The 57,671-nt window shown below is 47.2% G+C and carries 48 protein-coding genes and 1 other RNA gene (1 of these 49 only partly in view); 21 read left to right on the plus strand and 28 right to left on the minus strand.

What is annotated here, in order from left to right; translation table 11 throughout:
* Positions 1 to 444, plus strand: the 3' portion of a protein-coding gene (locus tag KD145_RS14550; RefSeq protein ID WP_212006570.1) for an antitoxin Xre-like helix-turn-helix domain-containing protein. The gene continues 9 nt to the left of window position 1, outside the view; only the last 444 of its 453 coding nucleotides appear in the window; the start codon falls outside the window, past its left edge; its stop codon occupies positions 442 to 444.
* A 15-nt stretch (positions 445 to 459) separates the two neighbouring features.
* Entirely contained in the window at positions 460 to 921 is a 462-nt protein-coding gene (locus KD145_RS14555) for an RES family NAD+ phosphorylase (protein WP_212006571.1), read from the plus strand.
* Positions 922 to 992: 71 nt separating this feature from the next.
* On the opposite strand, the gene KD145_RS14560 is transcribed toward KD145_RS14555, so the two are convergent.
* The 9 genes from KD145_RS14560 to trpS form a co-directional block, all read right to left on the minus strand.
* On the minus strand, positions 993 to 2,315 hold the full coding sequence (locus KD145_RS14560) for an aspartate kinase (protein WP_212006572.1): 1,323 nt from the start codon (positions 2,313 to 2,315) through the stop codon (positions 993 to 995).
* 76 nt (positions 2,316 to 2,391) lie between these two features.
* Entirely contained in the window at positions 2,392 to 3,465 is a 1,074-nt protein-coding gene (locus tag KD145_RS14565) for an Ldh family oxidoreductase (RefSeq protein ID WP_212006573.1), read from the minus strand.
* 6 nt (positions 3,466 to 3,471) lie between these two features.
* Complete coding sequence (locus KD145_RS14570) at positions 3,472 to 3,786, minus strand: DUF3467 domain-containing protein (RefSeq protein ID WP_212006574.1); 315 nt, start codon at positions 3,784 to 3,786, stop codon at positions 3,472 to 3,474.
* Positions 3,787 to 3,873: 87 nt separating this feature from the next.
* On the minus strand, positions 3,874 to 5,211 hold the full coding sequence (locus KD145_RS14575) for a SusD/RagB family nutrient-binding outer membrane lipoprotein (protein ID WP_212006575.1): 1,338 nt from the start codon (positions 5,209 to 5,211) through the stop codon (positions 3,874 to 3,876).
* A 32-nt stretch (positions 5,212 to 5,243) separates the two neighbouring features.
* The gene (locus tag KD145_RS14580) at positions 5,244 to 8,507 is read right to left on the minus strand and encodes a SusC/RagA family TonB-linked outer membrane protein (RefSeq protein ID WP_212006576.1); all 3,264 of its coding nucleotides are present in this window, start codon (positions 8,505 to 8,507) and stop codon (positions 5,244 to 5,246) included.
* Between the two features lie 453 nt (positions 8,508 to 8,960).
* Positions 8,961 to 11,024, minus strand: a complete 2,064-nt coding sequence (locus tag KD145_RS14585; RefSeq protein WP_212006577.1) for a helix-hairpin-helix domain-containing protein — start codon at positions 11,022 to 11,024, stop codon at positions 8,961 to 8,963.
* Positions 11,000 to 11,788, minus strand: a complete 789-nt coding sequence (locus tag KD145_RS14590; RefSeq protein ID WP_212006578.1) for a hypothetical protein — start codon at positions 11,786 to 11,788, stop codon at positions 11,000 to 11,002. Before KD145_RS14590 ends, KD145_RS14585 begins: the two co-directional genes overlap by 25 nt.
* A gap of 184 nt (positions 11,789 to 11,972) precedes the next feature.
* The gene (locus KD145_RS14595; RefSeq protein WP_113617201.1) at positions 11,973 to 12,608 is read right to left on the minus strand and encodes a deoxynucleoside kinase; all 636 of its coding nucleotides are present in this window, start codon (positions 12,606 to 12,608) and stop codon (positions 11,973 to 11,975) included.
* A 50-nt stretch (positions 12,609 to 12,658) separates the two neighbouring features.
* Positions 12,659 to 13,663 (minus strand): tryptophan--tRNA ligase, encoded by a 1,005-nt coding sequence (gene trpS / locus KD145_RS14600; RefSeq protein ID WP_212006579.1) that lies wholly within the window; start codon positions 13,661 to 13,663, stop codon positions 12,659 to 12,661.
* 187 nt (positions 13,664 to 13,850) lie between these two features.
* On the opposite strand from trpS, the gene gatC reads away from it, so the two are divergent.
* From gatC to KD145_RS14625, 5 genes are read left to right on the plus strand one after another with little or no spacing between them, the layout of a single operon-like run.
* Complete coding sequence (gene gatC / locus KD145_RS14605) at positions 13,851 to 14,141, plus strand: Asp-tRNA(Asn)/Glu-tRNA(Gln) amidotransferase subunit GatC (protein WP_212006580.1); 291 nt, start codon at positions 13,851 to 13,853, stop codon at positions 14,139 to 14,141.
* Between the two features lie 5 nt (positions 14,142 to 14,146).
* Positions 14,147 to 14,872, plus strand: coding sequence for an ABC transporter ATP-binding protein (locus tag KD145_RS14610; RefSeq protein WP_212006581.1), 726 nt, complete (start codon positions 14,147 to 14,149; stop codon positions 14,870 to 14,872).
* Positions 14,873 to 14,893: 21 nt separating this feature from the next.
* Complete coding sequence (locus KD145_RS14615) at positions 14,894 to 15,454, plus strand: cob(I)yrinic acid a,c-diamide adenosyltransferase (protein ID WP_212006582.1); 561 nt, start codon at positions 14,894 to 14,896, stop codon at positions 15,452 to 15,454.
* 21 nt (positions 15,455 to 15,475) lie between these two features.
* A complete protein-coding gene (locus KD145_RS14620; RefSeq protein ID WP_212006583.1) occupies positions 15,476 to 16,063 on the plus strand; it encodes a riboflavin synthase in 588 nt (195 codons plus the stop codon).
* A 12-nt stretch (positions 16,064 to 16,075) separates the two neighbouring features.
* Positions 16,076 to 16,759 carry a hypothetical protein gene (locus KD145_RS14625; protein ID WP_212006584.1) on the plus strand — a complete coding sequence of 228 codons (684 nt, stop codon included), beginning with the start codon at positions 16,076 to 16,078 and terminating at the stop codon, positions 16,757 to 16,759.
* A gap of 4 nt (positions 16,760 to 16,763) precedes the next feature.
* On the opposite strand, the gene KD145_RS14630 is transcribed toward KD145_RS14625, so the two are convergent.
* Genes KD145_RS14630 through KD145_RS14650 form a run of 5 tightly spaced genes read right to left on the minus strand, consistent with a single transcriptional unit; the run spans position 16,764 to position 22,084 of the window.
* Entirely contained in the window at positions 16,764 to 18,116 is a 1,353-nt protein-coding gene (locus KD145_RS14630; RefSeq protein WP_212006585.1) for a DUF58 domain-containing protein, read from the minus strand.
* A gap of 9 nt (positions 18,117 to 18,125) precedes the next feature.
* Complete coding sequence (locus KD145_RS14635; RefSeq protein ID WP_212006586.1) at positions 18,126 to 19,106, minus strand: MoxR family ATPase; 981 nt, start codon at positions 19,104 to 19,106, stop codon at positions 18,126 to 18,128.
* Between the two features lie 3 nt (positions 19,107 to 19,109).
* Complete coding sequence (locus KD145_RS14640; RefSeq protein ID WP_212006587.1) at positions 19,110 to 20,339, minus strand: DUF4350 domain-containing protein; 1,230 nt, start codon at positions 20,337 to 20,339, stop codon at positions 19,110 to 19,112.
* The gene (locus tag KD145_RS14645) at positions 20,336 to 21,085 is read right to left on the minus strand and encodes a hypothetical protein (protein WP_212006588.1); all 750 of its coding nucleotides are present in this window, start codon (positions 21,083 to 21,085) and stop codon (positions 20,336 to 20,338) included. The genes KD145_RS14640 and KD145_RS14645 overlap by 4 nt, the downstream gene beginning before the upstream one ends.
* 6 nt (positions 21,086 to 21,091) lie before the next feature.
* Positions 21,092 to 22,084, minus strand: coding sequence for a stage II sporulation protein M (locus KD145_RS14650; RefSeq protein ID WP_212006589.1), 993 nt, complete (start codon positions 22,082 to 22,084; stop codon positions 21,092 to 21,094).
* 119 nt (positions 22,085 to 22,203) lie between these two features.
* Between KD145_RS14650 and KD145_RS14655 the strand changes: the two genes are divergently transcribed.
* Positions 22,204 to 22,947: an RDD family protein gene (locus KD145_RS14655; protein WP_212006590.1), complete on the plus strand. Its 744-nt coding sequence runs from the start codon at positions 22,204 to 22,206 to the stop codon at positions 22,945 to 22,947.
* A gap of 79 nt (positions 22,948 to 23,026) precedes the next feature.
* On the opposite strand, the gene KD145_RS14660 is transcribed toward KD145_RS14655, so the two are convergent.
* Together KD145_RS14660 and KD145_RS14665 are read right to left on the minus strand one after the other, a co-directional pair.
* Positions 23,027 to 23,449 carry an RDD family protein gene (locus KD145_RS14660; protein WP_212006591.1) on the minus strand — a complete coding sequence of 141 codons (423 nt, stop codon included), beginning with the start codon at positions 23,447 to 23,449 and terminating at the stop codon, positions 23,027 to 23,029.
* 26 nt (positions 23,450 to 23,475) lie between these two features.
* On the minus strand, positions 23,476 to 23,907 hold the full coding sequence (locus tag KD145_RS14665; protein WP_212006592.1) for a DUF5684 domain-containing protein: 432 nt from the start codon (positions 23,905 to 23,907) through the stop codon (positions 23,476 to 23,478).
* Positions 23,908 to 24,141: 234 nt separating this feature from the next.
* Between KD145_RS14665 and ffs the strand changes: the two genes are divergently transcribed.
* The 5 genes from ffs to KD145_RS14690 all read left to right on the plus strand — a co-directional run bounded on the left by ffs (position 24,142) and on the right by KD145_RS14690 (position 29,177).
* An RNA gene (gene ffs, locus KD145_RS14670) (signal recognition particle sRNA small type) lies at positions 24,142 to 24,241 on the plus strand.
* A gap of 128 nt (positions 24,242 to 24,369) precedes the next feature.
* Positions 24,370 to 25,020: a fructose-6-phosphate aldolase gene (gene fsa, locus KD145_RS14675; RefSeq protein WP_113617186.1), complete on the plus strand. Its 651-nt coding sequence runs from the start codon at positions 24,370 to 24,372 to the stop codon at positions 25,018 to 25,020.
* A gap of 93 nt (positions 25,021 to 25,113) precedes the next feature.
* On the plus strand, positions 25,114 to 26,607 hold the full coding sequence (glpK, locus tag KD145_RS14680; RefSeq protein WP_212006593.1) for a glycerol kinase GlpK: 1,494 nt from the start codon (positions 25,114 to 25,116) through the stop codon (positions 26,605 to 26,607).
* An 11-nt stretch (positions 26,608 to 26,618) separates the two neighbouring features.
* On the plus strand, positions 26,619 to 27,329 hold the full coding sequence (locus KD145_RS14685) for an MIP/aquaporin family protein (RefSeq protein ID WP_212006594.1): 711 nt from the start codon (positions 26,619 to 26,621) through the stop codon (positions 27,327 to 27,329).
* 534 nt (positions 27,330 to 27,863) lie between these two features.
* Positions 27,864 to 29,177: an NAD(P)/FAD-dependent oxidoreductase gene (locus KD145_RS14690; protein ID WP_212006595.1), complete on the plus strand. Its 1,314-nt coding sequence runs from the start codon at positions 27,864 to 27,866 to the stop codon at positions 29,175 to 29,177.
* A 103-nt stretch (positions 29,178 to 29,280) separates the two neighbouring features.
* Here the strand turns inward: KD145_RS14690 and KD145_RS14695 are convergent, their stop codons facing one another.
* Positions 29,281 to 30,573 carry a DUF5103 domain-containing protein gene (locus tag KD145_RS14695; protein WP_212006596.1) on the minus strand — a complete coding sequence of 431 codons (1,293 nt, stop codon included), beginning with the start codon at positions 30,571 to 30,573 and terminating at the stop codon, positions 29,281 to 29,283.
* Positions 30,574 to 30,682: 109 nt separating this feature from the next.
* On the opposite strand from KD145_RS14695, the gene KD145_RS14700 reads away from it, so the two are divergent.
* Entirely contained in the window at positions 30,683 to 31,918 is a 1,236-nt protein-coding gene (locus KD145_RS14700; protein ID WP_212006597.1) for an ABC transporter permease, read from the plus strand.
* Position 31,919: 1 nt separating this feature from the next.
* Here KD145_RS14700 and KD145_RS14705 read toward each other — a convergent pair whose 3' ends face one another.
* From KD145_RS14705 to KD145_RS14715, 3 genes are read right to left on the minus strand one after another with little or no spacing between them, the layout of a single operon-like run.
* Positions 31,920 to 34,235: a hypothetical protein gene (locus KD145_RS14705; RefSeq protein ID WP_212006598.1), complete on the minus strand. Its 2,316-nt coding sequence runs from the start codon at positions 34,233 to 34,235 to the stop codon at positions 31,920 to 31,922.
* Complete coding sequence (locus KD145_RS14710; protein WP_212006599.1) at positions 34,201 to 35,226, minus strand: hypothetical protein; 1,026 nt, start codon at positions 35,224 to 35,226, stop codon at positions 34,201 to 34,203. Before KD145_RS14710 ends, KD145_RS14705 begins: the two co-directional genes overlap by 35 nt.
* Positions 35,227 to 35,236: 10 nt before the next feature.
* Entirely contained in the window at positions 35,237 to 35,977 is a 741-nt protein-coding gene (locus KD145_RS14715) for an RNA methyltransferase (RefSeq protein ID WP_212006600.1), read from the minus strand.
* Between the two features lie 133 nt (positions 35,978 to 36,110).
* Here KD145_RS14715 and KD145_RS14720 point away from each other — a divergent pair, with 133 nt between their 5' ends.
* A complete protein-coding gene (locus tag KD145_RS14720; RefSeq protein WP_212006601.1) occupies positions 36,111 to 38,513 on the plus strand; it encodes a BamA/TamA family outer membrane protein in 2,403 nt (800 codons plus the stop codon).
* Here the strand turns inward: KD145_RS14720 and truB are convergent.
* A complete protein-coding gene (truB, locus tag KD145_RS14725) occupies positions 38,494 to 39,189 on the minus strand; it encodes a tRNA pseudouridine(55) synthase TruB (RefSeq protein WP_212006602.1) in 696 nt (231 codons plus the stop codon). The two genes, KD145_RS14720 and truB, sit on opposite strands and share 20 nt — an antisense overlap.
* Before the next feature lie 139 nt (positions 39,190 to 39,328).
* Here truB and KD145_RS14730 point away from each other — a divergent pair, with 139 nt between their 5' ends.
* Positions 39,329 to 40,126, plus strand: coding sequence for a bifunctional 2-polyprenyl-6-hydroxyphenol methylase/3-demethylubiquinol 3-O-methyltransferase UbiG (locus KD145_RS14730; protein ID WP_212006603.1), 798 nt, complete (start codon positions 39,329 to 39,331; stop codon positions 40,124 to 40,126).
* Between the two features lie 84 nt (positions 40,127 to 40,210).
* Here KD145_RS14730 and KD145_RS14735 read toward each other — a convergent pair whose 3' ends face one another.
* From KD145_RS14735 to KD145_RS14745, 3 genes are all read right to left on the minus strand, one after another.
* Positions 40,211 to 40,945 (minus strand): shikimate dehydrogenase, encoded by a 735-nt coding sequence (locus tag KD145_RS14735; RefSeq protein WP_212006604.1) that lies wholly within the window; start codon positions 40,943 to 40,945, stop codon positions 40,211 to 40,213.
* Positions 40,946 to 41,050: 105 nt separating this feature from the next.
* Positions 41,051 to 41,815: a phosphosulfolactate synthase gene (locus tag KD145_RS14740; protein ID WP_212006605.1), complete on the minus strand. Its 765-nt coding sequence runs from the start codon at positions 41,813 to 41,815 to the stop codon at positions 41,051 to 41,053.
* Between the two features lie 185 nt (positions 41,816 to 42,000).
* The gene (locus KD145_RS14745) at positions 42,001 to 43,422 is read right to left on the minus strand and encodes a tetratricopeptide repeat protein (RefSeq protein WP_212006606.1); all 1,422 of its coding nucleotides are present in this window, start codon (positions 43,420 to 43,422) and stop codon (positions 42,001 to 42,003) included.
* Between the two features lie 149 nt (positions 43,423 to 43,571).
* Here KD145_RS14745 and KD145_RS14750 point away from each other — a divergent pair, with 149 nt between their 5' ends.
* Complete coding sequence (locus KD145_RS14750) at positions 43,572 to 43,967, plus strand: hypothetical protein (RefSeq protein ID WP_212006607.1); 396 nt, start codon at positions 43,572 to 43,574, stop codon at positions 43,965 to 43,967.
* 80 nt (positions 43,968 to 44,047) lie between these two features.
* Here the strand turns inward: KD145_RS14750 and KD145_RS14755 are convergent, their stop codons facing one another.
* The 3 genes from KD145_RS14755 to pafA form a co-directional block, all read right to left on the minus strand.
* On the minus strand, positions 44,048 to 44,749 hold the full coding sequence (locus KD145_RS14755) for a hypothetical protein (RefSeq protein WP_212006608.1): 702 nt from the start codon (positions 44,747 to 44,749) through the stop codon (positions 44,048 to 44,050).
* The gene (locus KD145_RS14760) at positions 44,743 to 45,522 is read right to left on the minus strand and encodes an enoyl-CoA hydratase/isomerase family protein (protein ID WP_212006609.1); all 780 of its coding nucleotides are present in this window, start codon (positions 45,520 to 45,522) and stop codon (positions 44,743 to 44,745) included. Before KD145_RS14760 ends, KD145_RS14755 begins: the two co-directional genes overlap by 7 nt.
* A gap of 81 nt (positions 45,523 to 45,603) precedes the next feature.
* Positions 45,604 to 47,277: an alkaline phosphatase PafA gene (pafA, locus tag KD145_RS14765; protein WP_212006610.1), complete on the minus strand. Its 1,674-nt coding sequence runs from the start codon at positions 47,275 to 47,277 to the stop codon at positions 45,604 to 45,606.
* A gap of 169 nt (positions 47,278 to 47,446) precedes the next feature.
* Here pafA and KD145_RS14770 point away from each other — a divergent pair, with 169 nt between their 5' ends.
* From KD145_RS14770 to KD145_RS14780, 3 genes are all read left to right on the plus strand, one after another.
* The gene (locus KD145_RS14770) at positions 47,447 to 48,688 is read left to right on the plus strand and encodes a pyridoxal phosphate-dependent aminotransferase family protein (RefSeq protein WP_212006611.1); all 1,242 of its coding nucleotides are present in this window, start codon (positions 47,447 to 47,449) and stop codon (positions 48,686 to 48,688) included.
* A 629-nt stretch (positions 48,689 to 49,317) separates the two neighbouring features.
* The gene (locus KD145_RS14775; protein ID WP_212006612.1) at positions 49,318 to 50,391 is read left to right on the plus strand and encodes a PepSY domain-containing protein; all 1,074 of its coding nucleotides are present in this window, start codon (positions 49,318 to 49,320) and stop codon (positions 50,389 to 50,391) included.
* Positions 50,392 to 50,393: 2 nt separating this feature from the next.
* Positions 50,394 to 52,712 carry a TonB-dependent receptor gene (locus KD145_RS14780; RefSeq protein WP_249219847.1) on the plus strand — a complete coding sequence of 773 codons (2,319 nt, stop codon included), beginning with the start codon at positions 50,394 to 50,396 and terminating at the stop codon, positions 52,710 to 52,712.
* Positions 52,713 to 52,787: 75 nt separating this feature from the next.
* Here KD145_RS14780 and purL read toward each other — a convergent pair whose 3' ends face one another.
* On the minus strand, positions 52,788 to 55,010 hold the full coding sequence (purL, locus tag KD145_RS14785) for a phosphoribosylformylglycinamidine synthase subunit PurL (protein WP_212006614.1): 2,223 nt from the start codon (positions 55,008 to 55,010) through the stop codon (positions 52,788 to 52,790).
* Positions 55,011 to 55,430: 420 nt separating this feature from the next.
* On the opposite strand from purL, the gene KD145_RS14790 reads away from it, so the two are divergent.
* The gene (locus tag KD145_RS14790; RefSeq protein ID WP_212006615.1) at positions 55,431 to 57,620 is read left to right on the plus strand and encodes a glutamine synthetase III; all 2,190 of its coding nucleotides are present in this window, start codon (positions 55,431 to 55,433) and stop codon (positions 57,618 to 57,620) included.
* Positions 57,621 to 57,671 lie beyond the last annotated feature (51 nt).

The raw sequence follows: 57,671 nt of genomic DNA on the forward strand, positions 1-57,671 counted from the left end.
GCTAAAAAATACCATGTGCAGGAGAATGCATTAATGATCGTGGAAGAACCAGGAGCGGCCTATGTTCCCGGTAGTGGTTATTTTGATTTTATTCAGCTTTCCCGCAGTGGCGTGCTGAAAAGAGCCTTACTAAACCTGAGCCGCCAGCTTTCTTTTTCACTGGCTGAGCTGGCACAGGTGCTGCATATCTCAGAAAGGACCTTACAACGGTATGCAGATGACGCCAAACTTTCTGCTGACACCTCCGAACGCGCCATTCTCCTCTCCCAGCTTTACCAAAGAGGCACCGAGGTTTTCGGTAATCTGGAAAACTTCAAGGAATGGATGCGTACCCCACTCCCAGCCTTCAACTATCAACTTCCTATCTCGCTCCTCGACACCACTTTCGGTTTTCAGCTCATACAGGATGAGCTGGGGCGTATAGAACACGGAATTTTTGCATAATATCAACCTTCATCCATGGAAGTATACAGGATCAGTAAGTGCGCTTACATCAATGATCTTACTGGTACAGGTGCGCGGTTATACGGCGGCCGGTGGAACAGCCCGGGGCATGCGATCGTATACACCGCTGGCAGCAGAGCGCTGTCTGCACTGGAAGTACTGGTACATATCCCGCTGAAAAACATCGTACAGGATTTCTGCATTGCCACTATCCACATTCCCGACGATATTGCCATCAGAATCATTACCAAACAGGACCTGCCTTCAGGCTGGCAATCACTCGCTCCATTCCCGGAACTACAATGTATCGGCGACGAATGGGTAGACACTGCGCGTTATGCCGTCCTCAAAATACCTTCTGTGGTGATTGCAGAAGAATTTAACTACCTCATCAATCCGCTGCATCCCGATGCAGCTAATATCTCCATTATCACCACCCAGCCGTTTGTATTTGATCAGCGGCTGAGAAAAGTATAAAACATTCATACATAAAGAGAGCGGCTGTATCCAACAGGTACAGCCGCTCTCTTTTTATTTTTTCTACCGGACTACTCCAGGCCAAACAGCCCTTTATTAAGTGCCTGCAGGGTTTTATCCTTATACTGGCCATTAACCAGGATAGAAATATTGTGTCTGCTACCGCCGTAGGAGATCATCCGTAACGGTGTGCCTTCCAGTGCATCAAACAGTTTGGTGATGATAGAAGGAGTAGCTGCCACTTCATTACCTACGATAGAAACGATGGTCTGGTGGTGATCCAGTTCCACGGTGCCGAACGGCTGCAGTTCCTTCAGGATCTGATCGAGGTTCACCTGACTATCGATGGTGAGTGATACCGCCACTTCAGAAGTGGTGATCATATCGATTGGTGTGCGATATTTTTCGAATACTTCAAATATTTTCCGGAGGAAACCGTATGCCAGCAGCATGCGGCTGGATTTGATCTTGATAGCGATGATACCATCTTTTGCAGCGATGGCTTTTACCCCGTTACCATTAGGCAGTTCAGTAATGATGGTGCCTTTGGCGTCTGGCTGCATAGTGTTGAGCAGCTTCACCGGGATATTAAAGTGCTGGGCAGGCCAGATAGAAGCCGGGTGGAGGATTTTAGCGCCAAAATAGGCCAGCTCTGCAGCTTCATCGAAGGACAACTGATCGATGGGGAAAGTTTTTTTCACCACACGCGGATCGTTGTTATGCATACCGTCAATGTCTGTCCAGATCTGTATTTCAGAAGCCTGGATAGCAGCTCCGATCAGGGAAGCAGAATAATCACTGCCACCGCGTTTCAGGTTATCCACTTCTCCTTTGGCATTGCGGCAGATATATCCCTGGGTAATGAAGATGTGCTGACCTTTATGCTGGCTGATCAGGTTACCCAATTTGATTTTGATTTTAGGGATTTCCGGTTCTTCGTATTCATCGATGCTCATGAAATCGAGTGCTGGCAGCAGTACGGCAGGGATGCCGGCTTCTTCCAGATATGCACAGAACAGGCGGGTAGACAGCAGCTCACCCTGGGCGAGGATATCTTTGTTCAATGCTTCATTGAAGGATATCTTCAGTATGATATTCAGAAATTCAAAGTGTTCATCTACGATGGCTTTAGCTTTGGCGCGGCCATCGTCCTGCTTCACCAGTTCTTCGCAAAAGGTCCTGTAGTGGCTTTCCAGCTTATCTATCTGCTGCTTCGCCTGTGTTTTTTTGCCTTCTGACAATGACTGGCTGATTTCCACAAGTGAGTTTGTGGTGCCTGACAAGGCAGACAGTACCACAATTTTCTGATCGTCATCTTCGGTGATCAGTTGTGCTACTGAATGCATGCGCTCTGGTTTTCCCACGGAGGTTCCACCAAATTTTAACACTTTCATCTGCGTATAATTGTTTTTGTCTGCAACGGGAATAGTTTAAAGCTGCTCCCGGGCGGTTTATATGAATGATTGAGAATTAAAAATTCAATTTGAATTTAGCCGCTACTTCCTGCATATCTTTTACCACCGGTGCCAGTACCGGTATTCCGTTTTGCAGCCGGTGCTGTTGCATTTCCCTTTCGGGATCACCGGGGATGAGCACCTGTTTGCCTTCTACCGGCACGGCGGCGCGGAAGCGGCTGATCCAGGTGTCCATATGCGTTTTGAATTCTTCCGCAGGACGGAAAGCATCTACGCGCATGGCTCCGAAGAAATGTCCCAGGCCTTCTCCTACAGGATCGGGCGCCAGCGGGAGGAAACTCACAAATGGCGGTGCCCAGGGTCCGTAATTGGCGCCTGAAAGGACGGCCGAAAATATATCAACTATTGCTCCCAAACAATACCCTTTATGACTTCCGTGGTCACGGTCGCCTCCCAGTGGCAGCAATGCGCCGCCATCCTTGAGTTCATGCGGGTTGGTGCTGGGATTTCCTTCTTTGTCCTGAATCCATCCATAGGGCGCTTCCAGGTTCTTACGCTGTAATATTTCCAGTTTACCATTAGCAGCAGTGGTAGTGGCAAAATCGGCCACGAAAGCCGGCTGTTCCTTTGCAGGGATGGCCACTGCGATAGGATTGGTGCCCAGCATCCGCTCTTTGGCGAAAGTAGGGGCTACCAGCGGGCTGGCATTGGTCATGGCCATACCGATCATATCGTGGTCCAATGCTTTCATGGCATGATATCCTGCTATACCGAAGTGGTTGGAGTTTTTCACACTCACCCAGCCGGTACCGGCGGCGGCAGCTTTCTTTATGGCGACCTCCATTGCGTAGGGTGCTACTACCAGGCCAAGGCCTGCATCACCATCTACTACGGCAGTACTGGGGGTTTCATGTACAATACGGATATTCGGACGGGCATTGATGCGTTTGGCTTCCCATAAACGTATGTAACCAGACAAACGTGCCACCCCATGAGAATCGATGCCTCTAAGATCGGCTGCTACCAGCACTTCGCTGGCAAGCATAGCATGTTCCTGAGAGCAACCCATACGAATAAAAACTTCACGGGTAAACTCCGTCAGATGATGATAAGAATAAATATGTTCCATGGTACTTTACGCTTGAGCAGTGGGACCTCCAAAATTCATGGGCATTGAAACCGGCTCCTGGTCCTGGATTGCACCATGAACAGATTCATATTTTTTGATATTATCCTGCAAAGCTTTCATGAAGCGTTTGGCATGCTGAGGGGTAAGAATGATGCGGGACTTGACTTTAGCCTTGGGCAGGCCGGGCATCACGTTAACAAAATCCACTACAAATTCGGCGTTGGAATGGGTGATTATAGCAAGGTTGGCGTATTGCCCTTCTGCAATCTCTTCATTTAACTCGATGTTAAGCTGATTCTGCTCTTCGTGCTGATTTTCCATATTTGTATGATTTAGCCCTACAAAAATAGAAAAAGAGGGCTCAAATAAGCCCTCTTTTTTTATTTCGTTATTTAAACAGGTAAAATCTTATTGATCCCACCAAACTCTGGAGGTCAGAGTGATGCCAGTAGGCACATTTTCCTTATTGTAAGACAGTTCTGTTTGCGGATAAGGTAAACGTCTGGGGATTTCCTGTCCGGCATTTTTGGAAACAAGCGCCGGAATACCGGTACGGCGCCAGTCTGCAAAGGATTCTGATTGCAGATACATAGCGTAATATTTCTGGGTCATGATCAGGGCAAGCCTTGCGTCATCTGTGGTAGCAGCATCAAAGCTTACTCCTATCCGGGTAAGGTAATCACCTATATCAGCACCTACTTTATCGAAAGAACCCTTGATGGCAGCCTCATAATAACTTTTGGCCTGCGCTACATGTCCCAGTCTGGCATGAGCTTCCGCCAGGATAAAGTTTACTTCATAGCTGGTGATGTATAAAACCGGTGAGCTGATCTGATCATAGAAACCACCGGGCAGATATTTGTCAATACGGGGGTCTGACAGGGCTCCCATCTGAACAAACATATCAGAAGCACCATAGCTGGCATATCCGTCACGCTGTGAATTAAACTGATACAGTGGATTGGCCCTTTTTTCATCATTGAGGAAATTTAACTGCGCATCATCTTTGCCAGCGCTGATAAGGCCACCAGCGGCACCTGCTGCGTCCACCACTTTCTGTGCGGCGTTAGGGTCCCTTTTGGTTTGATGGATCAGTATTCTCAGACGGATGGAGTTAGCGAATTTTATCCAGGAAGCTGCACTGCCGCCATACATCAGGTCACTGCCGCCGGGTAATGTGCCGGCTGCGCTGTTAGGTGTATTCAGATCTTTTATCGCATCAGTGAGCAGCTGATCTATTGTTTTATAGATATCCTGCTGTTTGTCGTACTTGGACTTAAACTGGAAAGACAGTCCTTTGAATGCATCACTGTAAGGAATATCTCCCCATACATCAGTACTCGCACACAGGGTATATGCAGTCAGCACTTTGCTGATCCCGGCAAAGTGCGGATACTTTTTTTCTTCTGCTACTTTCCTCAGTTCCACGAAGTTGTTCATAGCATTCTGGTAAATCGTTCCCCAGGGATTAGTGAAGTTATCTGCTACCAGGAGATATTTCTGATAGGCTGCAAACTGTCTGTCAGCACCATCTACCTGATTGGTGAGAATACCGGTTACCAGGGAAAAATCGGCACCGCCCAATACATAGGCCAGTGCTACCTGGGAACCTGAGAGCACAGCCCCAGGAGGTGCACTCACAGGACGGTCCGGGTCTGTATTAACATCGAGGTACTTTTTGCAACCGCTGGACATAACTAAAATCATTGTGCCCAAAGCGATGGATAATATATGTAAGCGTCTCATGATCGTTTCTTTTTTTATGGGTAAAATGACAACTAGAAATCGAATTTCAGGCTGAAACCATAGGTTTTGGTACCAGGGTTGTTAAAATAGTCAAACCCTTGTGCTTCCTGCGTTCCGAACAAACTTGTTTCCGGGTCTACGCCGGTGTATTTGGTATGCAGCCAAAGATTTCTGGCGATAGCGGTTACAGTAACGGCATCGAATAAACGTTTGTTCTTAAACAGTTTTTTTCCGTCAATACGATATCCCAGGGACACCTCACGCAAGCGGATCCAGCTCGCATCCTGGATAAAGGGTTCGTTTACTGTAAAACCACTTCCTACACCCGTGTAGTAGTCGGCATTAATATCTCCTTTTAGGTCATTTTTTTCTCCTTTGGTTACCAGCTGGCCGTTATCATCCAGGTGGCCTTTTACGCCGTCAAATACTTTCTGAGTTCCTCTTTCCAGTGTATTGGCGCTTACTCCGAAGTTGGTCATGGCACCCCAGGTACCGTTCCAGATATCAAATTTCTGTTTGGTTTCAAACAACACATAGAGGGAGATGCCTTTGTAGGTAAAGGTGTTACCTACGGATCCGGACCATTTGGGGTTTACATCACCGAGGTACTGCAGTGGGTCATATACGATGGGCAGGCCATAAGCTCCGTCACCGGGAGCGCCCTTATCATTGATCACCAAACGGCCCTGTGCATCTTTCAAATAGCCGGTACCGTAGAGAGAGCCATATTGTTTACCCACAATAGCAGAAACGAATATGCCGGTAAAACCGTTGAAATCGAAACGATCGATACCATCGGCTAATTTGAGCACCTTATTACGGTTCTGGAAATAGGTGAAAGCCATATTCCAGTTGAAATTTTTTGTTTTAACCGGCTCCAGAGTCAGTGTTACCTCATGGCCTTGGTTCTGCATGGAAGCGGCATTCAGGTATACTTGTCCGTAACCGCTGCTGCTGGCAATAGTAACAGCATTCAGCAGGTTATTACTTTTTCCTCTGTAATAGGTATAATCAAGGCCGATACGGTTATCCAGGAAACGCAGTTCTGTTCCTATTTCCAGCTGATTGGTTTTTTCTGCTGTCAGGTTGGGATTGCCCAGTGTTCCGCTGGTCAGGAAACCTACACGACCACTGTATGGGAAGGTCACGCCATTTGTCCAGCCATCAGCCACACCGGCCTGCGTGTAATAAGTCTGGAGACTATAAGGGTTTAAGCCCCTACCCACGCTGGAATAAGCGAGGCGTACTTTACCATAGGTGAAAGCATTGCTTTTCAGGTTAAGCCCTTCTGAGAATATATAACCCAGACTGGCAGCCGGATAGAAGAAGAATTGGTTTTGGGTGGGCAAGGTACTGTTTCCTTCATACCTGCCTGTTAATTCCAGGAACAGGTAATTGCTGAACGCGACATTGGCTTTTCCATAAAAGGCCACGCGGCGCTGGCGTGTGTTGCCGACAGACAGGCTGTTGCTGGAAGTATTGGTAACACCCTGGAAATCGTTGGAGCTAAAGCCATCACCCTGGGTGTGCAGATATTTTGTTTTCAGGTCGTAAACGTTCTGGCCTACCAACAGAGAGTAATCAAATTTGCCGGCATGTTTGGTTAGGGTAGCAAACAGGTCGTTGTTGATAACGAGTGTGCTGAGCTGGTCTTCAAAGATTTGTCCGGATGGGAAACCAGCGGAGTTTTTGGAGTAAATCTGTTTACGATTGTCCATTGAATAATCACCACCGAACCTTTCTGTAATAGATAACCAGTCAAATGGTTTGTAGATGGCTCCTACGGTACCGAATACACGTTGTACATCATCACGGTAAGGGTTCATATTTACGGTCCAGTAAGGGTTATCGTATCCACCTCTTCCGCGGTAGCTTCTCTGGTTACCGGTGTTGTCCTGTAACATATAAGCCTTTGGATCTGTAGATCCGCTGGTACCACCAGAGTTATCGAAGGTTGGGGTGGTACGGAGCAGGCCCAGCATTACACCACTGGTGTTACTACCTTGCTGCGGGCGGCTACCACCGGAGTTAACATAGTTGAGAGAGGTGATAACATTAAATTTATCGTTGTATTTATAATCTGTAGAAAATGCGACAGTCGTTTTCTTGAAATTATTTTGGGGGATAATGGCTTCCTGGTTGAAGTGGGAAACAGACACACGATAACCCAGGTTGGCATTTCCGCCGGTCACGGCCAGGTTGTGTTGTACCCCTACTCCTGTCTGGAAGAATTTATACGGATCATATACGTTAGCTGCTTTCCCGCCTGGGTTGGAACTTTTACCTACCAGTCTGCCATTGGGGTCCCACAGATAACTTTTGTCACCATCAAATACCAGTGTGTCTATAGCCGGACCGTATGAATAGGATTTGGCAGCATTCCCAAAGCCGAGTGCAAAAAGGGTATCGGGTACAAAGTCAGGTCTGGCCAGGATTCCGTACATACCTTGTCCGTATTTGGTTTGTCTGTCAGGTAATTTGTTCACCTGGTCAAAATTCACGGTAACACCATAGGAAACATTGAAGGTCCTGCCATCGGCGGAGCGTTTTCCTTTTTTGGTGGTAATGATGATGGCACCGTTGGAGGCCTGGCTACCATATAATGCAGCAGCAGCGGGGCCTTTCAGGATAGTGATATTTTCAACATCATCCGGGTTGATGTCAACCATCCTGTTGGATTGCATTACACCTGCAGTACCGGAAGCGTCGCTGCTGGTATTTGTTTCGCTGTTATCTACCGGCAAACCGTCGATTACAAAGAGGGGCTGGTTACTGCCCAGAATGGTAGTAGCACCGCGCAACTGTACTCTCACCGCAGCTCCCGGGGTACCGGATGCCGTAATGATAGTAGCACCGGCTACTTTACCGGAAAGGGCAGAAAGAGGGTTAGAAGGAGCTGTTCTGGTTAATTCATCACCCTTTACATCCTGGGCGGAATAACCGATTGCTTTTTTCTCCTGGCGGATACCGAGGGCAGTGACTACCACTTCCTGTAAGGCTTTGGTATCTACCGGCAGAACGATTGATAAGGTTGGATTATCACCTACTGTTACTTCCCGGGTGAGGAAGCCCACACTTCTGACAATCAGCACTGCTTTTGAGTCTTTAACAGTCAGACTGAAATGCCCCTGCTTGTCTGTGGTGGTCCCGGTGGAAGTACCTTTGATTTGTATGGTAGCCATTAATACAGGGCTTCCGTCGCTGCCCTTAACGGTACCTGCAACCTGGCGTTCCTGTGCATGGACCAGACTTACAATTGCCATAGGCATGGCAAAAAGGAGTAATACCTTTTTCATAAAAAAGATTCAGATTTGGTTGAAAAAGAAAGAGGACGTCTGTCCTACGTTTATATACTGGCATCATATCCTGGTATACGCAGTCACAGCTGCATATACCACTATCGGTGTCATACGCTAAAACTCAGGCATCTGATTAACTTTGCTTAAGGTGTAACAGCAAAAAACCATTTCTAAATTGTATCACAAGCAAACGAGCAAACAAGCAAACGAGAAACCTAAAACACGCAGGGGAAATCACTGCTAAAGGGCACAAGCTTTAAGGTAAAAGCGGCTCATTGGTTATTATTTTTTTAGGATTTAGATTTTGGTTGAACACCTCCAAGGTATAAAAAAAATGAATGCTAAATCTTTTATACTTAACATTATTTTAACAGGAAATGCCCCAAAGCTCATAATGAATTAATAACCAATATTTTAAATGGATAAAAATTAATATTCTTCAATAATTATCTATAACGTTTGCATTAGTTGCAACTGAAAAAAAGTTTTCTTGCTGCCCGCTATTGCATCCCAGCCAGTACCAATTACCTGTTTTCCAGGATAAATTGTCTGATGGACACGCATCCAGCACGACAGCTGTTTGTTCACCTTATACTTCACATTCAGATAATACTGCCATCCCCGCCCATACACCTGAGATACCGCATTGTCATATAGTACACTGCGTTCATAGGCATACATGCGGGTATCATAATTATCGGTTTGAAAACGCGCCAGCCTGGCATTCATTGTTATCGGCCACCGTGGCAGCCGGCAGGCTATATCACCATAAAACATCCAGCCTGTCTGGCTACCTGTGGCAGCCATATATCGACTGTATTCTGCCCGTACTTTAAAAGACCAGTATTGCCTGTACTGGCAATCTCCCTGAAATCGTATATGCGTTGTAGTTATATCTGATAATATCTTTAATGCATTACCGGACACCAGCAGATTCTCTTCATATTTTCTGCTGTTCAACCGCAGCAGGAAACGTTTCTTTTTATCCGGTGCATAAGTTAGCTGTAACAAAAACTCAGATCCATCAGACGGAGCATCTGCCCTGTATTTTAGCCAGGGAAAATGAAAGATATCTGCATAGGCGTCCAGCTTACATCGGGGTGTAACCTGTACTGTAAGGCCTGTATACAAACCTTTTTCGTTGACAGTCCGGTAGTTATCCCCAAACCCTTTGGCATAAAAGGACTGGTAGGCTTTATCATAGTACCGGTATACGACCGACATATCCACCGCGGGCGACAGACTGGTCAGTATTCCCTGTACCAGGGCAGGTTTTCTGTTATCACTCACCGCTGCTTCTCCAAACAGGTGCACATTTTTCCAGTAAGCTGCGTAGTCTACACTGGCACCGGTCAGCTCAGCACCGTTGAACTCAAACTGATTATAAGGGTGCTGTTCCTTTTGCAGCGCCGGTGTAAGCCGGTGTGAGATTACATTGACACCTACCTGCCAACGCCGGGTTTGGTAGCGTATATTTCCACCGCTGCTCAGTTGCTGTATACTCCCTTTCTTCGATATTTCAGTGAGGGTACGGTGATAGCCACTGCTCACCAGTGAAGTGGCCGATATATCCTGCAAGGTATCTGCAGCATTGAGACTTCCATCGAGCTGGCGCCAGGAAGCCAGGATGGTTATCTGCCATGTTTTCTGCTGCCAGGTGGCGGCAGCCCCTCTGAAAAAGTAATACTCTCCTGCCGAAGTATAGGGCCGTAGTATCTCTCCTTCCCTTTTTATCTGCATGACTGCAGCTCCTTTGCCGTAGGCCTGCGATTGCCAGTTGAGTAGTCCCTGCCCCAGGTTGGCCGTAAAATCACCGATAGCCACCGCTTTAAGCCGGCCTATATTCCGCAGAAACAGATGCGCACTGTAGAAATCAAAACCGTATTGACGGCGGTAGCCGCCCCATGGTTCCCCTGCATCCTTTTCCATGGTAATACCCCAGCTGATATAACGGGGAAAGCTATAGCGGTATCTTAACAATACCTTATCAGGACTACCCCTGTACATCGCCGGCGTACTGCCGGTATACTCATATCCACGTGCTTTCTCCAGCTGCCTGCTATAACGGAGCAGCCACACATGATCACCTTTATGCAGGTAGTCGTGCCAGGTATAATGAGGAGCCAGATCATCGCCTACCCTGATATAGGGCAGCAGCTGCCGGATCAGATCCGGCTCAAACCCAGGCACCGCCTGCAATTCATAGATACTCACGAGATTCCCCAGCAAACGCCGATAGGCTATAAAATTACCGATCTGCAGTGCGGTCAGCATTCCTAACGACTGCAATGTAGCCTCATCTGCGGTATTGAGCTGTATCTTATGACGGGCGTAAGCTTCCAGCCGCTGCCAGTTGGCATCGTCTTCCGGCAGCGCGTCATTGCCGGCTGTTTCGTTTTCCAGGGCATTTTCCATCAGGGGTGGCATGGATTCTTCCTGCCGGGCTTCTGCCTTCAGCCAGCTACCACACAACAATAGCACGCTGCCTATCATTCTGTAGAGTCCCGCTGCCATATGATAGTGGTTGAAGGTGTAATGCCCAACTGCGGGTGAAAGCCGGCTGCAAACATAATACGCAGCGCATGCCAATAAATGTTGACACCAGCATAATGAAAGGGCGCCCTGGTGGCTATTCCCCATTGCAATGCCAGTGGCGGTGCTATCCTGTAACTGGCTGTTGCTCTCATCCATGCGGCTTCATCGGCGGCTTTGACCACTTCGGCAGTCAGCAAAAAACTGGCAGCTGCTTCCCATCCGATACCGGCACTGTAAACAGCAGGCTGCTGTGGTGAATAATATATCCGCAGACCAATATGCCAGCATATACCGGGATGATACAGCATGCCACCGGTCACCGAAGGATAGCCGCGGGAGCCATATCCCGGCAAAACTTCCGTTTCATAATTGAATCCTATCCCCAGGCCTACCCTGCGACCCAGCGACCTTCCATATGCCAGTGCGGCGCTTTGCCGGTAGTAAGCACTGCTACCTATCCTCGAAAGCTGCAATCCAAACGCACCGGCACCCACAGGAAAGGCCGCCATGGCCATATACAGCGGAAGCTCCTGCAACCGGAATCTTTGTTCTGCATACAAGCCTGCTGAAAATGTACGTAAACAGGATAATCCCGCAGGTTGATAAGCGGCTGATGCCACATCCTGAAAATGACGGCTGTAACTGCCACTGCCAATATCCTTTCCCAGTGGCATCCATAAAGACTGTGCAGATGTTACTAACATACAAGGCACACAAACAATGGTCAATAGCAATATCTTCATTGCAAAAAAAGGGTTTAACAAAAAATATATCGGTCAACAAACATTCACTGTTCAACAAAAATATGTCCTGCGAAGCAGACAAATGTTAATCACATCTTAACGTGAAAAAAATTTTCTCCTGAAAAAACAAAACCCCGTCTGGCGCAAGCCGGACGGGGCAATTATCTGTTCTTCCAGTCAGTGATCAGAAGAGGCCGTAGAGCTGAGAATCAATCCTGGAAATAATTTCACCCAGGTCTTCATCGCTTTCGGGAAATTTATTTTTGTCAATATCAATCACCAGCAACGGACCTTCATCATATTTTTCAATCCAGTTGTTGTAATATTCGTTCAGGCGTTTCAGATAGTCGAGCCGTATATTCTCTTCATATTCTCTTCCTCTTTTCTGAATCTGTGCTACCAGGGTCGGTACGGAAGCCTGCAGATAGATCAGCAGGTCCGGCGGTTTCACCATGCTTTTCAGCGTTTGGAAGAAGTTGAAGTAGTTATCGAAATCCCGTTTGGTCATCAGGCCCATTTCGTAGAGGTTGGGTGCAAAGATATGCGCGTCCTCATAGATGGTACGGTCCTGTATCACAGTGTCTTTCCCGTTCTGGATCTCCAGCAGTTGTTTTAATCTTCCGTTGAGGAAGTATATCTGCAGATTAAAAGACCAGCGGGGCATATCTTCATAAAAATCGTTGAGATAGGGATTGTGCTCTACATCTTCATACTGCGGGTGCCATTTATAGTGGCGGCAAAGCATTTCGGTGAGCGTGGTTTTACCAGCGCCGATATTGCCGGCGATCGCGATATGTTTGATTTTATTTTGTTTTGCCATGCTAATTGATAGGTCGTTATTATTGAAAATAGCTACCAGTACTGACTATCTCAATAATAGTTTAAACCGATAAGTTTTCTGGCCTGTTGCAAAGTTTGTGCCGCATTTGCCCTTGCTTTTTCAGCACCTTCCTTCATGATTTTACGCAGATAGGTAGTGTCTTGCTGCAGGGATTTTGCTCTTTCGCGGATGGGCGCAATAAATTTCACCATGTCCTCACCCAGCTGTGTTTTCATATCGCCGTAACGGATAGTTCCCGCGTTATAGGCATCTATGTAAAACTGAACAGTATCAGGAGCAGACACCAGTTTCATGATTTCGATCAGGTTCTGTACGGATTCAGGCATCGGTTCACCAGGAACACCACCGCTGGCCGTTTGTGCTTTTTTTAGCTTTTGGCGGATCTTATCATCTTCATCAGAGAGATAGATGGTGGACATTTCGTTTTCGCTCTTGCTCATTTTGCCGCCTTTGCCATCGAGGCTCAGGATACGTACCAGGTTATCCCCGTAGTTGAAAGCTTCCGGTTCAGGAAACAGTTCTCCATAGCGGCTGTTGAAGCGCTGGGCGAAGTTCCGGGCCATTTCCAGGTGCTGGCCCTGGTCTTTGCCTACCGGTACTTTTACGGCACGCTGGATCAGGATGTCCACGCTCATCAGCACAGGGTAGGTCAGCAGGCCGGCGTTCACGTTGTCGGGTTGCTGTCTTACCTTGTCTTTGAAGGTAGGGACTTTCTCCAGTTCTCCCATATAGGCCAGCGTATTCATCAGCAGGTACAGTTCTGCTATTTCCGGGATGTCGCTTTGTACGTACAGGGTCACTTTCTCCGGATCGAGGCCCGAAGCGATATTTTCCGCCAGTACCCGCATTACATTGGTTTGCAGGTCTTTCGGATTCGGGTGGGTAGTCAGGGAATGCCAGTCTGCCACAAAAAAGTAGCAGTTAAATTCTTCCTGCATCCGGATATAATTACGGATAGCGCCAAAATAGTTGCCTAAATGCAAATAACCGGTGGGGCGAATGCCACTCACCACAATTTCTTTTTCTGTAGCCATAACAAGGCGCAATTTAAATAATCGCTGCTAGCTTTCAGCACCCCATAGGATACTGTTCTGTAAAAAAATTATAACAAATTGCCGAAAAAGGCGCTGGGCAAAAGTTGAAAGCTCTCCGTTTATCCCTATTTTTGAGATACCATCATTTTACCCGATATATTTTATTATTTTTTGATTTAATTTGATTATGGAAGTGAACGACGCCCTGGTGCAACAGTTATCAGATCTGGCCCGACTTGAATTTAACGAGCAGGAAAGAGCGGAGATCCGTGGGGATCTGCAGCGGATGATCACTTTTGTGGAGAAGTTGAACGAACTGGATACCACCAACGTAGAACCCTTGTTACACCTCACGGCCGACTATAATGTATTCCGGGAAGACAGGGTGATACCTTCCATAACCCGGGAAGAAGGCCTGCAAAACGCACCTGCAGCCACCCCAGAATATTTCGAGGTGCCGAAAGTCATAAAGAAATAATCACCATGCAAAAGTCCGTTATCCACCTGGAAGACATCAGAAAAAGTTATTTTCTCGGCAAAAATGAATTGCCGGTACTCAAGGGGGTATCCCTGGACATCTTTAAAAATGAGTATGTGGCCCTTATGGGACCTTCCGGCTCCGGCAAGTCCACACTCATGAACATCCTCGGATGCCTGGACACCCCTACCAGTGGCCGTTATATCCTGAGTGGCCACGATGTAAGCAAAATGGAGGATAATGATCTGGCCTCCGTTCGCGGAAAGGAAATAGGCTTTGTTTTCCAGCAGTTTAACCTCATGCCCCGCCTCACAGCCCTTGAAAATGTGGCCGTTCCGCTGATATATGCCGGCATCGGTAAAAAAGAAAGGGAAGAAAAGGCCCGCCTGATGCTCGAAAAGGTAAAACTCGGCGACCGTTACAAACACAAACCCAACGAACTCTCCGGTGGACAGTGCCAGCGTGTGGCCATCGCCCGTGCCCTGGTAAATGACCCCGCCCTCATCCTCGCCGACGAACCTACCGGTAACCTCGATACCAAAACATCCATCGAGATCATGGAAATATTCGGCCACATCCACGCTTCCGGCAACACGGTTGTACTCGTTACCCACGAAGAAGATATCGCCGAGCACGCCAGAAGAGTTATCCGGCTGAGAGACGGTATTATCGAATCCGACAGGATCAACGGGAAAAAAGAGGCCCACTCCGGGACGATAACGACCCCGTAATTCGTATTTTGCATAAAAAACATGTCGCTTAAGATATACACCAAAACAGGCGATAAAGGGAAAACATCCCTTATCGGCGGTACCAAAGTGCCCAAAAGTGACCTCCGCATCGATGCCTATGGCACCGTGGATGAACTTAATTCCTACATCGGCCTGGTCAACGACTACATGGCAGACCCCGACACCAAAAACCTCCTGAAGGAAATACAGGACCGTTTGTTTACCGTCGGCGCTGCACTCGCCTGCGACCCCGATAAGGAAACCAAAATGAGAATACCCGACCTTCATGAGGCAGACATCCAGCTGCTGGAATCCAGCATCGATAAAATGAATGATGAACTGCCGCCCATGAAACACTTTGTACTCCCTGGTGGCCATGTAGCCGTATCTACCTGCCATATCGCCCGCTGCGTATGCCGTCGCACTGAAAGACTCTGTGTAGGTATGCAGGAACACAATATGTTCATCGAACCACTCGTACTCAAATATATCAACCGCCTCAGCGACTACCTCTTTGTACTCGCCCGCTGGACCGGACACAAACTCGGCGTGGAAGAAATTCCCTGGAAACCGAGGGTATAGTTTTTTTCTTAAATTCGCTTCATGTTCACAGGAATCATAGAAACACTAGGAGAAGTAATATCCACACGCAAAGAAGGCAGCAACCTGGTCATCACCCTGCAATCATCTATCGCCGGTGAATTAAAAGTAGACCAGAGCGTTTCCCATAACGGTGTATGCCTTACCGTTACCAACGTACAGGGCAACACCTACGAAACCGTAGCCGTAGCCGAAACACTGCAGAAAACCAATCTCTCCCTGCTCGTACCCGGCCATAAGGTAAACCTGGAAAGAGCCATGGTATTCAACGGACGCATCGACGGACACCTGGTACAGGGACACGTAGACGGTACCGGAACCTGCATTTCCCGCGACGAACAAAACGGCAGCTGGCTGTACCGCTTTACCTATCCGTCCGAATTTGCCGGACTGATTGTGGAAAAAGGCAGTATCTGCATGAACGGTATCAGCCTCACTTGCTTTGATATCACCGACAAGGAGTTCTCCGTGGCCATCATACCATATACTTTCTCCTTTACCAATGTTCAGTTCATGCGCCCAGGACATCTTATCAACCTGGAGTTTGATATACTCGGCAAGTACGTTGCCAGACAAATGTCCGTACGATAAACACCGGATAGCTTGAAAAAACACCTGCTGCTGACCGCATTCATGCTAATCAACCTGCTGGCCCGTGCCCAGCAGGTTAAAGCCATTCGTATCAACGCCTGGTACGATACCACTGCTATCTCCGAATTATACGACCGCGTGCCCATTGGACTGCAATATACCTACAGCGACAACAGCACCCGGCAAACCACCGGCCTGCTGCAGGGCAACCTGCGCTGGAATAAAATACAGGTCAGCTCCTCCAATGGCCAGGTACAAAACGGTATCCTCTCCTTTAACCGGCAGCAACTGGCACAACAACATTATCGTATAACCCTCACCGTCACCAGCGAAGGTAATCCTCCGCTGGAAGCTACCATCACCCTGCCACACCTGACAGGCATGCGTTTTAACCACTACGCAGACAGCATCAAGCGGGACATCCGTTATTATATCAATGTGGAAGGGAAATTCAGCAGTGGCAGAGTACTACCGCTGGATACCGCACAGCTGCTTTTCAAGACTTCTGCCGGCCAGGTCCTTGGGCAGGACCTGTTAATAGAGAGAAACGATACTGTTAAAACAGTTACAATAGATGCCTGGTACAAACCCAACCCCGATATGTTTATTCATTCGGTTGTACCGGTAAAACAAATGCCCGATCCCGATCTTCCGCCACCGCCAGGACGGCCGGCGCCAAGAGGTCGCAGGCAATAATATGCTAAATCAGCGTACGCGCTTTTAATTCCAGGTATTTATTCACCACATTCAGCGTCAGCTGCTCTGGTGTGCTCAGTAGTGACATGATCCCGTATTTGGCCAGCTCTTTCACGATCAGCTTTTTATCGTAGGCAAACTTCTGGGCAATCGTCTGTTTGTAAATACCTTCCACATCCTGCGCTTCCTGTTCAGTCACCTTCTTCAATTCCGTATTCTCAAAAAACACGACCAGCACCAGATGGTATTTGGCCAGCCGGCGCAGAAAAGGCAACTGCCGGTGCAGGCTCGACATCGATTCAAAATTGGTGAACAATATCAGCAGCGAACGTTGTGACAAGTGACTGCGCAACTGTACGCTCAATGCTTCGTAATCACTTTCCTGCCACTTTGTTTCCTGGGCATACAACGACTCCAGAATCTTATTAAGCTGTACTTTTTTATTGCTGGCCGGCAACACTTCCACAGCCTGTTCAGTAAAAGCCACCAGCCCCGCTTTGTCGCCCTTGTTCAACGCTACATTACTGAACACCAGCGATGCATTGATAGCATAATCCAGCAAAGTCATCCCCTCAAAAGGCATCTTCATGGTGCGCCCTTTGTCTATAACACAATATACCTGCTGTGATTTTTCTTCTACATAATTATTCACCATCAGGTTACCGGAACGGGCAGTCGCTTTCCAGTTGAGCATCCGCACATCATCTCCTTTTGTATAAGGCTTGATATGATCAAACTCCATACTATGGCCTATCACCCGTCGTTTGTGCTCACCCGTTTCATTCAGCCTGTTCATATAGGAATACAGAGAGTGGTGCCGCAGTTGCTGAAAACTGGGATATACATTCACAGTTTGTTCCGTATCAAAAATCAATCGTCTGTTTACAATACCCAACGCACTTTGCATAAATACATTGGTGTAACCAAACTTGTATTCTCCTCTTTCAACGGGCCTTACTACATACCGGAAAACATGTTCTGCTCCCGCTGTAATCTTTGCCTGCAGCGAAAAATTCCGGTCCTGAAACTGGAAAGGCAGTTCGTCTACGACAGTTACCAATACCGGGAAAGGATAACGATTGGTACAGGTGATCAGTACCTCATTTTCATCTCCATTGCTGAAACGGGCACTGGCCACGCGTCTGGCTTCCAGGATGCTCACTGGTCTCATCACCAGCAGTATCATGTCGAGCAGTAATAAAGCCAGCAGAATACCCAAAGCCAGTATAGCAATATTGAGCAGTCCCGGCACAAAAAAGGCGATGATAAACAACAGTATGTTGACACCTAACCCAAGATAGAGGCGGTTGGTGAAAAACAGCTGCTGGTATAAATTATTTCTGACAGATGAAGACATAGTTAAAGCTTATCTTGGCACTTCCACCATCTTGAGAATCTGGGCTATCACATCATCCGTACGGATACCTTCCATTTCTTTTTCCGGTGTCAGCATAATACGATGGCGCAATACATGTGGCATCATTTCCACAATATCATCAGGGATCACGAAATCACGGTTACGCATGGCAGCCATGGCTTTGGCACAGTTCATAACGGCAATGGATGCACGCGGAGAAGCACCCAGGTAAAGAGATGCGTTCATACGGGTTTCATGGACAACAGCAGCGATATAGTGCAACAGTTTTTCCTCGATCCTCACCTGACGCACCAGGTTCTGGAATTCGATCACCTGTGTAGCCGTTACTACTTTGGAGATCACTTTCGAAAGATCAGTGGCGCCGTTGAGACGTTGTACACTTTGCAGCACCGCCACTTCTTCCTGCAGATCAGGATATTTTACTTCCAGCTTAAAGAGGAAACGGTCCAGCTGTGCTTCCGGCAGGCGGTAGGTACCTTCCTGTTCGATGGGGTTTTGCGTGGCTATCACCATAAACGGACGGTTTAAGGTATAGGTAGTACCATCATTGGTGATCTGCCTTTCTTCCATCACCTCAAAAAGGGCAGATTGTGTTTTTGCCGGGGCACGGTTAATTTCATCTATCAGTACCAGGTTGCTGAAAACAGGACCTTTTTTGTATTCAAATTCTCTTGTCTGAGGATTGAATACAGAGGTGCCCAGCACATCTGCCGGCATCAGGTCTGGTGTAAACTGTATCCTGGAAAAATCTGCGTCCACGCACTGAGCGAGCAACTTGGCAGTCAGTGTTTTTGCCACGCCGGGGACCCCTTCAATCAGCACATGGCCCTGTGTGAGCAGTCCTGCTATCAACAGATCCACCATCTGATGCTGCCCCACAATTACTTTCCCTATCTGTGTTCTGATCGCTTCTACGCCTTCGTGTAAGGTGGTAAAATCAGTCCTGGGTTGAAAGGTATTGATATCCATTATTTACTTCGTATTTAAATAAAAATGTTGAATGAGTTGATAGAAATCTTTCAGCTGTTCGTCGCTCACCTCGCCTGCGAGCTGTATCTGGTGAAGCATGGAAAACAGTTCCCGGATAGTTATTTCAGGCATGGCCGCCTTTTTGGCCAGTGCTTCGACAAACTGATCGTTCAGATGATTCGTATTGAGATAATAACGGGAACGGATATACTCCAGCAGATGAATGATCATTTTGTGAGCCAGGTTGTAGTTGTTGCGCTGCTGATAATACAGCTGTCCGACAGCATCTACAAATTCCAGCGAGTTATTGGCCAGCACCGGCTTTTCAGGGATGATACGTTGTCTTCTTTTACCTTCAAAAATCACATACAGCAACAACAGCAACACTGCCAGCCATAATGCCCAACGCATGGCGGGATAACGCATCAGCACCTGCCACTCGCTGAAATCACCAGACTGCGGACCATACTGATGACTATAAAAATCGTCCCAGTACACGTTGGTAGCGTCATCCGGCAGATAGGACATTTGTATTTCCTGTGCACCAATATTTTTTTGATGTAGCAGGAAATAGTTACTGAAAGTGTAAGGATTGAGCGATACATAAACAAAACCGTCACCATAAGCCATCCCGATAAAATTGGGTCTGCTCTTGTAATTCATCCCAAAAACCGTGGTGGTGGCTGTATCTATGCCGGAGAAATAACTGCCACTGATCATGCCCATATAGCTGAAAGCGGTGTCCAGATCAAGTGAGGGATCTTTATAACGCTGGGCAGTATTGGATTTTTTTTGCTGAAAGTTCTCTCCATCCACTACGGTAAACTTCAGCTTTTTGGCCAGCAGCGGGTCCATCCGGTTAACGCTGATAAACAGGAAGTTTCCCAGAGAAGCATAATACAGCATAGACTCCACATCACGCTCTGTGGCAAACAGTTCATTAGCGACAATAATATAAGCGTTGTTGGAACCATGAAGCTCTGTTTCTTTGTCATACGTGGTAGCAAAAGGTTTGGTAACCACCTGCACGGGCCGGCCGGCAAAAAGCTCCGGCAATGTTTTAAAAGCTACATAAGTCCCGCCAGCCTTTTTATCCTTGCTCGAAAAGGAGGCATTTTCCATGTTGGTGGACAGTTGTTCAGTATTAACAAAGTTAGTGCTACTGAACAACGCCAGCATTATCAGTAATAATGCTACAACGACAATTATGATATAGGTAGTCCTTTTTTTCACGAAGCTTTGCCTAATTGATGATTAAAATCCCTGAACTGCTGGGCCATGATATTGAATTGCGCTTCACTGACTTCAAACTCACCATACCAGATATATTCATAGTCCAATGTCAGTGTGGAAAACGTTTTATAGTAAGGTGTATTACGCATACTGCGCAGATAGTCATTGTTCGTTTTTTCCCTTCCGGGGATGATCAACTGTCTGTTGGCCAGTTGAAACAGTGTATACAGGTACCACCAGCGTACAGCCTGCCGGATATCTCTGGCAGCGATGGCAGCCCGGATCTTATCTTCATATTCACTGGCACTCCGTAAATCTTCTTCATGTATTTCTTCTGTTACTTCCAGCTCTTTGGGTTTCCGGAAGATGTTCATACCATTGTTTTTCATGAAACGATACAACAGGAATCCCAGAAAACCAAGCAACAAAATGGCAAGAATATACCGGATTTTGGAAATGAAAAGAAAGAGCAAGGCCAACGCACGGAAAAAGCCTTCCCCGGAGCGGGGCTTCTTCGCATCTTCATCACGGTACTGCATCTGTTTATCCTGCTTCAGCTTTGTTATTACTGCTTCAGATACGGTCCGTTTGTCGTAGTACGGTATGGAAGGAGTTGCTTTTGTTTCCTGTCCATCTTTCGTTTCCTGTTCATCGGCCGCAGGCAGCTGTGGCAGCCCTTTCAGGGGGAGGCACAACATAATCAGCAGCAACAGGCGTTTCACATATTTTCTACAATCAATTGTCATCATCAGTTACTTTGGCCGGGAAAAAGGGAAGACTACTTTACCGGCAGCATTTAAACGATATCCTTTGCGGTGCAGGTAAATGGGATAAAGGATAAAATATCCCACCATAAAACACAGGGACCCCGTAAGAATCAGAAGGCTGAGCCACAGCGGCATTCCGGTGTAACGGGTTACAAAGCCCTCCAGAAAAGCTGCTACTACAAATACAGGGATCAGTGCCACCATGATCTTGATTCCATCTTTCGCACCTTTGCGCAGAGACTCCAGCCTCTTACGGGTACCTGGGAACAAAATACTTTTACCCAATATAATTCCGGCACAACCGGAAACCACAATGCTGGAGATTTCCAACGTACCATGTATCCATATCACCAGCACAGATTTAAATCCCAGTCCATGCGAAAAGAAGATGTACTGGAACACACCCAGCATAATACCATTGTGTAACAACAAGTACAGAGAGCCAATACCCAGGAAGATCCCGCTTACATAACACATCAGCGACACCTTGATATTGTTGACTGCTATCCGCAGGAACATCAGCAACGGATTACCGTCCTTATAAACACCGAAAGGATCATTATTGGCGATATTTCTTTCGGTCATATTCACATACTCATCACCCAGAAATCCTCTCACAAAAGTTTCGTCATGGGCAGAAGAAAAAGCACCGATGATACAGAACACCAGAAAAAAACAGAAGGTGAACAGCAGTAAGCGGTGATATTGCCGGAAAAGCAATGGCAGTTCAAAACGGAAGAACAATTGAAAACGGCCTACTTCTTCTTTCCGGTTCTGATATATCCGTTGGTAAATGCCGGCGGCCAGGCCGTTGATATAGCGGGTTACTTTACTAAAGCTATAAAATGTTTTGGCATAGGAGAGGTCGTCCAGTAAGGAAACAAATCTTTCCGCCATCTCATCAGGGTCATCGGTGGGCTCCTCCTGGATTTTTTTCCAGCGGGGCAAATTTTTCTTGATAAACAACGATTCTCTCATAGTGAGTCAAATTCCCTTTTAAGTCCTGGTATCTTCCTGCAGTAACGGGTTACTATGGGGAGTATCAGCAAACTTACTAAATCGTTTAACAATATATAAACAAATATGTAAATTTGAATATGAGCAACATAAAAATACCAACTTCCTTTAACATTGATCTTGAATTTGAAACGGCGGATGTGATGAAGCGTTTTCTGGCCTGGCTCATTGATTTTGCGATCCGGCTCTGTTATTATCTGATCGTGTATATGGTATTGGTATCTTTTCATTTTAGTAGTACCACTACCCTGGTGCTTTCGATACTGATTCTTTCCATTCCGCTGATGTTGTATTTTCTGGTACTGGAAATAGCGATGGGTGGCCAGACTCCCGGGAAAAAACTGCTGCATCTGAAAGTGGTAAGTCTTACCGGCAACCAGCCAACGGTCAGTCAGCATCTGATCCGCTGGATTTTCCGGATGATAGAGTCGCCACTGCTGTTCTTTATGTTTCTTATTCCGGTGATCATCCCGATAGTAGCGATAGCCCGCACTCCTTACAGTCAGCGCCTGGGCGATGTGGTGGCCGGTACGATTGTGATCAGCATCAAAAGAACGGGAAGCATTGAAGAAACCATCTTCAGGGATATGTCTGCAACAGACTACCAGCCGCAGTTTCCGCAGATCACACGTTTATCCGACAGGGATATGAACAAGGTAAAGGAGTTGCTTGATAAGGCGCTCAAAGCCAAAGATGAAGTGCTGGCGGCCAAAGTGGCCCATCGGGTAAAAGAAGTGCTGCATATCCAGTCTGACCTGCCCAATACCAGTTTTCTGGAAACAGTGCTGAATGATTACAACTACTACACGACGAAAGACAATTAATACAATATATAAAACGAAGAGCGCGGAGGAAATCTCCGCGCTCTTCGTTTTATTGATGGCGCATGTGCGCTGTTGTTTATTATTTGTTTTTTACCACTGTGGTATTGGTCCACATGTCATGCCAGGGAGTCGGTCCAAACAACATGCTGAAAGGCTCAAAAGGTATGATTCTGGAAAAAGAACGACCCATGACCTGACCGAAGCTGATCCGTTCGTAATCCAACGTTACCACGCGGGTACCGGTCAGCATTTTACCGATGGTGCGGCCCGTCAATCCTTCCATGATGCTGTAGTAAAGGATGAATACCAGCGTGAAAACCAAACGTATTTCCATTTCGCCCATGGGTATAAACAGGACAATACCCACACAAATGGCGATCACGATAAGATAGTCGATGATAAAACCCGCAAATCGGATTCCTTTGCTGACTTCTTCTGGTGCCGGGGCTTCCTGCAGGTCACTGAGTAGGTCGGTGGTTTTGGTATCTTTAAATGATTCCATAGGTTAGGTAGATTTCAGATAAAGAGTTACGCAGCATTGGTGCCGATGGCGTTCACATCTTCCAGCGGGCGAATTCCATTGGGATCGCCGGCAGGGCCATGATAAACGATGCTGCGGTCGAATGCCAGGATAGGAACAAAGATAAAGCCCAGGAATATTAAGCCCAGGGTAAAACCAACCTCTTTTCCAAAGCTTTTGCTGAGCAGGTTTGTAGCCCAGATTGCGAAAACGACGTTAACACCGGGGATCATGAACAACAGTAACCACCACCATGGTTTACCAATAATTCTTAACATGATGATAGCGCTGTAGATGGGTACAATACATTCCCATCCTTCAAAACCTGCTTTTTTGTAGATTTTCCAATTACAAATGATGTAGAAAACCCCAAAGGCTAAAGAAAATAAAAGAAAAGGGAGCATTAATGCGAAGATGGCACCATTTGCGGCGTTGTCCATAAGGATAAATGTTTTTGATGAAATAATGAAAAATGACTGCAGTCAACGGAGTCAGCTACAGTCCGGGATTAGGGAACAAGATACAAAAAAATTCAGGTATAACAAATGAAAAGCATACATATTTCGTTGATCTTTTAACTGGAAAATAATACGCAACTCAGGCGTATTGAAATTTTTTTTTGAGATTTCTTTCACAAAATTTGGATTTTCAGTGAATTGCATTACCTTTGCAACCGGCAAGTCTTATACGACCAGCTCCTGCTGAACTCCCCCAGGACAGGAATGTAGCAAGGGTAGGCGGTTGAAGCGGTGCGATATAAGTAACTTGCCTTTTTTCTTTTTTAAAGGTCATTAGTTGCTCGTCAATAGTCATCTGGTTACTATTTTCTCACCTCTTCACTAATGACAGTGTACTCCACAAAATGACACAAACCGGATCCTTACAAAATAATTCTTAATAGTATGAAATTCTTTATCGATACAGCGAATCTTGATCAGATCAGGGAAGCTCATGATCTCGGCGTACTGGACGGAGTGACTACCAACCCTTCCCTGATGGCGAAGGAAGGTATCAAGGGAGAAGCTGCTATTCTCAAACATTACGCAGATATCTGCGATATCGTGGACGGAGATGTGAGCGCCGAAGTATTTTCTACTGATTTTAAATCTATCGTTGAAGAAGGCAAAAAACTGGCTGCCATCCACCCGAATATTGTGGTGAAAGTGCCCATGATCAAAGAAGGTGTAAAAGCCATCAAATGGTTTTCTGAAAACGGTATCAGAACAAACTGTACGCTGGTATTCTCTGCTGGTCAGGCTATTCTGGCTGCTAAAGCAGGAGCCGCTTACGTATCTCCTTTCATCGGACGTATCGATGACAGCAACTGGGACGGTGTCGAACTGATTGCTCAGATCTCTCAGATATACAGCCTGCAGGGTTTTAAAACTGAAATCCTGGCAGCTTCCATCCGCAGCGCCCTCCACATTGTAAAATGTGCTGAAGTAGGTGCCGACGTATGTACCTGCCCGTTAGATTCCATCCTTGGCCTGCTGAAACATCCGTTAACGGATATCGGCCTGGCTAAGTTCCTGGATGATGCCAAGAAAATGTAATTTTCAAACATATTTTTTAGATGGTGTATCCCCGGTGCAGTTCTTGCGCCGGGGATTTTTTTTGTAAATTGTTAGCCACTAAACAACTTACGGATGGGGAAATATATTCTTGCCCTCGACCAGGGAACCACCAGTTCCCGCGCCATCATCTTCGATCACGACGGCAGTATCAAGGCTACTGCACAAAAAGAATTCAAACAGATATTTCCGCAACCCGGCTGGGTAGAACATGATGCCATGGAAATATGGACATCACAGGCCAGCGTAGCAGCAGAAGTACTGCTCAAAGCCAGGATATCAGGCGAAAACATCGCTGCCATCGGCATCACCAACCAACGCGAAACCACTATCGTATGGGACCGTAAAACAGGCAAACCCATTCATAATGCCATCGTATGGCAGGACCGCCGCACTGCCGCCTACTGCGACTCGCTCATCAAAGAAGGAAAGGAACAACTGATCAAAGACAAAACAGGCCTGCGCATCGATGCCTACTTCTCTGCCACCAAAATAAAATGGATACTCGATAATGTCCCCGAAGCCAGACGCAAAGCCGAAAACGGCGAACTGGCCTTCGGTACAGTAGACAGCTGGCTTACCTGGAACTTCTCCAACGGACACCTGCATATCACCGATGTAAGCAACGCCTCCCGCACGCTGTTGTTTAATATCCACGATATGAAATGGGATGAGGAACTATTGTCACTCTTCAACATCCCCGCCGCTATGCTGCCTGAAGTTAAACCCTCCAGCGAGGTATACGGCTATTCCGAAGCCACCCTCACCCCCTACCGTATTCCGATTGCAGGCATCGCCGGCGACCAGCAGGCAGCCCTGTTCGGACAAATGTGTACCGCTCCTGGTATGCTCAAAAATACCTATGGTACCGGCTGTTTTATGGTGCTCAATACCGGCGACAAACCCATCCCTTCACATAACAACCTCCTCACCACCGTAGCCTGGCAGATCAATGGTAAAACAACCTATGCCCTGGAAGGCAGTATCTTCATCGGTGGTGCAGTAGTACAGTGGTTACGCGACGGGCTCGGCATCATCCACCACTCCACCGATGTGGAGAAACTGGCCGCCACCGTACCACATAGCGACGGCGTATATTTTGTACCGGCCTTCGCCGGCCTCGGCGCCCCCTACTGGAATCAGCATGCCCGCGGTACTATGGTCGGCATCACCCGTGGTACCACCTCCGCCCATATTGCCCGCGCTGCACTCGACAGCATCGCCTTCCAAACCATGGACGTACTCAAAGCCATGGAAGCGGATGCCGGTATGCCTATCAGTGAACTGCGTGTGGATGGCGGCGCCACCGGCAACAACCTCCTCATGCAATTCCAGGCAGACCTGCTTCAGGTACGCGTAGTACGACCCAGGATCACAGAAACCACCGCACTCGGCGCCGCATACCTCGCCGGACTAGCCGTAGGCTTCTGGGACAGCATCGACACTATCAACCAGCAATGGAAAATAGATGCCACCTTCGACCCAACCATGGAACAAACACAACGTAATCAACTCTGTAAAGACTGGAAACGCGCCATCAAAGCAGCCCAGGCCTGGACAGAAGAATAAAAATTCCACACATGTCACCATTATTAGCCGAAATCATCGGTACCGCTTTTCTCATCGCCCTCGGCGATGGCGTAGTTGCCAACGTAGTACTCAGCAAATCCAAAGGCCAGCAGAGCGGCTGGATCGTTATCACCATGGGATGGGCCATGGCTGTATTTGTAGGTGTTTTCTGCGCCGGACAGTACAGCGGCGCCCACCTCAATCCCGCCGTCACCCTTGCCCTGGCCCTCAAAGGATCTTTCAGCTGGTCGCTTGTACCGGCGTATATAGGAGCCCAACTGCTGGGAGCTATGCTTGGCGCCCTCCTCGTATGGCTCTGCTATAAAAAACATTTCGACGCCAGCGATGATGCCGCCGGCAAACTCGCCGTATTCTGCACCTCACCGGCTATACGAACTCCCTGGTATAATCTCCTCACTGAGTTTATCGCCACCCTCGTATTTATACTGGCCATCTTCTTCATCACCAAGCCCACTACCGGCATCGGTTCGCTCGATGCACTACCTGTCGCCCTCCTGGTGCTCGCCATAGGCCTGTCTCTCGGAGGCCCTACCGGCTATGCCATCAATCCAGCCAGAGACCTGGGTCCACGTATTATGCATGCCCTCCTGCCCATTCCCGGCAAAGGCAGCAGCGACTGGGCCTATGCCTGGATACCCATCGTCGGTCCACTGGCTGGTGCAATAGCCGCAACTGTGATATATAACACGTTGATGAATTAATAAGAGTTCCATGATGTGCGCTGATGATTATGATAAGCGGAGATCATGTTTTATTGAACTTTTATTAATGAAGACTTTTTGATAGAAACATTTCAGCCTACTGTTTGATCAGAGGCTGGAATGTTTCTATATTCACCATCTTCTCCCCACAACAAAACACCTTCCCATCTCTTCCATCATCTCCCCAATATCATCTATCCTACCCATCCATCTTCCTTCTCAAAAAAACAAACACCAGCAATCAACACCACCCTATCTATCCATCCATCTCTACACATCTTCACAAAAAAATCAAACTCAATCTCCGCACATCAGCATCATCACCCGAAATCAAAAAAATCACAGTTCAAAAACAAAATAGCTCATCAGGAACATCAGAAAAATCATTCCTCACCACAGTTATTTTTCATTTTTTTCTGAAAGTTTCATAACTTTGATAAAAATTAGCACTTGGTATAGCATTTGAGCTTTATGTACCGTGTTAATTATGAGAATGCCACATCCACATTGCTATATAAAATAAATAGATGAACTATGATTCAGCCCAATATTCCGGAGTCTGCTCAACCGCGCGTCGTAATTGTAGGTGGAGGATTTGGCGGTATTAACCTGGCCAAACAGCTTAAACATGCACCTGTTCAGGTAATCTTGCTGGACAGAAACAACTACCATCTTTTCCAACCCTTGCTCTACCAGGTATCTACCGCAGGCCTGGAACCCGACAGCATCGCCTTCCCACTCCGTGGTATTTTCAGCAAACAGAAAAACCTGGTCTTCCGTATGGCGGAAGTCACGGGCGTTAGGACTGCAGACAATATCCTCGAAACAGGTATCGGCGAAATACGTTACGACTACCTCGTGTTTGCCACCGGTAGCAATACCAACTTCTTCGGCAACAAGGAAATCGAACAACATGCCATCGGCATGAAATCCCTCATCGAAGCAGTACAGATCAGAAATTATGTGGTAAAACAGTTTGAGGAAAGTCTGCTGTTGAAAGACCCGGAAGAGATAAAACCCAAGCTCAACTTTATCATGGTAGGTGGCGGGCCCACCGGCGTAGAGCTTGCAGGTGCCTTCGCTGAATTACGTAAATATATCATGCCCAAAGACTATCCAACACTGCCTCAGTCGCTGATGGAAGTATATCTCATTGAAGCAGGCCCCAGAGTGCTGGCTTCTTTCAGCGAAAAAACCTCTGAGCACACCATGAAAGCACTGCAGGAGGTAGGGGTAAAAGTACTGGTCAACACCGGCGTGAAAGAATATGATGGTAATACTGCCACCCTCAGCACGGGTGAAAAAATACAATCACAATCCCTTTTATGGTCTGCCGGCGTGAAAGGCGTACCTGTAGCAGGTTTGCCGCAGGATATTATATTACCCAACGGCCGTATACTGGTCAACGAGTTTAACCAGCTAAAAGGATTCAACAATATATTCGCTATCGGTGATATCGCGCAAATGACCAACGATCCGCGTTTCCCGAAAGGTTATCCCATGGTGGCACAGGTAGCCATTCAACAAGGTAAAAACCTGGCCCACAACCTCCGCCTGATGATGGAAAATAAAACCATGAAAGGCTTCTACTACAAAGATCTTGGCAGTATGGCCACCATCGGACGCAACAGGGCCGTAGCCGAAATTTTCAATACTCGCCTCAGCGGTTACATCGCCTGGATGGTATGGATGGTTGTGCACCTCATGAGCCTTCTGGGATTCAGAAACAAACTGGTGGTATTCATCAACTGGTTTTACCGCTATTTCACTTTCGACAGAGGCACCCGCATCATTATCAAACGCGGCGCCGCCAACATTGTGAAACTCCGGCAAACCATCGGATCATAAAATGTACAAGTTGTTTTGTTGTTATATTAAGGTGTTTTATTGTTAAAAATGCAAAAGTCCTGATGACATCATCAGGACTTTGCTTTTGGTATAATATCGTACGTTATTTACGATTCAGAATAGAATTGAGGGTCACGCTGGATACCAGCTCATCGGCCCTTCCACCCAGCGGACGGAAATATAACAGGATGGTATAATTATTTTCCGTTTCCCAGTAGTCACCTTCTGTCATTTCTGTATTGAATTTAGCATTGGGCACTGTTTTATCTACCAGACCGTAGATATAATTGTAATATCCCTGTTTCAGAAACAACGTAGCTTCATAAGCCCGGCTGGCAGCATTATACGTCATCTTACTATTGCTGTTGCACTCATAGTTGGTCATCTCCCCGAAAAGATACATGTCATATCCCGCATAAGGCTCCGGTGCCAGAAAAGAAAAATGTACAGAGGCATAGTCCCCTTCAAAATTGGGATCATAGTCATCTATGGTAGCCAGATAATATTTTCCGTTGAGATCCTTGATAAACTGATATACTTTGTCGGCCCTTTCAACATCAGGTACTGCAAAAACATCAGTACTGTTACTATGATATTCCGAGTGCCGTACCCGTTCTGTCTGCAACCGGAAGCTTCGCAGGTCTATCCAGCGGAATTCTTTCCCTGCCGGCATTATACAATCCATTTCTGCATTGTATTTGATCGTATTACCATTGATAAACTGCGGTTTCAGGTTGATGATCGCATTATCCCAACGATAATTTTGGAGGATGACCACCTTGATCTGATCAAAAGGATTCTGGATATTCAAAGAGCCGGTGTTGACCTCAAAATTCACTTTCTGGTGTGTCCGGAAAAGTTTGGGAGTAATCGGCTGCTGAATAAATCCGGCGACGCCGGCCTTGTTTTCCACCACATACATACGACGGGTAAACGCCAGCTGTGTGGTATCACTATCCAGGTAAACTTTCAACATATAGTTGCCCGACTTGATCGGATAACTGTTGGTGCCCGGCAACTGTACACTGTAGTGCGTATAGCGTTGCAAGGCCACACTTGACATTTTGTAATTCAGTATCCTGGTCTCTGAAAAACCGCGCATATAATCAAACTGGTTTACCTGAGCCGGCGTCCAGTCTGCATTACATAGCACAAAAGAATAGTAGTAGTTTTTCACATCATTGTCCATGTCATCGAAAGACAACTCCAGCTTTTCGCCGGTACCGATTGTGTACATGGGCATACTGAGGGGATCTCCCGTCTGATTGAATTTGACCGACTTGATATTGTTGTAATAAACATGGTCCGGTGTAATGACATTTGACTGGGCCATTACCCTCGCGGAAAACTGGCTTGCTGCCAGGACCACCCATAAAAGAAAAGCTGCTGTACGCATACTGGCTAATTGATAGTATTCAAGTTACGATTATTTGCTTATTTAGAGATTTAGTTATTTAGAGATTTTTGATTTCCTACATTTGCTTTAATAGTCAGAAAACAACATAATGGAATTATCTTCTTTTATTGCCAGAAGGATTGCTTTCAACAAAGCATCCTCTTTTTCAAAGTTCATTATCAACATCGCTGTTGCTGCTACCGCAGTGAGCGTAGCGGTAATGATCCTGGCAACAGCCCTGGTCAACGGCTTTCAGGAAGTAATCCAGGATAAGATATTCAGTTTCTGGGGACATCTTCATGTCAACCAATACCAACCCAATGCCGGACCACTGACAGAAGAAATTCCTTTTACCTCCACTCCTACTCTGATAGACAGCATCAAACGGGTACCCGGTATTAAAACGATCAGCCCTTATGCTACCAAATCAGCCATCATCAAGTCTGAAAAGGAAATCGACGGTATCATCTTCAAAGGAGTGGATAAAAGTTATGACTGGCCACAGCTGAAACGTTTCCTCCAATCCGGCAGACCACTGCACTATAGCGATACCAGCTACACTTCGGAAATCATGATATCCGCCAATATGGCGCAGGAACTGCAGGTAAAAGTAAATGATAAAGTCATCATTTACTTCATCCAGGGCAACGGGCTTCCGCCACGTGCCCGCAAACTGCTGGTATCCGGTATTTATAAAACCGGTATTGAAGAATACGATAAAACCTATGTGATCGGTGATCTTAATCTCGTTCGCCGTCTCAATGACTGGGAGCCTGCTCAGGTAGGAGGTTATGAGATCATGCTGAATGACTATCATCTCATGGACACCACCGCCCGCATCATCGACAACAACGTATTACCCGATCAGCTGTTTACCCGCACCATCCGCGATATCTATCCCAATATATTCGACTGGCTTCAGTTACAGAACCAGAATGAACTGATCATCATTGTTATCATGACCATTGTAGCGGTTATCAACATGATCACCGCCATCCTTATACTGATACTGGAACGTACCAATATGGTAGGTATCCTCAAGGCACTAGGCATGCGCAACTGGCATATCCAAAGAGTATTTGTTTTCCAGGCTGGTTATATCATCCTCGCCGGAATACTTATTGGCGATTTCTTCGGGCTGGGACTGGCCTTTCTGCAACAGGCCACCGGCATCTTTAAACTCCCGGAAGAGTCGTATTACATGTCGGTGGCCGCTATCTCTATACGCTGGCAGGAAATCCTGGTGATCAACTTCGGCACCATGGCCATATGCCTGCTGGTGCTCCTGATACCATCACTGATTATCCGCAGGATTACCCCTGTAAAAGCTATCCAGTTCAAATAATCTATTTCCGCGCAGTCCGCACAAAATCACGCAGGTAACTACATTGCCCGTACACCTCCTGATAAAAACGGGTCTGGGAATAGTTGGCCTTCAGTGCCGGGAAATAACGGTTATGCACCAACGCTGAATAATACTTTTTATCATTTTCCATCGGCGCGACATGTTTTTGTGAACAACGTGCTGCCATAAAAAAGCATCTTGCTCTGAACTCATTATCTGTGGCCACTTGCGCAGCTTTCAGATAATAAGCTTCTGCTGCATAACAACCAAAATACTGGCGCTCAAACGGATCTTTTTCACAAGCTGCTGTATACCAGAAATAAGTATGACGGGAATTCCTCACAAAAGACCATGTTTTACCGTAATAAGTAAGGTTAAACAAGGCAGTGGCATAGTCATAATACACCCTGGCGTCCACCGGCGGCGTCTTCATTTTTTCCTGCAGAGCCAGCATACGGTCGCAGAATTGTAGCTGAGTGATCGCTTTGCGATGCATGGCATCAGCAGTATCTTCTCCAAAATCCTGCAGCTGGTCCTGGAAAACCTGATAAGACACCTGCTGGCTGCCCGCTTTGCGGAACCAGGTCTGGGCATTTTTAAAATCATGTGTCCGCAGATAGCTCTCCCCGATTACACGAGGCAGGTCCAGTTTTTTAGGGAAATAAGAAACCAGGTAAGCTTCATACGGTGTTTTAGCAGCCGACTTCATAAAGCTGTGTAGCTGCAGCAGCTGTGCGGAGGTCATCACATCCTGTATCTGGTCAGCAGCAGACTGGCCGGACAAAAAATAATCATAGGTATCCAACTCATCACAACGGCCACGGATCAACGATTCTTTTATGAAATCTCCCTGCTGGTGGTATCTTGGAGCCAGAATGGCGCTCAGCAGGTTGCGGTAGGTTTTGTTAAAAAACCGGTCACGCCCGGAAGACCACCAGTCGTCATTATTCCGTTTTACTACTTGTCCGTCCAGCCATTTAAAAGTAGCCAGCATCTTGTTTTCGAAAGCGCTGTCAATTGTTTTTTGCTGGTTGATATTGACCAGCAGATTTACCACTTCCCACTGATTTTTGATCTCCGGATCTTTATGATCTGTTTTGTCGAGCATTGTTCTGGCAGCGGCGTAATCGCGGCTCATATAGGAAAGGTAGGCGTTACATACCTGCCAGAAAGCAACATCCTTTACTTTACCCTTGTCTATCACACTGTTCATCCAGGTGGTCATAGGGCGGATACGGGTGTTGACAATGGTAGTCAGTTCCGGCGACAGCGTTCTGATAGTAGCCATTGCAGCGGAGTCTGTGGAAGTAGAAACAGCTTTGTCCAGGAAATCGGCTTCCAGCTTGCTGATTTCGCGGCCCAGCAATACATTGAGGGCCGGAGAGGAAGGATCAAAACCATAGGCTTTTTTCAGTGGCTCCAGAGAAGGCGCATTGTCACCAAAACCATATACGGCAGCTACCATGGCCTTTTCATGGTTATCACGGCACAACGCATATACGGCGTTTTCCGGCGCATTAGCCCATCTCATGCTGAGAAAGCAGCTGGTACGTAATGCAGGCGCTTTATCAAATACTCGGGAGAACAGATAGGTGCTTTGTACGGAATCGCCCTGATGTTGCAGTGCACCGGCCTTCAGCGCCAGGGCCTTGTAATATATCAGTGTAGAACCTGACTTCTTAAACAGTTTATCAAAAGCTGTAGCTGCATCCGTATACTGGCCTGTGTAGTGCATCAGCCTGATCTGCTGGAAAGCATACCGCTCCCGGATTTCCTTATTACTGGTTTTGTCATACAGTTCCGTTGCTTCTTTCAGCAAAGCAGTCATCTGCGGAATATCATGGGTGGGCTCAGACCATCTGTCAGCCGCGCTTACAGCCGGCTCACAGGTTTTGGCAAACAGCAGATAGCGGGCTGCTTCCTGGTTTCTGTCTTCCTGCAGAAATCTGGTGAAAGTATTACTGCGTACGCTGTCAGGCAGGGAGGCAGTGCTTTTTACAGTTACGGCTGCCATCTGCTCCCGGGAATAGGTGTAGATGTACTGCCGTATGTCCGCTGCTGTTGCCTTGTTGCCGGTAAACTGCTGCCAGTCGCTCACATTCGCTTCTGCTTCAGATGGTGTCGCATCATCGTAGAAGCTGGTCATCGAGGTGTAATAAAACGGCTCGTATCCTTTTCCGGACTGGTAGGGATTAAAGAAAGAAATGTAATAGTCGTAAGGATCCATCTCCGGCCCGCAGGACAGGGTATAGATCACATTGCCGAACAGCACGACACAAAAACTAATAAAAAAGACGATAAATTTTCTGTAGTTCATCCAACGGATAATTATGAAGGGTTACTGAATCCAGGTGATAAAAAATAACGACGGGGGCATAGTCCTGCCGTTGCCGGGCCACCATTTGAGCTACTGCTTCCAGCTCTTTGCTGTCGCTGGTTTCGCGGCGAACCACGTTCCCAGCCTGCAGCATATACCCATTAACAAGACTGTCTTTTTTAACGGTATACAGCCGATGCCCGGAAGGAGCAAACAACGAAGTGTCCCGCAATGCAGCATCTCCGATATTACGCAGGATGCCTGCATAACGGCCAGCTTTGAATAATACGGTCCAGTCAAACAGCGGTAAAGCGATATCCAAAGGTAACGGATAAGTGACAACCCGGTCGCTGCCGATATACGACTGCATGGTTTCCTGGTCCAGGATGGAGTTGTGATCACCTGGTTTTCGCAGGTCTCCCATATTGTAACACATCAGCAGCCCTTTGTCTGTAGGAGGGACGCCACTGCTGGTCACAAATTTCACCTGGTGCATCCGGATGGTGGCAGACAACTGACGCCCTTTAAAAAAGGACTGTTGCCGCAACTGACCGATGAAAGCGAAATAAGCATCTCTGGAACTTTTCGTCCAGTCGCAGTCTATCTGTATCTCCGGGATACGGCCGGCAGGGATCTTACTACACAGTTTTTCCAGCAGCCTGTTGATATTGACAGCAAGCGTAGTATCGGGATTTTGCCATACTTCATTCATGATAAACACTACCGGCACCAGGTCTATACTATCGGGCAGAGGGACCTGTTGTTTGAATATGGCCACAGGCACCGGTTTTCCGGTAGCCGGGTCCACATCGGTATCAAACATTTTAATATAAAGCCGTTTGGCCGGTAAGCCTTGCAGGTAGTGCATTTCGGTGGCATTACCAGTCCATGCCTGTTTCCAGTAGTAAAAGGCAGGTATTACCTGTCGCGGTGCAGTATGGCGGCAGGCGAAGCATAATAACAATAAACAAAAAGGTAACAAACGGGACATTCACATCACATTAAATCAGTAATCTGCCGCAGATGATACCGGCGGCCACGGCGGCATTAAGGGATTCGGCTCCTCCCAGACGGGGGATGGTAATCCGGTGGGTGGCCAGGGATATCACGGTTTCGGACAATCCTCTGCCTTCATTGCCAATCAAGATAATACCTTCCCTGATTACCTGGAAGTCGGTGATATCCTTTCCGTGCAGTGTAGCGGCATAAGAAGGTAGTTTACTCTGTTGCAGCAGCGTGGGGATATCCTGTTCTTTCAGCTGTACCCGGGCGATGCTGCCCATAGTGGCCTGAATGGTTTTAGGATTATAAACGTCCACACAATCCGGCGAACAGATGATCTGACGGATGCCAAACCAGTCGGCTATACGAATAAGTGTACCCATATTCCCCGGGTCCTGGATCGCTTCGAGGGCCAGCACCACGGTCCCTTCGGCAGGAAGGCTGTTATCTGCAGGTGGCATGTCCAGCAGCGCCATGGCATTGTTGGGGGTGGTGAGTGCAGACAGTTGTTTCAGGACGATATTATCCACTTCCTTTACTGCATCTGCCGGCAAACGCGTCAGCAGACTTTTATGCTGCTCCAGCCACGGGCCAGTGGCATATACCGCTTTTACGGGCATGCCCGCCTGTAGCAGCTCCTGTACAATCTTGTCACCCTCCGCAATATACTGGCTGGATTTTTGACGGTTTTTTTTGTGCTGTAATGATTGAATATATTTAATTTGCGCCTTTGACAACATGAGGCCAAACCTACACGATTTCTTTTAATCAGCCAAGAAGAGGCTTACTTGGAGGTGGGGTTCAGTATTACCATTTTAAAATAATAATAACGTTTCGTCCGTGATGCAGCCGCTACCCAATTCAAGGATTTCTATGCTGAGATATTTGCTGCTACTGGCTGTAATACTCACTTTGGGCGCATGCTCCAACACTAAATACCTGCAAAAGGATCAGTCTTTATATATCAGCAGCAAAGTAGAGGTACATGGTGATATCCTCAACTCTGAAAAACAGGATATCCGCAGCTCTCTGTCTTCCAAATCGCTGATGACCCAACAGCCCAACAAAAGATTACTCAACACCCGCATCAAGGTATTCCTGTACAATCAGAAGTATAACGAGAAAAAATCCAACTGGTTCTGGAACCTGGTACTCTCCAAAAGAAACCTGGAAGCACCGGTGGTTTATGATTCTGCCAAAACAAGAGAGTCCATTTCCCGGATGACCAGCTACCTGCACAACCAGGGATTCTTCTATGCTTCTGTTGATGCCTCCTCCAAAGAAAAAAGACGTAAAACCAGCGTTACTTATACCGTAAATACCGGCCGCAACTTTGTACTCGACAAAATCACGTACGATGTGCCGGACTCCAATATCCTCGCTATCGTTAAAGCTAATCAGGAACTGTCCCTGATACAAAAAGGGATTGCCTATAAAGCAGCCACCCTTTCCTCTGAAAGGGAACGCCTTACCCGTGTCATCAGAGACGCCGGTTATTATAAGTTTGGCCGCGATGCGATTGAGTTTACAGTGGATACCCTCAACAAGGCCCTCTTCCGCAACAGCCTTAACCCATTCGAAGGTTTTGTCAACATCTTCAATGAAAACAAAGGCCGTGAGAAACCCACTATGGACGTGGAAATACACGTCAAAAACCCGGAAGATTCCGCCAATGCCACCTGGCAGCTTTATCATATCAGCCGTATTTACGCCTACCCCGACTTTCCGCTCAATGGCAACGCCAATGACAGCACCCTGAAAGAGGATAAGCGCAAATACATTACCATCCGCTCCCATCAGGATATCCTCAAACCTAAAATATTATCCAAGTCCATCCTGCTCCGGCCAGGCGAAACGTATTCACTGCAACAGTATAACAATACAGTCAACAAACTCTATGACCTCGGTATATGGCAGTTTGTAACCCTGCAATACAAGGAAAACAAAGATACCGCCCGGGCCCTCGATGCTTATCTCTTCCTCACTCCCCGCCGCCGTCAGGAACTGGGAATCAACTTTGAGGTAAGTAACAGTTCCGACTATACGCTGGGCTCCGGTGTAAGCCTCAACTACCGGCACATCAACCTGAGCAAAAGCGCTACCCAGCTGAGTATGAGCCTCAATACCGGTATCGAGCTGGTAAAACAACCCAGTGAATGGGTACTGCAATCCAGAGAGTTTGGTGGAGAGATAGGCCTTACCTGGCCCCGCTTTGCCCTGCCTTTTAATATCCGGCAGGCACCCAGGTCCAACGTAAAAACCAGGCTTACCCTGGGCGCCAACTACCTGTCCCGCATACAAAAATTCGATATCACCAGCATCAACCTCACCTATGGTTATGACTGGAATGAAAGTGCATATAAACGCTGGATCGTAAAACCTTTCATCCTCAACTATGTAGGCGTGAATCTCAATCCGGAGTTCAGAGATACAACGGTAAACAAAAACCCTTATCTCAAACGTAGTTTTGAACCCGCACTCATCGGTGGAGAAAGTGTTTCATTTATTTTCAGCAACAACGACCTGCTGCATCCGCGGCATTACAGCTATTTCAGAATAAACATTGAGGAATCAGGGTTGTGGCTGAATGGGATTAACAGCCTGGTAGATGCGGTCACTGGTAAGAGATCTAATGTAGAATCCCTTACCCGGGTAACCATTTCAAACTTTGTGAAGACGGAAGCAGACTACCGCCATTACTGGAGACTGAATAACCACAGCGGACTGGCCACCAGGCTGTATGCAGGTATCGGTATTCCTTACAGTTATTCTTCCGTATTACCTTATGTAAGACAGTTCACCGCCGGCGGGCCTAATAGTATCCGTGCATTCCGCCTGCGTACCCTGGGCCCTGGCTCTTTTAAAGATACTTCCACCAGTGCCCAGATATTCCCCGATCAAACTGGAGATATGAAACTGGAAGGCAACATAGAATACCGCTTCGACCTGCTGCGCATGTTTGGCGGTACTGTCAACCTCAAAGGCGCTACCTTCCTGGATATGGGTAATATCTGGATGATCAACAAAGATTCAACCAGACCCGGCTCCGAGTTCCGTTTCGATAAGCTGTATAAAGACCTGGCCATCGGCACAGGCGTGGGCCTGCGCCTTGATTTTTCCTTCTTCCTGATCCGGCTCGACTGGGGCATCCCGGTGAAAGTACCTTACAATACCAATAATAAAAATGGCTGGTACCTCAACCAATGGGACCTCTCCAGCAGTAAATGGCGCCGGGAAAATATTATCTGGAATCTGGCTATTGGTTATCCGTTTTAGGGATGCTGTTGGCAGCGATAAATGTTTCCATATCTACCGCATGCTCCAGCTTGAAATCACCGATACGGGTACGGCATAAACCACTCAGGTATGCACCGCAACCCAATGTCGCGCCATAGTCGTTGGCAAGTGAACGTATATACGTGCCCGTGCTGCATACTACCCGGAAATGCACAACAGGCAGTTCTATTTTGGTGATCTCGAATTCGGAAATAGTGATCCTGCGGGGTTCTACTTTTACATCTACCCCTTTTCTGGCCAGCAGGTAGATGGGTTTACCATTCTGTTTAATAGCGGAGTGGATCGGTGGCAGCTGCATGATTTCACCCATGAAACCCTGTGTAGCGGCTTTTAAGGCGGCCTCATCTATAGCACTGGTATCTTTGAAGTTCTCCGGCTCCGATTCCATATCGAAAGTGGGCGTAGTGGCGCCCAGTGTGAAGCTGCCGGTATATTCCTTCTCCTGTGCCTGGTATTCGTTGATTTTTTTGGTCATCTTACCGGTACAGCAGATCAGCAGACCTGTTGCCAGTGGGTCCAACGTACCGGCATGCCCTATTTTTGCCTTGGTTAAATTTCTTATTTTACGCACCACATCAAAGGAAGTCCATGTCAGCGGTTTATTGACCAGGATGACAGCTCCTTCCTGGTAATTCATCGTGTCTGTCGTTTGCATCCCGCAAAGATAACTAAATCACCTAAAGCTGTTAAATATTGGCCGATACTATGTTTGCTCATATTATATGAAAAAATATTCTAACAGTTAACTACCAAAAGCTTGAAGCTTTTGCATAAATTCACGCAATTTTGCAAACATGTCATTAGAACACCATAAGAACGCCACACTCCGTTTTCAGCAGCAGGTAGACAACTCGCGCGACTACGTGGTGCCTTTTATCCAGCTGGAATTTCCGCAGATGGAAGGCCTGCGCGTGATGGAGGTAGGCTGCGGAGAAGGCGGCGTACTCACTCCATTGCTGGAAAAAGGATGCAACTGTGTGGGAGTAGATCTGGCACCAGCCAGGATAGAACTGGCCAAAAGTTTCCTGCAGCGGTATGTAGATGCCGGCCAGCTGAAATTAATTGCTAAGAATATTTACGATGTTGATTTTCTGGGAGAATTCCGTCATTCTTTTGATGTGATCATCCTCAAAGATGCCATTGAACATATTCCCGACCAGGAAAAAATTATCGGTCACCTGAAGCAGCTGCTCACACCCCGCGGGCAGGTGTACTTCGGTTTTCCGCCCTGGTACATGCCACATGGCGGACACCAGCAGATCTGCCACAACAAGTTCCTGAGTATGGTACCCTACATACACCTGCTTCCCACACCGGTTTACCGGGGTGTTTTAAGGTTGTTTGGAGAAGAAGATGATATCGTGCAGGACCTGATGGAAGTAAAATCTACCGGCATCTCTATCGAACGTTTCGAGAGAATTGTAAAACGTCAGGGCTATAAGATCACACAGCGCAGGTTTTACCTGATCAATCCTATCTATAAATACAAATTCGGCGTAAGTGCCCGCGAGCAATGGAAACCTGTTGCGGCCATTCCTTTTATCCGCAATTTTGTGACCACCTGTATGTATTATATGATCAAGCCAGAATAGTTGGCTGATAGCCAATAAAACAAAGAGCGCAAAGAATTTTTTATGTTGAAAATTCTTTGCGCTCTTGCTTTTCAGATAGATGTATTACTGCTCATTCCAAATGTCCCAGGAAGCTTCTGCCTGCAGGATCAGCATTTCATGGCCGTTTTTGATAACCGCTCCTTGTGCCGCACCTTTTTGCAGGAATAGTGTTTCGGGTGGGTTGTATACCAGATCATACAGCAGATGACGTGAACTAATGTGTTGATAAGGTATATCCGGACATTCATTGATATTAGGATACATGCCCAGTGGAGTCGTATTAACGATCACGGTATGTGTCTCCATCATCTGCTGGTCCAGTGAACTGTAAGCGATAGTATCGTTGCCGGCATTGCGACTCACTACAGTATAAGGTATATTCAGCTCCTGGAGGGCATACATGACTGCTTTGGCAGCACCGCCGGTGCCCAGCACCAGTGCACGGTTGTGATGAGGTTGCAGCAATGGCTGCAGTGAGTTGCGGAAGCCTATCACATCGGTATTAAACCCTTTTTTTCTGCCTTCTTTAAAACGGATACAGTTGACCGCACCAATGCGGGCAGCAGCATCACTTAATTCATCCAGATAAGGGATGACCTGTTCTTTATAGGGAATAGTCACATTAAGGCCGCAGAGGTCCGGATGTTGTGCCAGTAAGTCTGGAAATTCAGTGATGGCGGGGATGGGAAACGTTTCGTACTGATGCCCGGTTATATTTTCAGCTTCAAATTTTTTGGAAAAAAATCCTTTGGAAAAAGAGTGGCTGAGCGGATAACCGATGAGTCCATATGTTTTCATATGTTACTTTTTGATGGAAAAAATTTAGGGATCTGGTTATTTACAATGTCTTCTCAGCTGCATTCTAAATAACCGGATCCCTACATCAAAATATCCCTGCGGGAGTTATTCTTTGTCGAGAAACAGGTGGAAAGTATCACCTCTCAGCCCTACACGCATAGCTTCCAGGGAGATCACCTCATGTGGGGCGAGGTTACCGAGGTTGGCGTTGCAGCCTACCAGTTCCAGGAAGTACAGCTGTTGTGCTTTTTGTGGTGCTTCCCAGATAATTTTTTCGGCCGGGATCTGGGTCAGGATTTCCTGTACCAGGCCTTCGCGCACTTCACCGGTACCGCGATAGATACCTACGTTACCGCTTTCGCGGGCTTCTGCAATCACATAGGAGGAGCCGGCATTCAGCTCTGCTCTCATTAATTCGATCCATTTATAGGGAGGAATAATATGTTCTGCATCTTTGGAACCTACTTCGCTCAGTACCAGGCCTACTTTGGACAGTTTTTCGATGTACCCGCATTTTTCTGCGTGCGGGATGGTGATAGAGCCATCAGACACTTCCATGTAGCTGATACCGTAATCATTTACCAGTCTCACATACTCATCAAACTGATTACGGATCAGAAAAGCTTCAAACAAAGTACCGCCAAAATATACCGGGATGTTGGCCGACTGGTAAAGCTCAATTTTCGCTCGGAGGTTGGGCGTGACAAAAGCAGTACCAAAACCCAGTTTCAGGATATCCACATGGGGTCCTGCCGCCGATAAAAAATTTCTTGCTTCTTCCAAACTAAGCCCCTTGTCCATCACCATAGTAAGACCATGGTTGCGGGGTTTCTTTGTCCTTTCCGGGATCTGTGTCAGATTAAAATTCATTTGAAATATTTTTATCTTCTTATTGGTCAGTAAAACACACACTATTTTTCGCCAGGCAAGTAAGTCGGGATAGTTTAGCTGCAATTTTAGTAACCGGAAATACGATGGCCTTTGTCCATGACAAAATTTAAAAAGCCGGCGCAAAAATAAGAAGTATACTTTATTTTAAAAGCAAATAACACAGGTTAACGTTTCCGGCGGTATTGAGCGACCAGATCTACTACACTCACATGCTGCAGGATGGCCGGGTCCAGCTCCACCAGTTTTTTCAGGATCTTGGGAGCCTGTTGCAGGGCTGTTTCCAGATGCAGGAGCCCTTCTTTTGTTTTCCCCATGGCAATGAGGACAGCGGCACGGTAATATTGAAACACCGGTTTTCGGCCGGCTTTTTCTTCAGCATTGGCCAGCTGGTCCAGGGCTTCTTCCAGAAAACCAAAAATATACAGCCCTTTTACCAGTTGCAACCAGGGTTGCATACTTTTCGGACGGATGCGCACAGCATTCACAAAATGTAACAGCGCCTCCTTTTCCTGGCCCATTTCCAGATAACATTCGCCGATGCTCATGTTATATTCTGCACTCTGTTTATTAATTTTCAATGCATTAAGCAGCGATTTGATGGCATTCTCCCAGTTTTCCTCCATCATGTAGGCCGCTGCTATCTTGTAATACAGCTTGTCATCGTTGGGGCTCAGATGGGATGCCTTGCGATAATAGTAGCGCGCCTGTGTGTATTTACGCTGTTTCTCGTAACAGTGGCCAATGGCCTCGTAAATCACATCTTCCGGCTTGGCAATCTCCAGATGCTTCTGCAGCACTTCAATCGCGTCTGCATACTTACGCAGGCGAATGTAGGCATCTCCCATATTGCGGTACGCATAGTCGAATTTCTCGTCAATGGCTACCGCGTACTGGTAAGCGTCTATCGCTTTTTCGTACAGTTTAAGGCCCTGAAAAGCCGTGCCCAGGTTAAACCAGGCCAGCTGATTATAAGGGTCTTCATCGATGATATAGTTGTGCAAACGGATACTTTCTTCATTGCGGCCGGTAAATTCCGTCCAGAAGCAGATCTTATGCAAAGCCTCCTCGTTGCCGGGCTCATGTTCGAGCGCCATCTTCAGGCAATCAAACACCTTTTCAAATTCCTCCCAGTCATCATACACATCCGCCAGTTCCAGTAACAGTTCTGTTTTGTCCTCTCCCTCAAACTGGTCAATCTGCTCATTCAAAACCGCTGCAGCCTTTTCATGCTGGTTCAATGCCAGATACACGTCTGTCTGCAGGATATACAAATTGATATCATTGCGGTCCAATACTGCGGCTTTATCCAGTAACTGTAAGGCTTCTTTATACTTTTTGGTTTCTATCAGTAAGTTGGCCTTTTTGAGAAGGAGCGTAGAAGAAAAAGGAAACTGCTCGATGGCCATTTCGACGGCTTGCAAAGCTATGGGCACTTCGTCCTGCTCGTCATAATAGTCTATGATCTGCTCAAAGGAGTCCTCGTCCAGAAAAGAGTGAGATTTACCCGCCCTCAGATTTTCAAACTGCTGCAACAAGTCTCTCAGATCATCAAAATCCTCGTTTAAAAAAGAAAAATCTTTACTCATTAATGTAAATATAAGACTTTTATGTATCCACCAAAATGCAGCGACACAAACCGTTTATAAATTTTTTAACATTTTATTAAGAATTTATTGTAACTTGCGTTAAGAATTTGTTATATAATAGATCGAAAAGTTTGTATATTTGTGTTACAATGAAAAAGAATATCCACATATCGAAGACCTTTTCATTGTCTTGCCTCCTGGCGAGCGCTATGGCGCTGTTCGCTATCAGTGCATGGGCAAATAATAGCTTTTTGCCTTCAGATAATGAAAAAGAAAAGGCGAAGAAAACCGACAACATCCATTTTGTGTTGAATACTGCTATGCCCAAAACAAACCTGGCCCTGGACGCCGGTTACAGATTTACAGGCAGCATCAACTCCAATTTCAAATTTACCAATACCAATGTGATAAATTTCCAGTCGGTTATGACCTACACCAAAGGTAATATGACCTATGTAGTGCCATACACTGTACAACCACCACAGCAACCTGGTAATATGAACTTTCAGAAACTGCAGATTATCCTGCCGCTTAAGAAAGGTTGACTTTAACGTTTCTTCTAATACAAATATGGGCCTATCAAAAAGTTTAACAACTTCTTGATAGGCCTTTTTAGTGGCGCAGATTACATGTTTTTCAACTCCTCCGCACTCACTACTTTATAACCTGTCTTGGGAACATCAAAATAAGAAGCAGGGATAGGGAACAGCTCCACCTTTGTAGCGATTACACGCATTTTAGAGCCCGTTTTCGTCAGTATTTCAAACTCCAAAGGTATACCCTTCAGATTCACAAAACGGCGGTTATAATACCTGTTTTCCGGCACCAGATCCGGTGTGTAATAAACCTCAAAGGTATTACCGTCCGGCAGGGTACCAATAGCCTTCCTGCAGGTATAACCCACAATCTGCCGCGTTTCAGGCTGGTCTTTAAACTGAACGTTCTCGTATTGTTTCAGCTCCTTCTCGTATTGATCTTTTTTGGCCCGGATCATATACTTCGTACCATGCTGGTCGATCAGCGTGGTCAGCGTTTCGTCTTTACTATTGATCAGGTAGGTATACTTAACGATATTAAAATCCATGTCTATCCTGCTGAGCTGCCCACGCATGTACTGGGTCAGGGTACTTCCCTCCAGCATGGCATCTGTTTGCAGCTGCTCAGGCGGCAGGTCCATCTTGTAAATGATTTTCGCGTCAGAAATAGTTCGCTGCGCCAGTATAGGGCTGGTCAGCCATAAAAGGAAAAAAGTTAAAAACAACCGGTATGACATAGTGTGTGGTGTGTTGGTTAGTTGTTGATCGGTACTGGTAAAACAGGCTACCATACTAGCTTTTCTTTATTCAGAAACGCAGCTATCCCACGTTTACAGTCTTCATGTCCTCGGGTGGCTGCATTCAGTTCGGCTGCATGCTCCAGTCCGTTTTTCATAGGTAAGTCCAACACCGTGCCAATCAATTTTTTTGTCACTTTCAAAGAATTGCCGGAGGCTTCATTACATAGGCTGGTGGCCACTTTGGCCACATGTTCCGCTATTTCAGCAGCAGGTACTACGGTCGTAATCAGACCATCGCGGGCTGCTTTTTCAGCTGTTACCAGCCTTCCCGTCAGCAGTAGTTCCCGGGCTCTGCCCTCTCCTATCTTCCGTACCAGAAACACTGCCACCAGCGCTGGTACAAAACCAATCTTCACCTCGGTATAACCCAGCATTGCCTCCGGTACCACATAACTCAGGTCACAAACCGTTACAAGACCACAACCACCCGCCACTGCATGACCTTCCACCTGTGCAATTACAATTTTATCGAGCTGGTAGATCTCCTGAAAAAGCCGCATCAGCTCTTTGGAGTCCGCCAGGTTTTCTTCATAGGTATTCTGCTGCAATTGCTGCAGGTAATCCAGGTCAGCTCCGGCACAAAAGGCCTCACCATTCCCCTTTAATACGATTACTTTTACATCTTCATCTGCTGCGGCAGCAGCAAAGGCCTGCCTCAGCTCCGCCACCATCGCTCCATTGAGCGCATTCCGCTTGTCCGGCCGATTGAGGGTGATGGTGGCTATCCGGAAAGCTACTTCATATTGCAGCAGGAAAAATTTCATAACAGTAAAATTATGCATTGCGCATGGCCGCTGATATAGCTGCCATGCGCAATATCCTAAGGCAATATAAGGAATAAACTTTTAATGAGTAATCTCATGAATTACCTGGCCCACGTTGCCGCTTGGCATCTGTATATGCAACATCGCCGCCAGTGTAGGAGCAATATCTGTCATGCCCACGGTACGGTTGGTTTTGCCGGGATTAACACCCCAGCCCATCCATACCAGCGGAATATGCGCATCATAAGGATACCATAAACCGTGTGTGGTTCCGGTTTTACCGCCATCGATGTATGCAGGAGTCAACACCACCTGGATGTCGCCGCTACGTTTGGTATTATAACCGTTGCTCATCATAGTGCGGATAGGCTCCGGCAATACGGTCACCATCAGGTCTTTGATCGGGAAAGCCTTGGCAATCGCTGGTGATTTCAACAGCTCTGCAATGATAAACTGCTGAATATCGTTACGGTTCTTACCGGAAGCAGCGATAGCGTCTTCATTGAGCCAGAACTGGTAATTATCCACTGCTTTGATCGCGTCTTTTACTCCGAATCTGGCAGCTACTTTTTCATTCAGGTCTTTCATAGCAGCACGGTCATCCCAGGTACCGCCAGGCAGTTTGTTTTCCTGCAGGAATCCAGGCACGTGGGCTACACCATGGTCGGCGGTGATGAAAAACAGGTACTGGCCTTTGCCTACTTTGGCATCGAGGTACTGGAAGAAGGCTCCCAGATCCTGGTCCAGGCGCAGATAGGTATCTTCTGCTTCGATGGAGTTAGGCCCGAACTGATGTCCTACATAGTCGGTGGAAGACAGGCTGACAGCGAGGAAATCGGTCACCTCTCCTTTGCCCATGTTATAGGCTTCCATGGCTTTTTTAGCGAACTCCAGCGTCATTGTGTTGCCGAAAGGGGAAGCAGCAATGGAGCTGTTGGCAGCAGCACTCAGGTCATGCGGGAAAGAAGTACCGGTAGTGCTGTTTTTATATTTCCCTTCATACGGTTTTTCATCTTCCGTGCTGAGGGTGTAGGTAGCAGCAGGGTACAGCGTGGTCCAGGGTTTGGCCAGATATTGCTGGGGCCATTTCTGCTGGTTGTATTGTTGTGCCCATGTTGGCAGTTCGTTCATATAGTAGGTGCTGGTAACCCAGTTGCCGGTGCTGCCATCGTACCAGAAGGCGGCATTGGCGCTATGGCCGGCAGGCAGGATGGCACCACGGTCTTTGATGGCCACGCCTACTACCTTGCTCTGGAAATGGTTGGACAGACGCAATTCATCACCAATGGTGGTCACCAGCATATTGCGCGGGCTCATTTTACCGGCGGCGGAGGTACTGCCTACGGTGTTCATAGTCGTATCTTCCGCGCAGTACATGGTACGGCCAATTTCATTGCTGTACCAGGTGTTGCCGATGATACCATGAATAGCAGGTACGGAACCGGTATACACACAGGTATGGCCGCAGGCGGTGATGGTAGGTGTATAGTTGATCAGGGTGTTTTCGCATGAAAATCCGTCCTGCAGCAGTCTTTTAAAGCCTCCGGCAGTATATCTGCTGCCATAACGATAGAGATAATCCCAGCGCATCTGGTCTACTACTACGCCGACTACTAGTTTTGGTTTGTTGTTTGTTGTTTTGGTATTTTGGGCTGACGCCTGATGATTGAAGGGTTTGGGAGAAGTGGCTTTCTGTGCCCAAACAGCCGGTGCAGTCATAAACAGCGCCAGGGAAAGAAGGGTGGTCCTTTTCATTAGATATTATTACTTTTTATAAGATAAGTGTAAATTTGTCCGGTGGAGGCCGGTAACAAGAAGTATAAAATGACGATGGCAAATGTAAACGAACTTTACAAAAAGCAATATTTTAATACCTTTGTGGCCTCTTTTTAAGCGAGCATTTAACTATTACATAATATAGCGTATGGATATTTTCGAGAAACTGCTGAAACACATGGGTCCCATTGGGGAGCATTCAGACAGAGCCCATGGCTATTTCGCATTTCCTAAACTGGAAGGTGAAATAGGCCCCCGTATGAAATTCCGGGGCAATGAAAAAATAGTTTGGAGCCTCAACAACTACCTGGGGCTGGCGAATCATCCGGAAGTAAGGGCTACAGATGCGAAGGCCGCCGCCGATTTCGGCCTGGCTTCTCCGATGGGCGCCCGCATGATGAGCGGTAACACTACCTATCACGAGCAGCTGGAAAGAGAGCTTTCCGACTACATGGGCAAAGAAGATACCACCTTGCTGAACTACGGCTACCAGGGCATTATGAGTGCCATCGATGCCATTTGCGGACGCAGGGACGTTATTGTATACGATGCAGAATGCCACGCCAGTATCCTGGATGGTTTGCGTCTGCACCCCGGTAAACGTTATGTGTTTAAACACAATGATATCGAAGACTGTGAAAAACAACTCAGACGTGCAACCGACCTGGCCAATGCTCAGGGTGGTGGTATTCTCGTAGTGACTGAAGGCGTTTTCGGTATGGCCGGTGATCAGGGTAAACTGAAAGAAATCGCTGCTTTAAAGGATAAATATGAATTCCGCCTGCTGGTAGACGATGCCCACGGCTTCGGTACCATGGGTAAAACCGGTGCCGGTACCGGCGAAGAACAAGGCGTACAGGACAAAATTGACCTCCTGTTCAATACCTTCGCTAAATCCGGTGCTTCCATCGGCGCTTTCATCAGCGGCGAAAAAGCTATCATCAACTATCTGCGCTATAACATGCGCTCTCAGATCTTCGCTAAATCCATTCCACTGCCTATCGTTATCGGCCATCTGAAAAGAGTAGAGCTGATGCGTAAACATCCGGCAATGAAAGCGAAACTGTGGGAAAATGTGAATAAACTGCAGAACGGCCTGAAAAACCGCGGATTCAATATCGGCAGAACCAACTCCCCCGTTACGCCGATCTACCTGCAGGGCGATATTCCGGAAGCGACCGCTATGTGCCTCGACCTCCGCGAAAACTACAACATCTTCTGCTCTATCGTGGTATATCCCGTTATTCCTAAAGGACAGATCATCTACCGCCTCATCCCAACTGCTGCTCACACAGACGAAGATATAGAACTGACCCTGAAAGCTTTCAGCGAAACAAAAGCCAAGCTTGATGAGAAAGTTTACCAGGTGGCTGAAATCCCAATGGTATAATTTGGGATTTAGGAATTTGGTGATTTAGAGATTTAGAGATTTATCAATAAAAAAGTGCCCTTCTTCAACTGTAAGAAGGGCACTTTCAATTTTATAAATCCATCAAATTTGAAAATTCTCAAATCAAAAAATCTCAAAATACAAAAGGGCTGAGTTTCCTCAGCCCTACTCAAATCGTTCTTTCACTAGGTGTAAAATTTCACTAAATTTTCATCAGGACATGGTAGAGTATATGGTCTTCATAGAATTTGGAATAACCAAGTGATTCCAAGTATCTTATATAGGTTTCTTTTTTCAGATTCAGATATTGTATCATTGATACATTCCAAAAATAGATTAGATTTCTCAGTATCATATAACACGATTGTGGTATTTTGTTAATAGCTTGTTAAAGTATTGTACTGCAACAATAAATCAGCTAATCACCTGATATACTACCTTTTTCCCACTCCGATCATTAATTTTCCTCATTGCGTAAACGCTTCTCGCTGTACAGCAGTAACTTTGCGCCACTGCAGCAAATAGCCGGTACAACAGATATTTTACCGATTCTATCAACCAGGAGGATATAGCACTTTCGTGCCCATCCCTGAAATTTTCTCCGGCAGCAGGTTAAACTAATAAGGAAATTGAAACAGTACTGGCATCAAAAGCTTTTTAGCATACACCGCGTCACCGGTCTCATCGCAGGCCTGATGTTGTTATTTGTAAGCATCACCGGTAGTCTGCTCGTCTTCAGCGAAGAAACAGATGAAGCCCTGCACCATGACACCTGGCACCTTACTCCCGGCCCACAGCGGAAACCACTGTTTGAACTGCTGGACAATGCCGGCAAATCCCTCCGCGGCGGAACACCCTATCTCTTTTTCTCACGGCTGCCACAAACACCGGAAGAACCTGCCATTGTAAGGGCAGAATACGGCCCCGACTTCAAAGTATACCTCTTCCTCAACCCATATACCGGAGAGGTTATCCATCAACATACCAATACCGGCTATTTTTCAGGCTTTCTGGTTTACCTGCACTTCTCTCTGCTCAGTGGTAAAACAGGCGCCCAAATCATGCTATTGACCGGTATTCTGCTATTTATCTCCCTGCTCACTGGCTGCTGGGTATACCGCAAATCAGTATTTAAAGTGCTCACATTCCGCGTAAAACCGGAATGGAACAGCCGTACCCGGCGCTGGCGCAACCTCCACCGCATTGTGGGTGTCTGGGCCCTCCTGTTCAACCTCCTGATCGCCTTTACCGGTTTTATGATGGAACTCAAAGTACTGGACAACCGGAAAAATACCGCTAATCCATACACCGGAGCCCCCATACCCATCCATTACGAAGCACTGCTGACCAAAGCCGCTGATCAGATACCAGGCTTTGAAGCAATGGGTATCCGTCCGCCCAAAAAGGCCGGCGATCCGGTACGTATCCTCGGCCATGCCCACGAAGCCGCCATATGGGGCCGCTATAGCTCCTCCGTACACTTCGATCTTAACGGCAACGTGAAAAAAACTGTCAATTTCAGCCAGGCCCCCTTTGGAGACAAATTCAACGCCGCCATGGCCCCACTCCATTTCGGCAACTACGGCGGCATCCCCATTAAAATCCTCTATTCCCTGTTAGGCTTGACACCCGGCATCCTTTCCATATCCGGTATCCTGATATGGTACCGCCGGAAATACATTATTAAAAAACATCAGCATTGAAAATGAAACAATACCTGGGCATTCTGACACTACTGATTACTTTACAGACAAATGCACAAAAACTTACCGGCACCATCCGCGACACCGCACAAACAGCAGTGCCCATGTTGCGCGTCTACCTTTCCGGCACTCAGAAACATGCTCTTTCGGGACCTGACGGTTCCTTTACCATCAACAATATAAAACCCGGTCAGTATACCCTCATCGCTACCGGTGTAGGTTATACCACGCTGGAACAACCTGTTGCCATCTCCGACAGCGTTACTACCCTGGCTCTCACTATCAAATCTTCCGATGTAGGATTAAATGAGGTGGTAGTCACCGCCAGCCGCAACAAGGAAACACTGGGCACAGTACCCTCCTCTATCACCATCATCAGCGGCAAACAGCTGCGTGAACAAAGTGCCATCACCACAGACATTAATCAGCTCCTCAGTATGAATGTGCCGGGCCTCACATTAGGCACCAACACCTCCACCAACAAAGGACAGACCCTCCGCGGCCGTGGTATGCTGATCATGATCGATGGTGTTCCGCAATCCACGCCCCTGCGCAATGGCGACAAAGACATGCGCAGCATTGATGTGTCTGTGATCGAAAGAGTGGAAGTCATCAAAGGTTCTACCGCTATCTATGGTAATGGTGCTGATGGTGGCATCATCAATTTCATCACCATCAAAGCCAATTCCGAAAAACGTTTCAGCGGCAGCACCGATATCAGCACCAATGGCTCCCTCACGCATGCAGCCAACAGTCTGGGCGCCCGCGTGACTCAGCAGTTCTCTGGTAAAATCAACCGTTTTGACTATGTAGTCAGCGGCACCTATGAACAAACCGGGGTCAACAAAGACGCCAAAGGTCAGGTGATCGCTCCTTTCCAGTCACTCAGCCAGAATGAAAACGTTAACCTCTTCGCTAAACTGGGCTACGATTTCAACGCCAACAACCGGCTGGAAATAATGTACAACTACTACCGTACCATGCAGAACAGCACCTACGTGGATTCCGGTGGAAAATTCGGACAAAGTCCCATTATTGGTGTAGTGGGCACCAATCCCGGCGATAAACAGGGTACGCCCTACAACCACAACGCCTGGTTGAACTATACCAGCAAAAACCTGATCGGTAATACCTCGCTCAACGTAAACCTGTACTACCAGGACTTTTATACAGTATTCGAATATTCCGATTTTTATGCACCACCTGGCAACTCCGCCATCACTTCCAAAAAAATGGGTGCTCGCATAAATCTCAATACTCCGTTTAATTTCCATCCCAATCTGCATGGTGATGTTACCTGGGGTGTAGATATCCTCAACGATAAAACAGCCCAGCCATTAACCGACGGCCGGCCTTTTGTACCGGAAATGAACATGAAAAATCTGGCGCCTTATGCACAGCTGAAGACTTATCTGTTCAAGGACTTTCTGGTAAAAGCCGGTGTACGCTATGAAAACATCCGTCTCGATATTCCTGACTATACTACCATCAAGTTCGGTAACTATGCCGGCGGTGTGTTGGTAAAAGGTGGCAACCTACCTTATGAGGCGCTGGTATTCAATACCGGTCTGCGTTATACCCGTTTCCCCGCCTTCAATCCTTTTGTCAGCTATTCCCAGAGCTTCTCCCTGTATGATCTGGGTCGTACGCTGCGACTGGCCAAGGCCGTGAGCAATGGAGCCACCAGCATTAGCACCATCGAAACCAAAGCCATTATCACCAATAACTACGAAGCCGGTTTTAACAGCAATATCGGCCGATTCAATGCTTCCGGTTCTTATTTTATCAGCACCTCCAACCTGGGTACCAGCCTGAAAGACGTGAATGGCGTAGCCGTTCCGGAGCGTGCCCCTGAAAGGGTAGAGGGTTTTGAACTGACAGCCGGTTATCAGATACTGCCCAACCTTTCTGCCAGCGCCGCCTATACTCACGTAGAAGGTAAAAAGGAAGTAAACGGTGTTAAAACATGGCTGCCTACCACCCGCATCACCCCGGATAAGATGACTGTGAATGTGAACTATTCTCCTTTGAAACAGTGGGACCTGGGCGTGTACTATATCTATTCCGGCGTACGCAAGCGCTTCGACCTCAATCCGGCCACCAAAGATTATGATCTGGGTAGTGGACCGGTGAGCGACTTTTATCTGGTGAACCTGTATACCGGCTACCGTTTCAACAAAGCAGCCTCTATACGGCTGGGAGTTGACAACCTGCTGAATGCGGATTATTACCCGGTGATGTCACAAGCCAGGGTAAGAACAGATTCCTATATCAAAGGCAGCGGTGCGAGATTTAACCTGGGCTTCCGTTATGCGTTCTGATCAAACCTATCATCCATATAAAAAAGCGAAGACCGGCAAATGCCGGTCTTCGCTTTTTTATACGTTGACGAAAAACTATTTCAGGTGTTCTTCGATGGAAGTATCATAGATTTTCTTCCAGTCGTTTACTTTACCCCAGTCTTCGTTGTCTACTTTCACGTGATCTCCGGTTACCACACCTACTTTTTCGTAGCGTACGGAAACGTCGGTAGCGTCTATCAGACCATGCATCAGTGCTTCGAATTTCTCTTTGTCTTCCGGTTTAACGGTTACGACTACACGGCTCTGGCTTTCACCGAACAGGTAGGCATCTTTACGGAATTTGCCATTGAGATGCAGTTCAAAGCCCAGGCCTTTAGACATAGCACTTTCCATCATGGTGATGAACAGACCACCTTCGCTGACATCGTGTGCAGACTGGATCAGTCCTGCTTTGTTCAGTTTGGTGATAGCCTGTTGCAGCAGGTGCTCTTCTTCCAGGTTGAAGTGTGGAGCAGGGCTATATTCGATACCGATGATTTTGTGCAGATATTCAGAGCTGCTGATATCGTTGCGGCTGCGGCCGATCAGGTACACCAGGTCGCCGGCTTGTTTAAAGTCGAGCGTGATGCGCTGGTCGATGCTGTCGAGGATACCCACCATACCGATGGTTGGAGTAGGATATACCGGACCATCAGGAGACTGGTTGTAGAAGCTCACGTTACCGCCGGTAACAGGAGTATTGAACTTGCGGCAGGCTTCGCCCATACCCTGAACAGCGTGTACGAACTGGTAGTATACTTCCGGATCGTAAGGGTTACCGAAGTTGAGGCAGTTGGTGATGGCTACTGGTTCACCGCCGGAGCAAACTATGTTGCGGGCAGCTTCTGCCACAGCGATCTGGCCACCTTTGTGCGGGTCAGCAAAAACGTAGCGGCTGTTACAGTCGGTGGTCATCGCCAGTGCTTTTTTGGAGCCTTTGATCAGTACTACCGGTGCATCACTAGGAGCGTTGGTAGTAGCGTTGGCAGTACCTACCATGCTGTCGTACTGGTTGTAGATCCAGCGTTTGGAAGCAATGTTAGGCAGCGCGATGATTCTTTCGGCTACAAATTTAGCGTGGTCGGTATCCGGGATGTTCTGGATATCGAATGCTTTGATTTTCTGGAAATAAGTTGGTTCGGTATAAGCGCGGTGATATTGGGGAGCGCCGCCGCCGAGCACGAGGCTTTCAGCAGGAACGTCAGCTTCCAGTTCACCGTTCATATAAAATTTCAGGTTGGTATCTTTCGTTACTTCACCGATCTGAACGCAGTGCAGGTCCCATTTTTCGAAGATATCGAGTACTGGTTTTTCCTGACCTTTTTTCACCACGATGAGCATGCGTTCCTGGCTTTCGCTCAGCAGCATTTCCCATCCTTTCATATTTTCCTGGCGGGTAGGTACTTTATCCAGCCAGATGTGCATACCGTGTTCGCCTTTGGCGCTCATTTCGGCAGTAGAGCAGGTGATACCGGCAGCGCCCATATCCTGCATACCTACGATAGCATTGGTTTTGATGACTTCGAGGCAGGCTTCCAGCAGTTTCTTTTCCTGGAAGGGGTCTCCTACCTGTACTGCCGGCAGGTCTTCCGCGCTGTCTTCCGTGATGTTGGCGGAAGCGAAGGAAGCACCACCGATACCGTCTTTACCGGTTGCAGAACCTACGATGAAAACCGGGTTGCCTTCACCATGTGAGGTAGCGGAAACGGTCTGGCCTACTTTTACGATACCCACGCTCATGGCGTTTACCAGCGGGTTGGTACCATAGCAGTCTTCGAAATAGGTTTCACCACCCACAGTAGGAACGCCGAAGCAGTTACCATAGTGTCCGATACCGTGTACGATACCTTTCACCAGGTGCTGTGTTTTTTTATCATTGATATTACCGAAGCGCAGGGAGTTGAGTGCCGCGATAGGACGTGCACCCATAGTGAAGATGTCGCGGTGAATACCACCAACCCCGGTAGCAGCGCCCTGGAACGGTTCGATGGCAGAGGGGTGGTTATGGGATTCTATTTTAAACACAACCGCGTATCCATCGCCGATATCTACCAGGCCGGCGTTTTCTTCACCAGCTTTTACGAGCAGGCGGTCGCCTTCACGAGGTAGTGATTTCAGCCACACGATAGAGTTTTTGTAAGAGCAGTGTTCACTCCACATTACGGAGTACATGCTCAGTTCGGTAAAATTGGGCGTACGCCCCAAGACAGATACAATTCGTTCAAACTCGTCAGCAGTAAGGCCCAGCTGTTCAGCAATTTCTACGGTGGTTTGCATGTAGTTTAGTATAAAAAACGAGTAATTAAAAAGAAGATGCAAACCTACAAGATTTTACGGCAAATGCCAAAGAAACTGGGTACAAGAGTCGCGGTACAGTTCATTTAACCTCATAGAGGAGGTCAGGTTGATTTGGTTCAGACAATCGCTGGTAGTATTGGGCATCGAAAAACGGTCCTGGACGGGCTATTGCTGCTCTAAAAATCCAGGGATAAAAAGGAGATGTAATTTTCCGCAGCCCCAAATCATATTATAAATTTTTTAATTTATCAGTTTCAGATCATAGCGAGCTCTTTTTTTTATTCATTTGTTAAAAAAACTCTCTTTTTAACCCCTGAAATGTAATTTTTTGGTTAAAGTGAACAAATAATTTGCATTTACAACGGCATATGTGTTCTTTTGTGTAAAATTAATTACAGCATGCAATCGTTACGTTTCACCGCGCTGGAAGGATTAGCTGGCGTAGACACCAAACTTCCCGAACACAACGGTAAAATCACCGAAGTATTCGGCAGCAATGTTTTTGCCGGAAGAATTGTAAGGGAATATCTGAGTGACGAGGCTTACAAAAGCCTGATGAACTCAATTAAAAATGGCACCAAGCTGGAACGCAAAATGGCGGAGCAAATCGCTTCCGGCATGAAAGCCTGGGCCATGAAAAAAGGTGTAACCCACTACACTCACTGGTTTCAGCCATTAACCGGCACCACTGCTGAAAAGCATGACTCCTTTTTCACCCTCAAAGGTGATGGCACTGCCCTGGAAACTTTTGACGGCGACGCCCTGGTACAACAGGAGCCTGACGCCTCCAGCTTCCCTAACGGCGGTTTAAGAGCCACCTTCGAAGCCCGCGGCTACACAGCCTGGGACCCTTCCTCCCCTGCGTTTATTCTGGAACAGGGTTATGGTAAAACCCTCTGCATCCCTACTATATTTGTTTCCTACACCGGCGAATCACTGGACTATAAAGCTCCGCTGCTGAAAGCACTGGCCGCTATCGACAAAGCCGCAGTAGACGTATGCAACTATTTCGATAAAAATATTACCAAAGTAACCCCTACCCTCGGTTGGGAACAGGAATACTTCCTGGTAGATGAAAACCTGGCTAACGCCCGTCCTGACCTGCTCATGACCGGCCGTACCGTGGTAGGTCACGCACCTTCCAAAGGCCAGCAGCTGGAAGACCACTACTTCGGTTCTATCCCTGAGCGTATATACGCTTACATGCGCGATTTCGAAGAAGAATCCTACAAACTGGGTATTCCTTTAAGAACACGCCACAACGAAGTAGCTCCTTCCCAGTTCGAATGCGCTCCTATATTTGAAGAAGTAAACATCGCAGTGGACCACAACTCCCTGCTGATGGACATCATGAATAAAGTGGCCAAACGCCACAAACTGAAAGTACTGCTGCACGAAAAACCGTTCGCAGGCATCAACGGTTCCGGTAAACACAACAACTGGAGCATGGCCACCGACACTGGTGTAAACCTGCTGGCTCCCGGTAAAACACCGAAAACCAACCTGATGTTCCTCACGTTCTTCGTGAACACCATCAAAGCCGTACACGACTACGCCGACCTGCTGAGAGCTGCGATCGCTTCCGCCAGCAACGACTTCCGTCTGGGTGCCAACGAAGCTCCTCCTGCCATCATCTCCGTATTCTCCGGTAAATACCTCTACGAAGTACTGCAGGAAGTAAAATCCCGCGTAAGCAACAAATTCGACGAACAGGATGAAGCCATCCTCAAACTCGACCTGCACCGCCACATTCCTGAGCTGATGCTGGACAACACCGACCGTAACCGTACCTCTCCTTTTGCTTTCACCGGCAACAAGTTTGAGTTCCGTGCCGTAGGTTCTACTGCCAACTGCGCCTCCGCAATGACCGTGCTGAACACCATCGTGGCTAAAACCCTGACCGACTTTAAAGTGGAAGTGGACGGCCTGATCGAAAAAGGTGAGAAAAAAGAGATTGCCATCATGCAAACTCTTCGGAAATATATTGTAGATTCGGAAAAAATTCTGTTCGAAGGCGACGGATACAGCGACGAATGGGAAAAAGAAGCTGAAAAAAGAGGCTTACAGAACATCAAAACCACGCCTAAAGCGCTGGATGCGATGGTTACTCCAAAAGCCGCTCAGCTGTATACCGAAACCGGCGTTTATACAGAAAAAGAATTACACGCCCGCCACGAGATCCTGCTGGAAGACTACGTGAAGAAAGTGCAAATCGAAGCCCGTGTAATCGGCGACCTGGCCACTAACACCATTCTGCCTTCCGCTATCAGCTACCTCAATGAACTGATCAGCAACATCCGCGGACTGAAAGAAATAGGCCTGGGAGATGCCTCCTACAAAGCACAAACACAAATCGCCGCTAAAATATCTGAACATATCAACGTAATCAGTGAAAATGTTCAGGCCATGATCGAGCAACGTAAGGTCACTAACAAACTGACCGACAGCCGTCAGAAAGCGATCGACTACTGCGAAAAGATTAAGCCGTACTTTGATGTTATCCGCTACCACTCCGATAAACTGGAGTTCCTGGTGGACGACAAAAAATGGGCGCTGCCTAAATACAGAGAACTGCTTTTCTTGCGATAAAACCGTAAGATTGTTTTGGTGTATGATTAGCCCCGGATTTTTATCCGGGGC

The organism is Chitinophaga sp. HK235, assembly GCF_018255755.1.
Classification (GTDB): Bacteria; Bacteroidota; Bacteroidia; order Chitinophagales; family Chitinophagaceae; genus Chitinophaga.

Excerpts from the sequence above, each read along its gene's own strand:
- KD145_RS14580 (WP_212006576.1), bottom strand. The coding sequence starts at position 8,507 with ATGAAAAAGGTATTACTCCTTTTTGCCATGCCTATGGCAATTGTAAGT.
- KD145_RS14720 (WP_212006601.1), top strand. The coding sequence starts at position 36,111 with ATGCTGAGATATTTGCTGCTACTGGCTGTAATACTCACTTTGGGCGCA.
- KD145_RS14755 (WP_212006608.1), bottom strand. The coding sequence starts at position 44,749 with ATGGTAGCCTGTTTTACCAGTACCGATCAACAACTAACCAACACACCA.
- KD145_RS14745 (WP_212006606.1), bottom strand. The coding sequence starts at position 43,422 with ATGAGTAAAGATTTTTCTTTTTTAAACGAGGATTTTGATGATCTGAGA.
- trpS (WP_212006579.1), bottom strand. The coding sequence starts at position 13,663 with ATGGCTACAGAAAAAGAAATTGTGGTGAGTGGCATTCGCCCCACCGGT.
- KD145_RS14590 (WP_212006578.1), bottom strand. The coding sequence starts at position 11,788 with ATGAAGATATTGCTATTGACCATTGTTTGTGTGCCTTGTATGTTAGTA.
- KD145_RS14735 (WP_212006604.1), bottom strand. The coding sequence starts at position 40,945 with ATGAAAACATATGGACTCATCGGTTATCCGCTCAGCCACTCTTTTTCC.
- purL (WP_212006614.1), bottom strand. The coding sequence starts at position 55,010 with ATGCAAACCACCGTAGAAATTGCTGAACAGCTGGGCCTTACTGCTGAC.
- KD145_RS14575 (WP_212006575.1), bottom strand. The coding sequence starts at position 5,211 with ATGAGACGCTTACATATATTATCCATCGCTTTGGGCACAATGATTTTA.
- KD145_RS14710 (WP_212006599.1), bottom strand. The coding sequence starts at position 35,226 with ATGTCCCGTTTGTTACCTTTTTGTTTATTGTTATTATGCTTCGCCTGC.
- truB (WP_212006602.1), bottom strand. The coding sequence starts at position 39,189 with ATGCAAACGACAGACACGATGAATTACCAGGAAGGAGCTGTCATCCTG.
- KD145_RS14715 (WP_212006600.1), bottom strand. The coding sequence starts at position 35,977 with ATGTTGTCAAAGGCGCAAATTAAATATATTCAATCATTACAGCACAAA.
- KD145_RS14760 (WP_212006609.1), bottom strand. The coding sequence starts at position 45,522 with ATGAAATTTTTCCTGCTGCAATATGAAGTAGCTTTCCGGATAGCCACC.
- KD145_RS14770 (WP_212006611.1), top strand. The coding sequence starts at position 47,447 with ATGGATATTTTCGAGAAACTGCTGAAACACATGGGTCCCATTGGGGAG.
- KD145_RS14705 (WP_212006598.1), bottom strand. The coding sequence starts at position 34,235 with ATGAACTACAGAAAATTTATCGTCTTTTTTATTAGTTTTTGTGTCGTG.
- KD145_RS14690 (WP_212006595.1), top strand. The coding sequence starts at position 27,864 with ATGATTCAGCCCAATATTCCGGAGTCTGCTCAACCGCGCGTCGTAATT.
- KD145_RS14620 (WP_212006583.1), top strand. The coding sequence starts at position 15,476 with ATGTTCACAGGAATCATAGAAACACTAGGAGAAGTAATATCCACACGC.
- KD145_RS14555 (WP_212006571.1), top strand. The coding sequence starts at position 460 with ATGGAAGTATACAGGATCAGTAAGTGCGCTTACATCAATGATCTTACT.
- KD145_RS14565 (WP_212006573.1), bottom strand. The coding sequence starts at position 3,465 with ATGGAACATATTTATTCTTATCATCATCTGACGGAGTTTACCCGTGAA.
- KD145_RS14665 (WP_212006592.1), bottom strand. The coding sequence starts at position 23,907 with ATGGACAACGCCGCAAATGGTGCCATCTTCGCATTAATGCTCCCTTTT.
- KD145_RS14650 (WP_212006589.1), bottom strand. The coding sequence starts at position 22,084 with ATGAGAGAATCGTTGTTTATCAAGAAAAATTTGCCCCGCTGGAAAAAA.
- KD145_RS14570 (WP_212006574.1), bottom strand. The coding sequence starts at position 3,786 with ATGGAAAATCAGCACGAAGAGCAGAATCAGCTTAACATCGAGTTAAAT.
- KD145_RS14790 (WP_212006615.1), top strand. The coding sequence starts at position 55,431 with ATGCAATCGTTACGTTTCACCGCGCTGGAAGGATTAGCTGGCGTAGAC.
- KD145_RS14630 (WP_212006585.1), bottom strand. The coding sequence starts at position 18,116 with ATGTCTTCATCTGTCAGAAATAATTTATACCAGCAGCTGTTTTTCACC.
- KD145_RS14615 (WP_212006582.1), top strand. The coding sequence starts at position 14,894 with ATGTCGCTTAAGATATACACCAAAACAGGCGATAAAGGGAAAACATCC.
- KD145_RS14740 (WP_212006605.1), bottom strand. The coding sequence starts at position 41,815 with ATGAATTTTAATCTGACACAGATCCCGGAAAGGACAAAGAAACCCCGC.
- KD145_RS14685 (WP_212006594.1), top strand. The coding sequence starts at position 26,619 with ATGTCACCATTATTAGCCGAAATCATCGGTACCGCTTTTCTCATCGCC.
- KD145_RS14610 (WP_212006581.1), top strand. The coding sequence starts at position 14,147 with ATGCAAAAGTCCGTTATCCACCTGGAAGACATCAGAAAAAGTTATTTT.
- KD145_RS14585 (WP_212006577.1), bottom strand. The coding sequence starts at position 11,024 with ATGGCAGCGGGACTCTACAGAATGATAGGCAGCGTGCTATTGTTGTGT.
- KD145_RS14655 (WP_212006590.1), top strand. The coding sequence starts at position 22,204 with ATGAGCAACATAAAAATACCAACTTCCTTTAACATTGATCTTGAATTT.
- KD145_RS14730 (WP_212006603.1), top strand. The coding sequence starts at position 39,329 with ATGTCATTAGAACACCATAAGAACGCCACACTCCGTTTTCAGCAGCAG.
- KD145_RS14695 (WP_212006596.1), bottom strand. The coding sequence starts at position 30,573 with ATGCGTACAGCAGCTTTTCTTTTATGGGTGGTCCTGGCAGCAAGCCAG.
- KD145_RS14645 (WP_212006588.1), bottom strand. The coding sequence starts at position 21,085 with ATGACAATTGATTGTAGAAAATATGTGAAACGCCTGTTGCTGCTGATT.
- KD145_RS14700 (WP_212006597.1), top strand. The coding sequence starts at position 30,683 with ATGGAATTATCTTCTTTTATTGCCAGAAGGATTGCTTTCAACAAAGCA.
- gatC (WP_212006580.1), top strand. The coding sequence starts at position 13,851 with ATGGAAGTGAACGACGCCCTGGTGCAACAGTTATCAGATCTGGCCCGA.
- KD145_RS14560 (WP_212006572.1), bottom strand. The coding sequence starts at position 2,315 with ATGAAAGTGTTAAAATTTGGTGGAACCTCCGTGGGAAAACCAGAGCGC.
- glpK (WP_212006593.1), top strand. The coding sequence starts at position 25,114 with ATGGGGAAATATATTCTTGCCCTCGACCAGGGAACCACCAGTTCCCGC.
- fsa (WP_113617186.1), top strand. The coding sequence starts at position 24,370 with ATGAAATTCTTTATCGATACAGCGAATCTTGATCAGATCAGGGAAGCT.
- KD145_RS14595 (WP_113617201.1), bottom strand. The coding sequence starts at position 12,608 with ATGGCAAAACAAAATAAAATCAAACATATCGCGATCGCCGGCAATATC.
- KD145_RS14780 (WP_249219847.1), top strand. The coding sequence starts at position 50,394 with ATGAAACAATACCTGGGCATTCTGACACTACTGATTACTTTACAGACA.
- KD145_RS14660 (WP_212006591.1), bottom strand. The coding sequence starts at position 23,449 with ATGGAATCATTTAAAGATACCAAAACCACCGACCTACTCAGTGACCTG.
- pafA (WP_212006610.1), bottom strand. The coding sequence starts at position 47,277 with ATGAAAAGGACCACCCTTCTTTCCCTGGCGCTGTTTATGACTGCACCG.
- KD145_RS14750 (WP_212006607.1), top strand. The coding sequence starts at position 43,572 with ATGAAAAAGAATATCCACATATCGAAGACCTTTTCATTGTCTTGCCTC.
- KD145_RS14635 (WP_212006586.1), bottom strand. The coding sequence starts at position 19,106 with ATGGATATCAATACCTTTCAACCCAGGACTGATTTTACCACCTTACAC.